55 protein-coding genes (2 of these 55 cut by a window edge) are annotated in these 55886 nt (G+C 57.9%); 31 read left to right on the top strand and 24 right to left on the bottom strand.

The features are described from left to right. The 3 genes in view from nadA to nadC are tightly spaced (at most 6 nt apart) and all read left to right on the top strand, a layout consistent with a single transcriptional unit that may run on beyond the window. Positions 1 to 707, top strand: partial view of a quinolinate synthase NadA gene (gene nadA / locus AC2FH9_RS17375; RefSeq protein WP_496751040.1) — the 3' portion only. It extends 346 nt beyond the left edge of the window; 707 of the gene's 1053 nt are visible here — the last part of the coding sequence; its start codon lies beyond the left edge, outside the window; it ends in the stop codon at positions 705 to 707. Between the two features lie 6 nt (positions 708 to 713). Then, the gene (locus AC2FH9_RS17370) at positions 714 to 2279 is read left to right on the top strand and encodes an L-aspartate oxidase (protein ID WP_496751039.1); all 1566 of its coding nucleotides are present in this window, start codon (positions 714 to 716) and stop codon (positions 2277 to 2279) included. Next, entirely contained in the window at positions 2279 to 3133 is an 855-nt protein-coding gene (gene nadC, locus AC2FH9_RS17365; RefSeq protein WP_496699053.1) for a carboxylating nicotinate-nucleotide diphosphorylase, read from the top strand. The genes AC2FH9_RS17370 and nadC overlap by 1 nt, the downstream gene beginning before the upstream one ends. Before the next feature lie 12 nt (positions 3134 to 3145). Here the strand turns inward: nadC and AC2FH9_RS17360 are convergent, their stop codons facing one another. The 5 genes from AC2FH9_RS17360 to AC2FH9_RS17340 form a co-directional block, all read right to left on the bottom strand. Then, positions 3146 to 4120, bottom strand: coding sequence for a hypothetical protein (locus AC2FH9_RS17360; protein WP_496872364.1), 975 nt, complete (start codon positions 4118 to 4120; stop codon positions 3146 to 3148). Positions 4121 to 4211: 91 nt separating this feature from the next. Next, positions 4212 to 4664, bottom strand: a complete 453-nt coding sequence (locus tag AC2FH9_RS17355) for an SRPBCC family protein (protein WP_142637510.1) — start codon at positions 4662 to 4664, stop codon at positions 4212 to 4214. Positions 4665 to 4808: 144 nt separating this feature from the next. Continuing rightward, complete coding sequence (locus AC2FH9_RS17350; RefSeq protein ID WP_142637508.1) at positions 4809 to 6347, bottom strand: tripartite tricarboxylate transporter permease; 1539 nt, start codon at positions 6345 to 6347, stop codon at positions 4809 to 4811. A gap of 10 nt (positions 6348 to 6357) precedes the next feature. Continuing rightward, entirely contained in the window at positions 6358 to 6789 is a 432-nt protein-coding gene (locus AC2FH9_RS17345) for a tripartite tricarboxylate transporter TctB family protein (RefSeq protein WP_271950677.1), read from the bottom strand. An 86-nt stretch (positions 6790 to 6875) separates the two neighbouring features. Then, positions 6876 to 7844, bottom strand: a complete 969-nt coding sequence (locus AC2FH9_RS17340) for a Bug family tripartite tricarboxylate transporter substrate binding protein (protein ID WP_142637503.1) — start codon at positions 7842 to 7844, stop codon at positions 6876 to 6878. A gap of 147 nt (positions 7845 to 7991) precedes the next feature. Here AC2FH9_RS17340 and AC2FH9_RS17335 point away from each other — a divergent pair, with 147 nt between their 5' ends. The 3 genes from AC2FH9_RS17335 to AC2FH9_RS17325 are packed head-to-tail and all read left to right on the top strand — an operon-like array spanning position 7992 to position 11084. Further along, positions 7992 to 8663 (top strand): response regulator transcription factor, encoded by a 672-nt coding sequence (locus AC2FH9_RS17335; protein WP_496872363.1) that lies wholly within the window; start codon positions 7992 to 7994, stop codon positions 8661 to 8663. Next, on the top strand, positions 8656 to 10053 hold the full coding sequence (locus AC2FH9_RS17330; RefSeq protein ID WP_496872361.1) for a sensor histidine kinase: 1398 nt from the start codon (positions 8656 to 8658) through the stop codon (positions 10051 to 10053). The genes AC2FH9_RS17335 and AC2FH9_RS17330 overlap by 8 nt, the downstream gene beginning before the upstream one ends. Next, positions 10050 to 11084: an ABC transporter substrate-binding protein gene (locus AC2FH9_RS17325; protein WP_496872359.1), complete on the top strand. Its 1035-nt coding sequence runs from the start codon at positions 10050 to 10052 to the stop codon at positions 11082 to 11084. The genes AC2FH9_RS17330 and AC2FH9_RS17325 overlap by 4 nt, the downstream gene beginning before the upstream one ends. On the opposite strand, the gene AC2FH9_RS17320 is transcribed toward AC2FH9_RS17325, so the two are convergent. From AC2FH9_RS17320 to AC2FH9_RS17310, 3 genes are read right to left on the bottom strand one after another with little or no spacing between them, the layout of a single operon-like run. Continuing rightward, positions 11081 to 12577, bottom strand: coding sequence for a heme biosynthesis protein HemY (locus tag AC2FH9_RS17320; protein WP_271950672.1), 1497 nt, complete (start codon positions 12575 to 12577; stop codon positions 11081 to 11083). The genes AC2FH9_RS17325 and AC2FH9_RS17320 overlap by 4 nt on opposite strands. Before the next feature lie 10 nt (positions 12578 to 12587). Then, complete coding sequence (locus tag AC2FH9_RS17315; protein ID WP_496872357.1) at positions 12588 to 13796, bottom strand: COG4223 family protein; 1209 nt, start codon at positions 13794 to 13796, stop codon at positions 12588 to 12590. 54 nt (positions 13797 to 13850) lie between these two features. Beyond that, on the bottom strand, positions 13851 to 14564 hold the full coding sequence (locus tag AC2FH9_RS17310; RefSeq protein WP_496872355.1) for a uroporphyrinogen-III synthase: 714 nt from the start codon (positions 14562 to 14564) through the stop codon (positions 13851 to 13853). A 97-nt stretch (positions 14565 to 14661) separates the two neighbouring features. Between AC2FH9_RS17310 and tsaD the strand changes: the two genes are divergently transcribed. The 4 genes from tsaD to AC2FH9_RS17290 are packed head-to-tail and all read left to right on the top strand — an operon-like array spanning position 14662 to position 17411. Further along, a complete protein-coding gene (gene tsaD, locus AC2FH9_RS17305) occupies positions 14662 to 15759 on the top strand; it encodes a tRNA (adenosine(37)-N6)-threonylcarbamoyltransferase complex transferase subunit TsaD (RefSeq protein ID WP_271950666.1) in 1098 nt (365 codons plus the stop codon). Beyond that, positions 15756 to 16718: an NAD(P)H-dependent glycerol-3-phosphate dehydrogenase gene (locus AC2FH9_RS17300; protein WP_142637486.1), complete on the top strand. Its 963-nt coding sequence runs from the start codon at positions 15756 to 15758 to the stop codon at positions 16716 to 16718. Before tsaD ends, AC2FH9_RS17300 begins: the two co-directional genes overlap by 4 nt. Before the next feature lies 1 nt (position 16719). Further along, positions 16720 to 16989, top strand: coding sequence for a YciI family protein (locus AC2FH9_RS17295; RefSeq protein WP_142637484.1), 270 nt, complete (start codon positions 16720 to 16722; stop codon positions 16987 to 16989). Then, entirely contained in the window at positions 16989 to 17411 is a 423-nt protein-coding gene (locus tag AC2FH9_RS17290; RefSeq protein ID WP_281995804.1) for an EVE domain-containing protein, read from the top strand. The genes AC2FH9_RS17295 and AC2FH9_RS17290 overlap by 1 nt, the downstream gene beginning before the upstream one ends. A gap of 204 nt (positions 17412 to 17615) precedes the next feature. Here the strand turns inward: AC2FH9_RS17290 and AC2FH9_RS17285 are convergent, their stop codons facing one another. The 4 genes from AC2FH9_RS17285 to AC2FH9_RS17270 form a co-directional block, all read right to left on the bottom strand. Further along, on the bottom strand, positions 17616 to 17957 hold the full coding sequence (locus AC2FH9_RS17285; RefSeq protein WP_496703286.1) for a DUF2853 family protein: 342 nt from the start codon (positions 17955 to 17957) through the stop codon (positions 17616 to 17618). 272 nt (positions 17958 to 18229) lie between these two features. Beyond that, positions 18230 to 18979, bottom strand: a complete 750-nt coding sequence (locus AC2FH9_RS17280; protein WP_496702940.1) for an extensin-like domain-containing protein — start codon at positions 18977 to 18979, stop codon at positions 18230 to 18232. Positions 18980 to 18992: 13 nt separating this feature from the next. Then, complete coding sequence (gene ahcY / locus AC2FH9_RS17275; protein ID WP_282022174.1) at positions 18993 to 20381, bottom strand: adenosylhomocysteinase; 1389 nt, start codon at positions 20379 to 20381, stop codon at positions 18993 to 18995. Between the two features lie 101 nt (positions 20382 to 20482). Next, the gene (locus AC2FH9_RS17270; protein ID WP_496872352.1) at positions 20483 to 20800 is read right to left on the bottom strand and encodes a hypothetical protein; all 318 of its coding nucleotides are present in this window, start codon (positions 20798 to 20800) and stop codon (positions 20483 to 20485) included. Between the two features lie 204 nt (positions 20801 to 21004). Here AC2FH9_RS17270 and AC2FH9_RS17265 point away from each other — a divergent pair, with 204 nt between their 5' ends. Beyond that, complete coding sequence (locus AC2FH9_RS17265; protein WP_281995807.1) at positions 21005 to 21604, top strand: HD domain-containing protein; 600 nt, start codon at positions 21005 to 21007, stop codon at positions 21602 to 21604. A gap of 6 nt (positions 21605 to 21610) precedes the next feature. On the opposite strand, the gene AC2FH9_RS17260 is transcribed toward AC2FH9_RS17265, so the two are convergent. From AC2FH9_RS17260 to AC2FH9_RS17250, 3 genes are all read right to left on the bottom strand, one after another. Beyond that, positions 21611 to 22687: a CapA family protein gene (locus AC2FH9_RS17260; RefSeq protein WP_496872351.1), complete on the bottom strand. Its 1077-nt coding sequence runs from the start codon at positions 22685 to 22687 to the stop codon at positions 21611 to 21613. A gap of 357 nt (positions 22688 to 23044) precedes the next feature. Next, a complete protein-coding gene (locus tag AC2FH9_RS17255; RefSeq protein ID WP_142637470.1) occupies positions 23045 to 23599 on the bottom strand; it encodes an ActR/PrrA/RegA family redox response regulator transcription factor in 555 nt (184 codons plus the stop codon). 86 nt (positions 23600 to 23685) lie between these two features. Continuing rightward, positions 23686 to 24306: an SCO family protein gene (locus tag AC2FH9_RS17250; RefSeq protein ID WP_496872349.1), complete on the bottom strand. Its 621-nt coding sequence runs from the start codon at positions 24304 to 24306 to the stop codon at positions 23686 to 23688. 92 nt (positions 24307 to 24398) lie between these two features. Here AC2FH9_RS17250 and regB point away from each other — a divergent pair, with 92 nt between their 5' ends. The 8 genes from regB to trxA all read left to right on the top strand — a co-directional run bounded on the left by regB (position 24399) and on the right by trxA (position 36218). Further along, complete coding sequence (gene regB / locus AC2FH9_RS17245) at positions 24399 to 25793, top strand: sensor histidine kinase RegB (RefSeq protein WP_142637465.1); 1395 nt, start codon at positions 24399 to 24401, stop codon at positions 25791 to 25793. Positions 25794 to 25856: 63 nt separating this feature from the next. After that, a complete protein-coding gene (locus AC2FH9_RS17240; protein ID WP_142637463.1) occupies positions 25857 to 27362 on the top strand; it encodes a PAS-domain containing protein in 1506 nt (501 codons plus the stop codon). Positions 27363 to 27403: 41 nt separating this feature from the next. Then, positions 27404 to 27877, top strand: a complete 474-nt coding sequence (gene tsaE / locus AC2FH9_RS17235; RefSeq protein WP_496713957.1) for a tRNA (adenosine(37)-N6)-threonylcarbamoyltransferase complex ATPase subunit type 1 TsaE — start codon at positions 27404 to 27406, stop codon at positions 27875 to 27877. Next, entirely contained in the window at positions 27874 to 28878 is a 1005-nt protein-coding gene (locus AC2FH9_RS17230) for an aminoglycoside phosphotransferase family protein (protein ID WP_496872348.1), read from the top strand. The genes tsaE and AC2FH9_RS17230 overlap by 4 nt, the downstream gene beginning before the upstream one ends. Beyond that, on the top strand, positions 28875 to 29561 hold the full coding sequence (locus AC2FH9_RS17225) for a nucleotidyltransferase family protein (RefSeq protein ID WP_496698666.1): 687 nt from the start codon (positions 28875 to 28877) through the stop codon (positions 29559 to 29561). The genes AC2FH9_RS17230 and AC2FH9_RS17225 overlap by 4 nt, the downstream gene beginning before the upstream one ends. Next, positions 29554 to 32481 (top strand): double-strand break repair protein AddB, encoded by a 2928-nt coding sequence (addB, locus tag AC2FH9_RS17220; protein WP_496872345.1) that lies wholly within the window; start codon positions 29554 to 29556, stop codon positions 32479 to 32481. The genes AC2FH9_RS17225 and addB overlap by 8 nt, the downstream gene beginning before the upstream one ends. Further along, entirely contained in the window at positions 32478 to 35837 is a 3360-nt protein-coding gene (gene addA, locus AC2FH9_RS17215; protein WP_496872344.1) for a double-strand break repair helicase AddA, read from the top strand. Before addB ends, addA begins: the two co-directional genes overlap by 4 nt. A 60-nt stretch (positions 35838 to 35897) precedes the next feature. Beyond that, positions 35898 to 36218, top strand: coding sequence for a thioredoxin (trxA, locus tag AC2FH9_RS17210; protein ID WP_271950641.1), 321 nt, complete (start codon positions 35898 to 35900; stop codon positions 36216 to 36218). Between the two features lie 166 nt (positions 36219 to 36384). Here the strand turns inward: trxA and AC2FH9_RS17205 are convergent, their stop codons facing one another. Continuing rightward, the gene (locus AC2FH9_RS17205; RefSeq protein WP_142637449.1) at positions 36385 to 36579 is read right to left on the bottom strand and encodes a DUF1127 domain-containing protein; all 195 of its coding nucleotides are present in this window, start codon (positions 36577 to 36579) and stop codon (positions 36385 to 36387) included. 198 nt (positions 36580 to 36777) lie between these two features. On the opposite strand from AC2FH9_RS17205, the gene hslV reads away from it, so the two are divergent. Continuing rightward, positions 36778 to 37335: an ATP-dependent protease subunit HslV gene (hslV, locus tag AC2FH9_RS17200; RefSeq protein ID WP_496698671.1), complete on the top strand. Its 558-nt coding sequence runs from the start codon at positions 36778 to 36780 to the stop codon at positions 37333 to 37335. Between the two features lie 494 nt (positions 37336 to 37829). Here the strand turns inward: hslV and AC2FH9_RS17195 are convergent, their stop codons facing one another. After that, entirely contained in the window at positions 37830 to 39071 is a 1242-nt protein-coding gene (locus AC2FH9_RS17195; RefSeq protein ID WP_496750943.1) for an MFS transporter, read from the bottom strand. Positions 39072 to 39251: 180 nt separating this feature from the next. Between AC2FH9_RS17195 and hslU the strand changes: the two genes are divergently transcribed. From hslU to AC2FH9_RS17180, 3 genes are all read left to right on the top strand, one after another. Continuing rightward, positions 39252 to 40559 carry an ATP-dependent protease ATPase subunit HslU gene (gene hslU / locus AC2FH9_RS17190; protein WP_142637444.1) on the top strand — a complete coding sequence of 436 codons (1308 nt, stop codon included), beginning with the start codon at positions 39252 to 39254 and terminating at the stop codon, positions 40557 to 40559. 97 nt (positions 40560 to 40656) lie between these two features. Further along, positions 40657 to 41751, top strand: coding sequence for an alpha/beta hydrolase (locus AC2FH9_RS17185; protein WP_496872342.1), 1095 nt, complete (start codon positions 40657 to 40659; stop codon positions 41749 to 41751). Next, positions 41751 to 42968 carry an MFS transporter gene (locus tag AC2FH9_RS17180; RefSeq protein ID WP_271950632.1) on the top strand — a complete coding sequence of 406 codons (1218 nt, stop codon included), beginning with the start codon at positions 41751 to 41753 and terminating at the stop codon, positions 42966 to 42968. The genes AC2FH9_RS17185 and AC2FH9_RS17180 overlap by 1 nt, the downstream gene beginning before the upstream one ends. On the opposite strand, the gene AC2FH9_RS17175 is transcribed toward AC2FH9_RS17180, so the two are convergent. Genes AC2FH9_RS17175 through AC2FH9_RS17165 form a run of 3 tightly spaced genes read right to left on the bottom strand, consistent with a single transcriptional unit; the run spans position 42965 to position 45242 of the window. Continuing rightward, the gene (locus tag AC2FH9_RS17175; protein WP_271950630.1) at positions 42965 to 43552 is read right to left on the bottom strand and encodes a Smr/MutS family protein; all 588 of its coding nucleotides are present in this window, start codon (positions 43550 to 43552) and stop codon (positions 42965 to 42967) included. The two genes, AC2FH9_RS17180 and AC2FH9_RS17175, sit on opposite strands and share 4 nt — an antisense overlap. Continuing rightward, positions 43552 to 44586 carry a murein transglycosylase A gene (mltA, locus tag AC2FH9_RS17170; protein ID WP_496694370.1) on the bottom strand — a complete coding sequence of 345 codons (1035 nt, stop codon included), beginning with the start codon at positions 44584 to 44586 and terminating at the stop codon, positions 43552 to 43554. The genes AC2FH9_RS17175 and mltA overlap by 1 nt, the downstream gene beginning before the upstream one ends. Then, positions 44583 to 45242 (bottom strand): Tim44/TimA family putative adaptor protein, encoded by a 660-nt coding sequence (locus AC2FH9_RS17165; protein ID WP_142637434.1) that lies wholly within the window; start codon positions 45240 to 45242, stop codon positions 44583 to 44585. Before AC2FH9_RS17165 ends, mltA begins: the two co-directional genes overlap by 4 nt. Positions 45243 to 45350: 108 nt before the next feature. Between AC2FH9_RS17165 and AC2FH9_RS17160 the strand changes: the two genes are divergently transcribed. Both AC2FH9_RS17160 and secB read left to right on the top strand, forming a co-directional pair. After that, a complete protein-coding gene (locus tag AC2FH9_RS17160; protein ID WP_142637432.1) occupies positions 45351 to 45851 on the top strand; it encodes an FxsA family protein in 501 nt (166 codons plus the stop codon). A 54-nt stretch (positions 45852 to 45905) separates the two neighbouring features. Beyond that, the gene (secB, locus tag AC2FH9_RS17155; RefSeq protein WP_142637430.1) at positions 45906 to 46403 is read left to right on the top strand and encodes a protein-export chaperone SecB; all 498 of its coding nucleotides are present in this window, start codon (positions 45906 to 45908) and stop codon (positions 46401 to 46403) included. A 27-nt stretch (positions 46404 to 46430) separates the two neighbouring features. Here the strand turns inward: secB and dnaQ are convergent, their stop codons facing one another. The 4 genes from dnaQ to AC2FH9_RS17135 are packed head-to-tail and all read right to left on the bottom strand — an operon-like array spanning position 46431 to position 49165. Further along, the gene (gene dnaQ / locus AC2FH9_RS17150) at positions 46431 to 47153 is read right to left on the bottom strand and encodes a DNA polymerase III subunit epsilon (protein WP_496707378.1); all 723 of its coding nucleotides are present in this window, start codon (positions 47151 to 47153) and stop codon (positions 46431 to 46433) included. Next, entirely contained in the window at positions 47146 to 47739 is a 594-nt protein-coding gene (gene coaE, locus AC2FH9_RS17145; protein WP_496703263.1) for a dephospho-CoA kinase, read from the bottom strand. The genes dnaQ and coaE overlap by 8 nt, the downstream gene beginning before the upstream one ends. Beyond that, complete coding sequence (locus tag AC2FH9_RS17140; RefSeq protein WP_496872339.1) at positions 47736 to 48569, bottom strand: shikimate dehydrogenase; 834 nt, start codon at positions 48567 to 48569, stop codon at positions 47736 to 47738. The genes coaE and AC2FH9_RS17140 overlap by 4 nt, the downstream gene beginning before the upstream one ends. Continuing rightward, positions 48566 to 49165: a Maf family protein gene (locus tag AC2FH9_RS17135; RefSeq protein ID WP_496872431.1), complete on the bottom strand. Its 600-nt coding sequence runs from the start codon at positions 49163 to 49165 to the stop codon at positions 48566 to 48568. The genes AC2FH9_RS17140 and AC2FH9_RS17135 overlap by 4 nt, the downstream gene beginning before the upstream one ends. Positions 49166 to 49569: 404 nt before the next feature. On the opposite strand from AC2FH9_RS17135, the gene AC2FH9_RS17130 reads away from it, so the two are divergent. The 6 genes from AC2FH9_RS17130 to AC2FH9_RS17105 all read left to right on the top strand — a co-directional run. Then, the gene (locus tag AC2FH9_RS17130) at positions 49570 to 50019 is read left to right on the top strand and encodes a CopD family protein (RefSeq protein ID WP_142637422.1); all 450 of its coding nucleotides are present in this window, start codon (positions 49570 to 49572) and stop codon (positions 50017 to 50019) included. A 124-nt stretch (positions 50020 to 50143) separates the two neighbouring features. After that, positions 50144 to 51415 carry a transcription termination factor Rho gene (gene rho, locus AC2FH9_RS17125; protein WP_142637421.1) on the top strand — a complete coding sequence of 424 codons (1272 nt, stop codon included), beginning with the start codon at positions 50144 to 50146 and terminating at the stop codon, positions 51413 to 51415. Positions 51416 to 51446: 31 nt separating this feature from the next. Continuing rightward, entirely contained in the window at positions 51447 to 52733 is a 1287-nt protein-coding gene (mnmE, locus tag AC2FH9_RS17120; RefSeq protein WP_496698689.1) for a tRNA uridine-5-carboxymethylaminomethyl(34) synthesis GTPase MnmE, read from the top strand. Positions 52734 to 52745: 12 nt separating this feature from the next. Beyond that, the gene (gene mnmG / locus AC2FH9_RS17115; protein ID WP_496698691.1) at positions 52746 to 54614 is read left to right on the top strand and encodes a tRNA uridine-5-carboxymethylaminomethyl(34) synthesis enzyme MnmG; all 1869 of its coding nucleotides are present in this window, start codon (positions 52746 to 52748) and stop codon (positions 54612 to 54614) included. Further along, positions 54611 to 55225, top strand: a complete 615-nt coding sequence (gene rsmG / locus AC2FH9_RS17110; protein ID WP_496750932.1) for a 16S rRNA (guanine(527)-N(7))-methyltransferase RsmG — start codon at positions 54611 to 54613, stop codon at positions 55223 to 55225. Before mnmG ends, rsmG begins: the two co-directional genes overlap by 4 nt. Continuing rightward, a protein-coding gene (locus AC2FH9_RS17105; protein WP_496872337.1) for a ParA family protein crosses the window boundary here: on the top strand, positions 55218 to 55886 show its 5' portion. The gene runs 135 nt beyond the window's last position; 669 of the gene's 804 nt are visible here — the first part of the coding sequence; it begins with the start codon at positions 55218 to 55220; its stop codon lies beyond the right edge, outside the window. Before rsmG ends, AC2FH9_RS17105 begins: the two co-directional genes overlap by 8 nt.

Raw genomic sequence — 55886 nt, 5'->3', positions numbered from 1 at the left:
TGAGCCCCCAGAAAACCGTGCTGATGCCAGACATGGCCGCGGGTTGTTCGCTGGCCGAAAGCATCACCGCCGAGGGGATTGACGAGATGCGCGCCAAATATCCCGGCGCGCCGGTCGTCTCTTATGTGAACACCACCGCCGAGGTGAAGGCGGCATCCGATATCTGCTGCACATCGTCCAATGCCGTTCAGATCGTCGATGCGATGGAATCCGACACCGTCATCATGACGCCGGACCAGTATCTGGCGCAGAACGTGGCAAATGAAAGCCGCAAGAACATCGTGTACTGGCCGGGCTCGTGCATCGTGCATGAACAATACACCGCGCAAGACCTGCGCGATTTTCGCAAATGGAATCCGGGCACGCGGTTGATAGCCCACCCGGAATGCCCGCCCGAAGTGGTGGCCGAGGCCGATTTCTCTGGCTCGACCAGCGGGATCATTAAGTATGTCAGCACCGAAAAGCCCGAAAAGGCGATGCTGATCACCGAATGCTCGATGGCCTCGAACATCGCCGATGAACTGCCCGAGGTCGACTTTGTCGGCCCCTGCAACATGTGCCCCTACATGAAGAAGATCACGCTGCAAAAAATCCTCTATGTGCTGCACACGATGGAAGGTCAGGTCGAGGTTGAAGCCGAGATCGCGGAAAAAGCGCGCCATTCGGTGCAGGCGATGATCGACCTGTCGCGAAAGCTGGGTCTCTGATCCGAGATGGAAACCCTCACCACCGACCGCGTTATCATCGTGGGCGCCGGGTTGGGCGCGCTGTATGCTGCGCTGAAACTGGTCCCGCATCCGGTGGTGGTGATCTCTCCTGAAGCGTTGGGCAACGGTGCCAGTTCCGCCTGGGCGCAGGGGGGAGTGGCTGCGGCGATGGACGCCCATGACAGCCCGGAAAGCCACGCGGACGACACCGTAAATGCCGGTGCGGGCACCGTTGACCCGCAGGTGGCCGAATTGGTGACGCGTCAGGCGCGCGACTATATTCTGGACCTGACCACGCTGGGCACACCTTTCGACCGGACCGCGGGCGGCGATTACGTGCTGTCGCGCGAGGCCGCGCACAGCTTTGCCCGTGTCGTCCGGGTCAAGGGCGATCAGGCAGGCGCGCAGATCATGGCCGCCCTGATCGAGCAGGTCCGGGAAATACCCTCGATCCAGGTGCTGGAGGGCACCATGGCCCTAGGGCTGGATGTCGAGGATGGGCGTGTTACCGGCGTCAGCATTCAGCGTGCGGATAAGGGCGGGTCAGCCCCAGTGATGCTGCGCGGGGCTGCCGTGTTGCTGGCCGGGGGCGGGTCCGGTGGGCTCTATGCGCTGACCACCAACCCGCCGCGTATCCGTGGGCAGGTCATCGGTATGGCTGCGCGCGCGGGGGCGCTGATTTCGGATGCCGAATTTGTGCAGTTTCACCCCACCGCCATGGATGTCGGCGAAGACCCTGCGCCGCTGGCAACCGAAGCGCTGCGCGGTGAAGGCGCCATTCTGGTCAACCGTCATGGCGCGCGGTTCATGCAGGCCATCCACCCGGATGCCGAGCTTGCCCCGCGCGACGTCGTCGCCCGCGCCATCTATGCTCAGGTTCAGGCGGGCAACCGCCCCATGCTGGACACGCGCGAGGTTCTGGGCGAGGAGATCAAGGCTCAGTTCCCCTCGGTCGCGGAATATTGCGCCCGCAATGGAATCGACCCGGCGCAGGAGCCCATCCCCGTCGCCCCCGCAGCGCATTACCACATGGGTGGCATCGCGACCGACACCAGCGGATGCGCCAGTATCGACGGCTTATGGGTCTGCGGTGAGGCATCCTCGACCGGGTTGCACGGCGCCAACCGTCTGGCCTCGAACGGTCTGCTTGAAGCGCTGGTCTATGCCCGAATCTGCGCGGAAGGCATCGCCGGAACCTTGCCAGCGCCCGGCGCGACGCCGCCGCTGGAAATCAGTTTAGAGGACGGTGGTACCCCATCCGACCCCGCCGCTGTGACAGAGCTGCGCCAGACCATGACCCGTTATGTCGGCGTCATCCGTGATCGCAAGGGCCTGACCAAAGCCCTTGGCATCATCGCGCGGCTCGAGGCGGCTAACAGCGACAACCCGTCCTTCCTGAACATGTGCGCCACTGCCACGTTGATCGCGGCAGGCGCATTGGCGCGCGAAGAAAGCCGTGGCGCGCATGAACGATCCGATTTCCCCGACCCCTCGGCCGGACCCGGCAAACGGTCCGAGATGTATCTTTCCCAAGCGCTCGCCATTCGCGCGCAGGCCTGCAAGGAGCCGTAATGAGTTTCTCCACCGTTCCCGATCTTGTCCTTGAACCGATGATCCGCACTGCGTTGATGGAGGATCTGGGCAGCTATGGTGACGTCACCACCCGCGCGGTGATCCCGGCGGGCACCACCTATGACGCCTGCCTGAACGCGCGCGAGGATGCGGTCGTGTCCGGCATGCAGGTCGCAGCGCTGGCGTTTCGCCTGATCGACCCCTCTTTGGACATCACCACGCATATTGCCGATGGCCAGCCCTGTAAAAAGGGCGATACGCTGATGACCATCAAGGGATCGGCCGCCTCAATCCTGTCGGGCGAACGGGTGGCCCTGAACTTTGCCGGTCGGCTGACCGGAATCGCGACAAAGACCGCAGGCTTCGTGGCAGAGACCAAAGGCACGAAGGCCCGCGTCACCTGCACCCGCAAAACAACCCCCGGCCTGCGTCTGGTTGAAAAACTGGCCGTGCTGCATGGCGGCGGGTTCAACCACCGATACTCTCTGTCAGATGCGATCCTGATCAAGGACAACCACATCGCAGCCGCTGGCGGGGTGCGTCAGGTGCTGGAGGCCACCAAGGCCCATGCCAGCCACATGATGGCCGTCGAGATCGAGGTGGATCGGCTGGACCAACTGGCCCAAGTGCTTGAGGTCGGAGGCGCCTCGGTCGTCCTGTTGGACAATATGGACAATGACATGCTGCGCGAGGCTGTCGCGATGGTGGATGGCAGGCTCAAGACCGAAGCCTCGGGCAATGTGAAGCTGGATCGCATCGCCTCAATCGCGGCGACGGGTGTCGACTATATCTCATCGGGTGCGTTGACCCATTCGGCGCGCACGGTGGATCTGGGGTTGGACTTCCCAGTCTGACACGGCGACAGCTTATTCCTGAGCGCAAAGCTCAAGCAGTTCCTTGTGACGGTCCCGCGCCTGCCCCTGTACACGCTTGACGAAGGGCTGCGGCAGATCCGGGCCGAGGCGCGTTCCGTATTTCTCGCAGGATTTATCACCGATCAGCTCGGCGAACCTGACCCATGTCCGAAAGGCAAAAACATCCCGCAGGCTGAGGATCGGCTTGGAATTGCTTGGTCTTTCCGGGGCAGGCATCGGAATGTCCGTGAAATACGCCTCTTCGATCCCGCTCCAATCGGATGGTGTTTCAAAGTCGTCCCCCGCACCCTCGGAATACTTAAACGCGGGGTATTCCATACTGTATTCAGAACATCCGTGGGATATTTTTGAGTGAACCCCGGTGATCTCAAATTCCGCCTGTGCGGCACGGAAAATCGCAAGACACTCTTTCGCCTCTGCGATCGACTCACAATAGATATACGCCTTATAGGGAAACTTGACCGCTTCGCGCAGCTCGATCATGCTTTTTCTGGCATTGTCCCTGGGCAGCTGCAGGTTGAGCAGCAAGAAATAGACCTGAAACATCCCCTCAAGGTTCTCAGGCAGGATCTGCACCTTGTAGCACTCGTGGCACAGGCCACAAATCACCTTGGTTTCTTCAAAGAAATTCAGGCGTTGGCCGCAATTCCCATGCTCGCCATTGATGGTGATGGTTTGACCCACATAGATCTGGGCGATGGGCACGGCCAACTGGATATTCTGTGTGTCCAGGGCTTTCATCCAACCGGAATAGGCGGCGGTCTGCCGTCCGGTGTCGACCAGGGCTGCCTGCCAGCCCTTTTTCAACCCGCCCGTCACCTCAAGCTGCGCTTTGCTGTAGGCGCCCAGATGCTGTTTCGGCAGGTTGGAATATTCCAGCATCGTCACAAGCTGCCGGATGGCCTGTCGGTCATTGGGCTTGAGTGAAACCCGCTTCTCAAGACGTTCCAGCTGCGCGTAATCCATCACTCTGGCCTCCTGCTTCGGGTTTGGCCCGCCAGTTTTTCTTGTGATTGCGCCGAATGAGATCGCCGTCAACTGAAATGCGCGAAACTGGCTAGCTGCCGGATTGTTCTGAGACGATCTCTCCGAGCCGGGTAAAGAATTTCCCCGACAGTTTCTTGGCAGTCCCGGCAATCAAACGGCTGCCAAGCTGGGCGATCTTGCCGCCGACATCCACCTTAGCAGTATAGGCAAGAACCGTCTCGGACCCGTCTTCGGTCAGGGTCACATCGGCACCGCCCTTGGCAAACCCCGCAGCCCCGCCTTTGCCCTCGCCCTGCAGCGAAAATCCGTCCGGTGCCTTGGATTTATCCAGCGTGACCTGCCCCGCGAACCGCGCTTTCACCGGGCCGATTTTCAGAACCACCTTTGCCTCAAGGTCTTGCGGCGAAGATTGGGTCAGCTCTTCGCAGCCGGGGATACATTCCTGCAGGATATCGGGGTTGTTCAGCGCCTCATACACCACGTCCCGCGGGGCAGCGATGCGGATTTCGTCACTGAGTTCCATTCTGGCATCCTTCGCACAACAGCTTTGTGCCTATCAATAACGCGGTTTTTGCCAAATGTTTCAATTTTTTGTTTCAAATCAGGATACGCGACCCCAAATCTTACCTAATCGGGCGCCACCGGTTTGCGGTGACGCCCAATGCGATCAGTCGCTGATCGCGCCCTCTTCGTCGCGGCGTTGATGCATCTTGGCTTTGACACGCGCGCCTACGATCAGAGGCAGAACAAATCCGATCAGGGCAATGGACCACAAGCCGATGGCCAGCGGGCTGTCAACCAGCGTCCACCAGTTGCCATTGTCGATGGTAACCGCGCGGCGCAAGTTATTCTCCATCGAGTTGCCCAGCAGCGTGCCCAGAATGATCGGCACCAGCGGCACGTCCAGCTTGCGCAGAACCCAGCCCATGACACCGAACCCGATCATCACCAGCAGGTCAAAGCTGGACCCCGAGATGCCGTAAATACCAACAAAGCTGACCATCGCCACGACGGGCATCAGGATACGCGAGGGCACCATCAGGACGCGGGTGAACAGGCCCACCATCGGGATATTCATCGCGAGCAACATAAAGTTGGCAATGAAGAGCGCAGCGATCAGGCCCCAGACCACATCCGGGTTCTGGGTAAACAGCAGCGGTCCGGGCGTGATATTCAGCGCCAGCAGAACCGCCAGCAGCACGGCGGTGGTCCCTGACCCCGGCACGCCCAGCGCCAGCATCGGCACCAAGGCCCCCCCGGCGGCGGCGTTGTTGCCGGCCTCGGGCGCGGCGACGCCGCGCGGATCACCGGTGCCAAATGTGTTGTCCTTGTCGACCAGCCGTTTCTCCATCGAATAGGAAATAAACGAGCCCAAAGACGCCCCGGCCCCTGGCAGAACCCCCGCCAGAAAGCCCAAGAATGAGGTGCGCAGCATGGTCGGCATGCATTGCTTGATCATCGACATCGGCGGGTAAAGCCGCCCGATATTCAACTTGCGCCCAGCGGCATCCGACCCGCCATGACGGTTTTCCAGAAAGATGAACACTTCGGACAGGGCAAACAGGCCGACAATGGCGACAAGGAAATCGAGCCCATCATACAGGTGCACCTCACCAAAGGTGAACCGCGGTACGCCGGTCTGGGTATCGACACCAATGGTCGCCAACCCAAGGCCCAGCGCAGCGGCAAAGGCCGATTTCGCCTGATTGGTCGAGGACACGCCGCCCAGCGTCATGAAGGCCAGCGCGAACAGGGCGAAATACTCAGCCGGTCCAAACAGCAGCGCGATCTTGACCAGCTGCGGCGCCAAAAAGATCAGGCCCCATGTGGCCAGAAACGCACCAATGAATGAGGCGATACCGGACAGCGAGAGCGCCTCGCCCGCAAGGCCTTTTTTGGCCATCGGATGCCCGTCCAAGCAGGTCATCATCGCAGGCTCGTCCCCAGGGATGTTCAGCAAGATCGACGAGATTCTCCCGCCATACATTGCCCCATAATAAACACTGGTCAGCAGGATCAGAGACGGCGTCGCGCCCAGCCCCAGCGTGAACGCAAGAGGAATCAGAATGGCCACGCCGTTCGACGGGCCCAGACCGGGCAACGCGCCCATGATCGTGCCCAGAAAACAACCCAGCAGGGCCAGCAACAAGTTTTGCCATGTTAGCGCGATAGCGAATCCATCGCCAAGGGATGCAAGAGTTTCCATGACGTTCCCCTTAGAAACCCAATGGTCCGCGAGCCAGTGACAGGCCCAGAACCAGATGGAAGATGACGTAGATACCGACAGAAGTACCGATTCCGACCACTACGCTTTCGATCGGACCAGATCCCAGCCGCCAGGCCAGGTAAGCCGCAGCAAAGGCGGTAGAGATTACAAATCCCAGAACCGGCAACAGCTCGGCATAGAACATCATCACGACTACAGCGGCGCCGACTTCGACCAGCCGGCCCAGCGCGGGCCACTCGGGCTCGGCATCCGGGCGCAACGCGATGACCGCGCTGGACAGGCCAAGGATGGCGGCGACAATCAGTGGAAAGGCCTTGGGGCCAACCGCGTCTGACAGAAAGCTCTCTTCAATCGCCAGCGCTGACAGAGCAAAGCCGATGGCAAGAAGAATGCCGAAGACCCCGAATATGCGATCACTCATGGGTATCTCCTATGTAAGGGAAGTATAGGTCTGGTCGGGGTGCCGCGCGCCCGGCGCGACACCCCGCTCTCAGGTGAGTGCTGGTCTTATTTGATGATCCCGATCTCTTTCGAGATGGTCTGGATCTGACCCACGGATTGCGCAACAAAATCCTGGAAAGCTGCGCCTTGCAGGTCCAGCGGGGCCAGACCATTGGCGGCCATGACCTCTTTCCATTCATCCGAGGCGTAAAGATCACCGATCTTACCAACCCAATCGCCATAGGCCTCATCGCTCATTCCGCCAGGGGCGTAGAACCCGCGCCAGTTTGCGCCGATGGCATCAATGCCCTGTTCCTTGGCCGTCGGGAAATCGGCGAATTCGCCGGGAAGACGTTCAGGCGCCAAAACGGCGATGACTTTGATATCGCCCGAGTCGACAAAACCCTTGGCTTCCGAGATGTCACCGGTAAAGGCTTGAACCGAACCGGCCAACAGTTGGGTCACAGCTTCGCCGCCGCCATCAAAGGCGATGTATTTGACCGACCGTACGTCCTCGATGCCATAGGCATTGGCCGCGATCAGAACCTTCAGGTGATCCCAACCGCCTACGGCGGAACCGCCCGCCACGGACACAGACGTCGGATCGGATTTGATCTGATCCAACAGGTCGGGCAGCGTGTTAACCGCGCTATCGGCTGCAACGGCGATCACGCCATAATCCGCACCGATGGCCGCTAGCCAACGCACCTGATCCATGGTGTTGCCTGGATAGGCGCCCTGCGCCAGGCGGGTCGCCGTGGCTGCGCTGGCCGCTACGATCAGCTCATTATCCTCGCCGCGCTTGTTGACGACCTCGGCAAAGGCAACACCGCCACCGCCGCCGGCCAGGTTCACAACCTGCATGGTCTGGTCGATCAGACCCAGATCCTGCAGAGATTTACCGACCTGACGGCAGGTGAAATCCCAACCGCCGCCGGGGTTGGCCGGGGCAATACATTCCTGTGCGCTGGCGCTCACGCCGGACAGGGCAAAAACAGCAGCCGCAATCGCGCCGCTTGTTCCAAACAGTTTCATTCGTGTCTCCTCCTCTGGTCTTTTTGGGCTGCGTCCTGCAACCGAAACCTGTTCCCGCAAGGGTCTGTCCTTGCGGGCTGGTACTGTTTACAGAATAATGCTGTCACGAACCTGTCACAGAAATTCAGGGCAGGGCGCGGGGGGAAAATGCGCGTATTGATGATCGAGGATGCCGTAGATCTGGCCGAAGGCGTAATAGCTCATCTGGCGCGGTCGGGCGTTGTCTGCGATCTAGCGACCACTGTCGAATCCGCACGTGATTTCCGCGCAGTTCAAACCTATGACGCGATGCTTTTGGATATAAACCTGCCTGACGGGTCCGGCCTGAACTTTCTGGGCAAAATCCGAGACAGCGGCGACCGCACCCCAGTGCTAATGCTGACGGCACTGACTTCGGTCGAAGATCGTGTCGCCGCTTTGGACAAAGGTGCCGACGATTATTTGGGCAAGCCTTTTGACCAGCGCGAGCTTGAGGCGCGGTTGCGCGCCCTTGTCCGGCGCGATGCCGATCGCAAAAGCGAACAGATCACGCTGGGTCCGCTGATCTATGCCGCCAAGGATCGCAGCGCCATGCTGAACGATAAACGCCTGAACCTAACCGCGCGCGAGGCGGCGGTCCTGGACGCCCTGATCCGGCACGAAGGTCAGTATCTGTCGAAATCCCGGCTGTATAACTCGCTTTACGGGTTCGAAGACGCCGATGTGGGGGAAAACGCGATCGAGCTGTATATCGCACGGCTCCGCAAAAAATTCACCGGCAGCGCCATCAGCATTACCACCCAGCGTGGGGTGGGGTATCGGATCGGTCTGAATGACTAGGCTGCGCCTGCCCCACAGCCTGACGGCCCGCGTTCTAAGCGCGGTGGTTTTGATCCTGATTCTGGGCGGGTTTCTCGTTGGTCTGTCGATCTGGGCCAATGGTCGCCTTGCTGCGCGGCAGGCCTATGACCGGCTGCTGCTGGGCGCGGCCAGTGACATTGCCGAATCCGTTCGCATTCAAGATGGCCAACCCTTTGTCGACCTTCCAGTCTCGGCCTTTCAACTGTTGGCACAGGCGCCTGATGACCGTATTTTCTATGCGGTTCAGGTACCGGATGGCCCGTTCATAACCGGGCTGGACCGGGACACTGTGATCGAGGTGCCGCCACAGACTGGCACTGCGCCGGTCTATTTCGCCTCTGATCTGAACGGGGAACCCGCCCGTTTCGTCCGCGTTACCCGCCTGTTTGCCGAGCGCGATTTCTCGGGCGAGGTGGAAATTCTGGTCGGCCAAACCCTGCGCGCGCGCCAATCCATGACCGTGGGCCTGATGCGCGATGCCTTGCTGCCCATGGCGGTGGCCGGGATGTTGCTGCTGATCATGTCGTGGTTTGTCACCCGCTCGGCCCTGCGCCCGCTTGAGGCGCTGTCCGATGACCTGACCCGTCGCGATCCTTATGACCTGACACCGATGGCCAGCGACGGGTTGCCACACGAGTTGCAGGTGATGCTAAGCGCGATGAACCGGTTCATGGGGCGGCTGGATCGGCAAGTGGACACGATGCGAAACCTGATTGCCGACACCGCCCATCAACTGCGCACACCCGTGGCCGCAATCCGGGTACAGGCCGAGATTGCGCAGGACGATCCCGACCTTCCAGCCCGCACGCGCGCGCTGGATCGGCTGTTGGGGCGCACCCGGTCACTGGGCACGCTGCTGGATCAGTTGCTGTCGCGCGCCATGGTGATCCACCGTATCGACAGTGCGCCGCGGCTGCCCGTTGACCTACGCGAAGTGGCGCTGGACGTGCTGGAACACAGCGATCATGAATTGATGGCCCCCACCATCGAGGTGCGTCTGGAAATCGGCGATACGCCAGTTCTTGTGAATGGCGATGCCTTTTCGATCGGCGAAGCCGCCAAGAACCTGCTTGGCAACGCTCTGCGTCATGGTCTGCCACCCGTCCGTATTGGCGCCGCGCAAGAGGGCGCGCGCGCTGTTCTGTGGGTGCGCGATCAGGGACCCGGGCCTGCGACCATAATCGCCGATCAGCTGGGGGACCGGTTCAATCGCAGCACCGGTTCGGGCGAGGACAGCACCGGTCTGGGCCTGTCCATCGTGAAATCCACTGCTGAGGCCTTTGACGGCCGAGTCGAGATGGGGCGGGATGAAACCGGGTTTCGCGCTGCGCTGAGTTTCCCGGCCAGAACAGATGAGAGCAGCACATGATCCGAGCCCTAGCCCTTGTAGCGCTGAGTTTGATTCCTTCGCTTTCGCGCGCCCAAGAAGCCATCGCAGAATTCGGCGCAGGTCAGGATCCGATGTTGATCCGGTCAACCACCGACATTGCGATCATCGCCCCCGTGCTCGAACGGTTTACGGCGCTGAACCCCAATCTGCAGGTCACTTATGAACAATGGGGATCAAACGCTCTGTTCCAACACAGCCGCACGGTCTGTAAATCAGGTGAGAATCCTGCAGACATCGTGTTCTCATCCGCGATTCAACAGATGGTCTGGCTGGTGAACTCGGCCTGCGGACACCGGTTTCAATCCGACCTTACCAATGCCCTGCCCGCCGCGCGACGCTGGCGGGATGAGCTGTGGGGGATCACCACCGAACCCGCCGTCATCGTCTATAACAAGACCTTGTTACAGGATCAGAACGTCCCACGCAGCCGGTTCGCCCTGCTGGACATGATGCGGACCCAGCCGGATCTACTGCGTGGGCGCGTGGCAACCTATGACATCGCGGCCTCGGGTCTGGGTTATCTGTTTGCCTATGGAGACAGCCTTGAGGCCACGACTTTCGGCTCTTTGATCGAAGGTTTTGCACGTATCGACGCGGTGGCCACTTGCTGTTCTGCGGAAATCATCCGCGATGTGGCCAATGGGCGCTTTTTGATCGCCTATAACGTGTTGGGGTCTTATGTGGCCAATGCCAAGGCTCCGGGCATTGGGGTGATCCTGCCAGAAGACTATACTCTGGTCCTGTCACGCGCCCTGATGATCCCGCGCCAGGCGCGGAACAAACAAGCCGCCACGGGATTCTTGGATTTTCTCCTGTCGCCACAGGCGCAAACCCTGCTGGCAACTTCGGGTCTCGTCGCCCAGATGGACACAGCCGATACGGGGTTAACGCCCAGCGCCCGAAGGTTCATCGCCCTGTCGCCGGCCCTATTGGTTGCCAGAGATCAGAACCGACGGGCCGAGCTGTTTAAGCTGTGGAACGACGCCTTCGACGTGGAAAGTGCGCGCTAGGTCTTTTCGTCGATGGCCGGTTCGATATCAGGCCGAACCGGTTCGATCTCTGCCTCGATAACCTCAGGCTCATCGGCCTCGTCGACCTCATCCATATCGGTGTCGGCCTTGTCCTCAAGCGCGCCAACGATCAGCGGCAGCATGTGAACACCGGTGGCTGAGGCGATCTCTGGCGTTTGAGGCGTTTGCCAGCTGAGCGTGTCAAAGCTGTGGCAGTTCTGACAGACCGGACCCCATTCCGGCTGAATGTCATGGCAGTTGTCGCAGACCCATTGCGGCCCGCGCGGCGCGTTCAGCGCCTTTGCCAGCCAGCCCTGCACAACCACATCCGAGGCCCCTTCGCCGCGTTCAATCGCTGCCATCAGCGTGTAGGCGCGGGCATCAGCCTGTTTTTCGACCACATCCCCCAGCGCGCGGCGGGCTTCGGGGAAATCTTCGGCGACGATGTTCAACTCGGCCAGAATCAGGCAGGTTTCCGGATTCTGCGCGTGTATGCGGGTCAACGTCGCAAAGCGTTTGATGCGCTCGGCCGGTGATTCATCCGGTGCAATATCGGCAAAAGCATGGGCCAGATCGGGATGTGGCTGTGCCTCCCATGCTTTTTTCAGAATCTTCGTTGCGGCACGCGGCTTGCCTTTTTCGATATAGGCACGGGCAGCCATCGCTGCGGCAGGCACCAAATCAGGGGAAAGGCGGTTGGCCTCGATTGCCTGTTCCTGCTGTTCTACGGTCGAACTTTCGTCCAGAATGCCCTTTGCCTCGGACAAAGCGAGCACCGCATCGCGGCGCTTGAACACATCGCGCGGCAAATGCCCGGATTTCAGCTTGGCGGTCAGCGTTGATCGCGCCCCAGCCCAATCCTGCGACTTGGTCTGCAGGCCCAGCAGGATATCTTGCGTTTCTTGATGGCGTGGCTTGATGGCCAATGCCTTTTCGGCCAGCTTCCGGGCGGTGTCATCATCGCCTTCGGCCAGCTTCTGCTTCATGATACCGCGCACCCCCACAAAACGCGTGGCATTATTCGTCACCAGTTTCTTATAGGTTTCAGATGCCTTTTGGGTATCGCCATTCATCTCGGCGGCCTGGGCCACCAGCAGGTTGGTCAGCTCGGGTTTGTTCAGCAGCTTTTCGGCCTTGGCGGCCTTGTTCATCGCGATCCGCCCCTCACCCGAGGCAAGCGCCATGATCCCATCGGTTAATGCCTGATATCCGCGCTGTTCCCGGCTGCGGTCGAAATAACGCGACAGGGCTGTTTCATCCCCATTGAGGAATTTCAGCGTGGCGATCAGCAGGGTCAGCAGCTTGAAGAACAGCCAGATCGCAATGATCATCACGCCTAGCGCAATGACCGATTGAAGCGGACCAAGCGTGTATTCCGTGCCACCCGCTGTGATCTGCACCCCGCCTTTGGTTTCCATAAGGAACCCGGCGCCAAGAGCCAACAAGCCGACAATCGCAACAAAAACAAGGATCTTAAACAGTGACCACAGCATAGCAGGCCCCTCAGTTCGAGTTCGCGCTTGAGGCAAGCGCATTTGCAGAATCCACAGCAGAAACCCGCGTCTGGGCCGCCTGTTCCCACCCTTCAAATGCAGCTTTGGCTGCATCGGGCAGGGATTTCAGCTCATCCAGGGCAGCAGAGACATCTCCGCCCGACAAAGCGGCTTGAGCCCGCGACAAGACCGCATCGGGGCTGTCACCTTCTTGCGGGGTAACCGAACGTGCACCCGTCTGGCGCTGCAAAAACGCGACAATTCCGGTGCCCTTGTCCGCGTCCCGCGCATCGGCCAGCGCCGTGCGCGCAGCGGGCGCAAAGCTGTCCTGAAGTGCTGCAATCGTCGCGACACCTTCGGTCGCCGGTGCTGCCAGCGCCTCGGGAACGGTTACGCCTGCGGCCTTCAGTTCTGCAATCAGGTCGCCATAAGGTTGACCCGTATTCAACTGTTCATGCACCCGTGACAGAAGGGCTGCATTGGTCGCCGCCAGCGATTTTGCTGCAGCCTCGGCCTCGAGCGTCTGAGCGTCGGACACCATCTTTTCCACCTCGGCCCGTTGCGCGGCCAAAGAGTCCTGGAGTTTTTTCAGCTCGGCCTCGATGGCCGCGCCGGTTTCAGGTGAAGCGCCCTGCGTCAGCGCGCCACTTTCCAACTCGGCCAAACGGCTGGCAAGCGGATCAACCTTGTTGGTCAGATCGGATATTCTGGATTTCACCCCATCCAGATCAGCGGTGATTGGCGCGATTTGGCCGGTCAGCGTGTCAATCTTCTGGGACAGATCCGACCCGTCGGTCAGAGACTTCGACAGTGTTGATATCTGATCGGATTGTGCGGTCAGCTTCGCCTCAAGCGCGGCGATTGCGTCGGACTCACCCGAGGAGAACGCGCCGCTTTGACCCAGAGCGAACCCGGCCGCCGCAGCAATCGCACCGCCAATAAGCGCCGGGATAAAGCCGCCGCGTTTTTCGACCGGCGGTTCTGCGACGGTCTGATCAGGCGACGTAAGAGAGGCTTCGGCTTCGGCTTCGGCTTCGGCTTCGGCTTCGGCTTCGGCTTCGGCTTCGGCTTCGGCTTCGGCTTCGGCTTCGGAAGGCGTTTCGTCTACGGGGTCAGCATCGTCAACAGGTGCCTCATCCGGGGTCTGGACAATGTCCTCGACTGCGTCAGCCTTGGGGTCATCTTCCGGCTTTTGATCGGTTTTCTTCTTACCAGCCACCGCAATGTTCCCCTTTTCGAATCCAAAACAACCTGAACAACTAACCAGACTAAGTTAATCTGTGGCCTCGCCGCCCTCAACCCGCATCGCATGTTTCACAAGCTTTTTAACGGCTTTCCGCATTTTCTTCGGTGTCGGCTCTTTGGCAATCTTCAGGCGGGCATAATCCAAGGAATAAAGGGGTTCAGCCGTGGCCTCGCTGATTGCAGCCAGCCAAAGTGGTGCCGAACCCACCCAGATGTCGGCAAATTGTCGCGCTGTTCTGGGTGAAAATATGGGGGCAATCACCGGTTCATTGCCCTCAGCAACGGCGCCTGCCCGATCTGTGAGCGGTAACAGGTGCTGTTTATAGACAGGCTGTTCACGCACAGCCAGACCGGATTCGGTCAACCGTTCAGCAATGTTACCCCGGCTGTGTTCCCCCCGAAGATGAAGCAGCGGGCTTTGGGGCCGGTGCTTTAGCAGGTTTGCAATCAGCTCTTCGGCGGTAGCACCCACCATCTGGGCATCCCAGCCCGCGCCTTTGGCCGTTCCGGTGGTAACAGGACCGACACAAAAGGCCGGCATCTTTCGAGATACATCTAAAGACGTCGCCGCATTAACGGCGTTGGCCGAAGTAAAGATCAGCCCCTTTGCTTCATCCGCATGCACTTGCACCGCCAAAGGTTTGATTTCCAGAATCGGCGAATGGATAACCTCTACCCGGCTTCTGATGCGGGTTGGCAACTGCGCGACGAACCTTTCAGACGCAGCGCGCGGGCGGGTCATCAACAAATACAACAGTTGGCGCCTTCGGCCTTGGGATTGTTTGCATCCGCGCAGGGTGATACCCCGCTTGGCAACCAAGGTGTAACGGATCAGGCCAATGGTGCAAACACTTACTGTCCTCGGGTTGGAAAGCAGCTGTGATGACACGGCCGCCGCAGTCGTGCGCCAATCCGATGATACAGCCGCCGAGGTGCTGTCCTCGGTTGTCTATGGCCAGACCGAATTGCACAGCGCATTTGGTGGCGTGGTCCCTGAAATTGCCGCCCGCGCGCATGCGGAAAAGCTGGATATCTGTGTGATTCAGGCGTTAGAGGCCGCGGGTCTGGGCCTTGCCGACATGGACGCTATTGCCGTAACCGCCGGTCCCGGCCTGATTGGGGGGGTTATGTCGGGCGTCATGTGCGCCAAAGGGATCAGTGCCGCCACGGGCCTGCCATTGATCGGAGTCAACCATCTGGCCGGTCACGCGCTGACGCCACGCCTGACGGACGGGATCGCGTTTCCCTACCTGATGCTGCTGGTCTCGGGCGGGCACTGCCAATATCTGATTGCCCATGGGCCCGAGCAGTTCACCCGTCTCGGCGGCACCATCGACGATGCCCCGGGAGAGGCCTTTGACAAGACAGCCCGCCTGCTGGGCCTACCGCAACCCGGTGGCCCCTCGGTCGAGGTCGAAGCCCGCACGGGCGATCCCAAGCGGTTCCGGTTTCCGCGGCCACTGCTGGACCGTCCGGGCTGCGATTTGTCCTTTTCCGGGCTCAAGACCGCGCTGATGCGAATGCGCGACCAGATCGTGGCTGAAAAAGGTGGCCTGACGCGACAGGACCGCGCCGATCTTTGCGCCGGGTTCCAACAGGCCATCGTGGACACTTTGGCCGAGAAAACCCGCCGCGCAATCGACCTTTACCTATTGGAAGGCCCTGCGGAGGCGGTTGTGTCTGTTGCGGGCGGCGTTGCGGCAAATACGGCCATTCGTACCGTGTTAGAGTCTATCTGCGTCGAAAAAGGTGCCCGATTTACCGCCCCTCCGTTAGCCCTGTGCACCGACAATGCCGCCATGATCGCCTATGCCGGAATTGAACGTTTCCGCACTGGTGCCCGCGATGATCTGACCCTGACCGCGCGTCCGCGTTGGCCTCTGGATGAAACCAGCCCGGCCATGTTGGGCAGCGGCAAAAAAGGAGCCAAAGCATGAGCGTGTCGGTTCTGGGGTCCGGAGCGTTTGGAACAGCTCTGGCGATTTCGCTGGCCGGGAAAGGCCCCGTCACGCTATGGGCTCGGGATCCGGAACAGGCCCAGATGATGCAGAACCATCGCGTAAACAGCGCGCGCCTGCCGAATGCACCTTTGCCCAAGGCGATTACGGTTACTTCGGACGCTGATCTGGCGGCAGAAAGCGAAATCATCCTCCTGTCCGTGCCGATGCAGAAATTGCGGAGCGCGTTGTGTGCGCATTCCGCTACCCTCAGAGATAAAACGCTGGTCGCCTGCTGCAAAGGGATAGAGCTGACCTCGGGCCTTGGGCCGGTTTCCGTTATCCGTGAAACCGTCCCAGAGGCGCGCGCTGCGCTGTTGACCGGGCCAAGCTTTGCGAACGACATCGCGCGCGGCCTTCCCACCGCATTGACCCTCGCTTGTGCGGATGATGCGATTGGCCGTGACCTGCAGCATGAATTGAGCACCACAAATCTGCGCCTCTATCGCACCGCGGATACTATCGGCGCCGAACTTGGTGGGGCCTTGAAAAACGTCATGGCCATCGGGTGCGGGGCCTGCATTGGCGAAGGCATGGGCGAAAGCGCCCGTGCCGCCCTTATGACGCGGGGCTTTGCCGAGATGCAGCGCTTTGCGCTGATGCGCGGGGCCCGCCCTGAAACATTGATGGGCCTGTCGGGTATGGGTGATCTGGTACTGACCTGCTGTTCCGAACTGTCCCGGAACTATCGATTTGGCCTGTCGCTTGGGCGCCAGGATGCTTTTGACACAAACACAACCGTCGAAGGTGTTGCCACGGCCAAGGCTTTGGCCAAAATTGCCAAGGCCGAAGACCTGGACATGCCCATAAGCACAATCGTTTCAGAAATAAGCACCGGAAAATGCAGCGTTGGTGAAGCCATGCGCTGGCTGCTGAACCGACCCCTGAAGGAGGAATAACATGCTGATCGCCCTTATCGCCAAGGATAAACCCGACGCGCTGCAAACCCGGCTGGATAACCGTTCCGCCCATCTGGCCTATATCGAAGAAACCGGTGTTGTTGCCCAGGCCGGACCCCTTCTGGAAGGCGATGCGATGATCGGATCACTGATCATCCTCGAGGTCGAGGATATGACGGCGGCGCAAAACTGGGCCGACAATGATCCCTATGCCAATGCAGGACTGTTCCAGTCAGTTGATCTGATCGTCTGGAAAAAGGTGGTCGGCTGATGGCGTATTGGCTGTTCAAATCCGAACCCTCGACCTGGAGTTGGGACCAGCAAGTCGCCAAGGGCGCAGAGGGCGAAGAATGGGATGGGGTGCGCAACTATCAGGCACGCAATTTCATGCGGCAGATGGCCGTGGGCGACCGTGGTTTTTTCTATCATTCGCAAAAAGACAAGGCGATTGTCGGCATTGTTGAGGTTTGCGCCGAAGCCCATCCAGACAGCACCACCGAAGATGAGCGTTGGGAATGTGTGGATATCAAAGCCGTGCGCCCGTTCACCATCCCGGTCACGCTGGATCAGATCAAAGTGGATGAACGTCTGGATGAGATGGTTCTGGTCAAGAATTCCCGCCTGTCCGTACAACCGGTCAGCGATGCCGAATGGCAGGTGATCTGCGATCTGGGGCAGACGAAATCGGATTGATTAAAGGGAAGGTCCTGACAGATGCAGAACCTTCCCTACCCCGCGTGCTCCCGACTCACCACACGCGTATAGAATTTCGGTTCTGACCGTCCTGGTCACAAACTGACACTAGCCCATTTGGCCGGTTTGGCACAAACAACAAGTACCTAAAATTGGAAACGCCCGCCACAGATCGGGCGGGCGCTGATTGGTCGAAACCCGGATTTAGCTATAGACCGACTCTTTGCCGAAATGCTTGGTCAGCATATAGTAAACGACAGCACGATACTTGTTGCGCTCGGACATGCCATAGGTTTCCAGCGCCTTGTTGATCGCTTCCATCAACTCGGGGCCGTCGGAAAGGCCCAGTTTCTTGATCAGGAAGTTGTTTTTGACGGTCTCAAGCTCACCTGACTGAGTGGCTGCCACGGTCGACGCGTCGGCGTCATAAATCGCCGGACCACATCCGATTGTGACCTTGGTCAAGAGGTCCATGTCGGGGTCCATCCCGCATTTGTTTTTCAGATCATCTGCGTATTTGGCGATCAGTTCGTCGCGTTTTCCCATGAATATTTCTCCCGTTGAGCAGCTTTGGCTGCGATTTTCAATGCGCCTATGAACAGGTGTCGGAAGGTTAGTCAGTTGTTCTGTTTACACAAAGGGAAAATTTCAGGTCATTCCCCGTAAGCGAAATTATGGCAGCACAGATAGACTCCGCGTACCACAATGCCTGATTCTGGCCTTCTGTTAAGGGTCAGGTGGTTTGGATTCAGGGCGCAGCGGGAAAATGTTGAAACCAGCGCAGCGTGCCGACATGGCACCTACTAACCGACCGGTGGTTATCTGCAATATCCCCAACCCGGTCCCTGAAGATGGAAGTGGTCCGCATGCAGCCGGTTGTAGTTTGGCCCAAGTACCACCCGAAACCATTCGCATGCACCCCGGCCAATCCGGTGTAGAAAATCTGCTTCGGGTCCGGGTGTTGTCCAGTCCGACAGCAGGCTCAGGCTTCGCCCATCTGCCAACTCGACCCCGACAATATCGATGGCATCAGCGGTGGCATGACTGCTCCAACCGCTGTCCTTTCCCTGCGCGGTGCGCATTCGCCGGCAGTTATAGCTGCCCAGGTGGCGCAAGCTGCGCACCCTGCTGCCAAACATCTCGCGCGCGGCGGGTTGGACCACATGGTGTTCCCACATGGCCAATCGCAGAGCCGTGGCACAACGGGTCTCGACGCCATTGACGCTGGCCGTGGTTAAGCCCGAGAGAACCCCGCGCCCGGCTATTCCGCATTTCTCGTCGACAATCAGATCCTCGACCAGGGAAAAGCTTACCCCCGCCCCGGCCAATGCGGCCCTGCACTGCGTTTCATCGGCCAAAGCTCGTCGCATTTGCACAGGTGTGACCGGCGTGACCCGAGCCGTAATGGTCAGATCTCGCAAAGGGTTCCAGTGGTCCGGAACCGGTGATTGCGGGTGGGACAAAAGCCAGTAGCCACCCCCACCCATCAAAACCACCAAGGCGAGTGCTGAGAAAACGAAAGACGCCGCCAGATGCAATATCCGACGGCGTCCAGAAGGTTTGGTCATGCCTGACCCGCAATCAATAGCGGTAATGTTCAGGCTTATAGGGGCCTTCCGGATTCACACCGATATACGATGCCTGTTCGCTGTCCATCTGCGTCAGCTTCACGCCGATACGGTCCAGATGCAGGCGTGCAACCTTCTCGTCCAGATGTTTAGGCAGGATGTAGACCTTGTTTTCGTACTGATCGCCTTTGGTGAACAGCTCAATCTGGGCCAACACCTGATTGGTGAACGAAGCCGACATCACAAAAGACGGATGACCGGTGGCGTTGCCCAGGTTCAGCAGGCGGCCTTCGGACAACAGGATCAGACGATTGCCCGAGGGCATCTCGATCATGTCCACCTGTTCCTTGATGTTGGTCCATTTGTGGTTCTTCAGGCTGGCCACCTGAATTTCGTTGTCAAAGTGACCAATGTTGCCGACGATGGCCATGTCCTTCATCGCGCGCATATGCTCGATACGGATCACGTCCTTGTTGCCGGTCGTGGTGATGAAGATATCCGCGCTGTCAACTTCGTCTTCCAGCAGCGTAACCTCGAACCCGTCCATCGCGGCCTGCAGGGCGCAGATCGGATCAACTTCGGTCACTTTCACACGGGCACCGGCACCGCGCAGCGACGCGGCCGAGCCTTTGCCCACGTCACCATAGCCACAGACCACGGCAACTTTACCAGCCATCATAGTGTCGGTGGCGCGGCGGATACCGTCGACCAGCGATTCCTTACAGCCATATTTGTTGTCGAACTTCGACTTGGTGACACTGTCGTTGACGTTGATCGCTGGGAACGGCAGTTGGCCTTCCCTGACCAGCTGGTACAGACGGTTCACGCCGGTCGTGGTTTCCTCGGACACGCCTTGGATCTGGTCGCGCATTTTGGTGAACCAACCGGGGGACGCGGCCATACGTTTGGCGATCTGCGCCTTGATGGCCTCTTCCTCTTCCGAGCCCGGTACGGGGATAATGTCTTCGCCCGCTTCGGCGCGGGCGCCCAGCAGGATATACAGCGTCGCATCGCCGCCATCGTCCAGGATCATGTTGGGGCCGTCGGTGAACAGGAAGGATTTGTCCAGATAATCCCAATGCTCTTCCAACGTCTGGCCCTTGATGGCGAACACCGGAATTCCGGCTTCGGCAATCGCCGCCGCCGCGTGGTCCTGGGTTGAGAAGATGTTGCACGACGCCCAACGCACATCCGCGCCCAGCGCCACAAGTGTTTCGATCAGAACGGCTGTCTGGATGGTCATGTGCAGCGACCCGACAATACGCGCGCCCTTCAGGGGCTTTGCGTTACCGTATTCCGCGCGCAGGGCCATCAGGCCCGGCATCTCGGTCTCTGCAATATCCAGTTCTTTGCGGCCAAACCCGGCCAGCGAAATGTCTTTGACGATATAGTCCCCGGCCATCAGGTGCTCCATTCCGGTATAGTTCAATCCGGGTTGCCCTAGCATCCCTTTTGGGACGTGGCAACGCAGATGGCCGGAAACGGGGTTTTAAGCCGCCAAAATCAACTTGGTATGCCCTCTACCTTGATTTTGGGGATCGCTTGGAAAAAGTCGGTCCCAACGGCGACAATGCAACTGATGCCGTTCGGACGTGTCACCAAAACGGTATAGCTACCCGTTTCCTCTGAGGTCCAGACCTCCATCACCGATTGCGAGCCACTGGATTTTTGCAATCCGCCAAAGGCCAGTTCCTCGGAATAATTGTCCTGTAGCGTTGAAATCAGTTGATCACGCAACGCACAGCTTTGCTGGGCAAAGGCAGGCGGTGCAGTGGCGGCCATACCAAAGGCCAGAGCAATTCCTAACAAACGCTTGAACATAGCAAGCTCCTTTCGATACGAGTTACGTCCGAGAGGGGCACACCGGGAGGAGCATGCGCCCCCCTCGGTACAAATGTCGGTATCACCGCGTGCTTGTTCAAAGCACGATTGCTCAAGAAAAAGTTGGCAGCTGGTGATCTTGACAGGTACAGCTTACCACAAAAATGCGAATTTAATGTGTCCCACTTCACAAGGCATAGCAGAATGGCAACACAACCCCGCGCATGGCAAAGAATGCTGTCCGGGCGCAGGCTGGACCTGCTGGACCCAACACCGGTGGATATCGAGATTGAGGATATCGCGCATGGGCTGGCCTTTGTGGCCCGCTGGAACGGGCAGACACATGGCGATTTCGCCTATTCGGTGGCCGAGCATTCGCTGTTGGTCGAAGAGCTTTTTGGTCGTATTGCCCCCAAGGCACCGGTCAAATGGCGGCTGGCGGCCCTGTTACACGATGCGCCGGAATACGTGATCGGAGATATGATCTCTCCGGTCAAATCCGCTGTCGGTCCCGACTATGGCGCACTGGATGACCGGCTGGCTGCGGCGATCCACATCCGGTTCGGCCTACCCGCTGCGGTGCCTAAAACAGTAAAACGGCAAATCAAAAAGGCCGACAAGATCAGCGCCTGGATGGAAGCCACCCAGATCGCGGGCTTTTCCGAGACCGAGGCGACAAAATTCTTCGGCCGCCCGGACAGGGTTATTATGGAAGGGCTGCAGATCAAATTGCGGCCACCTGTTGAAGTAAGATGTGCCTATACGCATAGACATTCGGCATTGATGGCCGAGATTGGGCCCTGACCACTATCAGCCTTCTGATCGCGCCACCTTCTGAAAGACGTTACCGTCCATCTCATGGGCATGCCAACGCACTGGCGTCGCCTTCAGATTTGTTATTTCGGCCTTGCCCTCAGTCTTTTGTACTTCAATCTGCATAATCGTACTGCTGGCAATGTCTCTATCGGCGAAACCCCACAGCAGACTTCCCAGGGAATAGGCGATTGGCACCGTCCGATCTCCGGTCTGTGTGCGATACAGCTGAATCGGCTGGGGGACATGGGGGTGGTGGCAGACGATAAGATCAGCTCCGAATTCGGCCAAGTCCTGTGCGGCCTCTTGCTGCGCTCGGCGCGGGAACAGCTCGAACTCATGACCCCAATGAATAATCGCAATAACCAGATCACAGCCAGCCGCTTTTGCGTTCGAAATCTGTGTCTTTAGAAGGGTGGTGTCCGGCGCTTGATGCTTTGAAGTCAGCTTGGCGATATTGATGCTCTGCTTTTGACCTTCAGGAAGCGCGTGGCCGTTGGTACCAAAAGCGCAGGACGCAAATCCGAACTTTACCCCTTTACGTTCGATCGTTTTGACGGCTGTGGCTTCTGTCAAACTCTCATTCACGCCGATTTGCATGATATTTCTGTCACTTAAGACGTTCAGAGTTGTCTCAAGCCCCTCAACACCCATGTCGAGAATATGGTTGTTTGCAAGGTTCAAAACATCAATGAACCTTTCGTTATGGCTGGTCAAAGCATCGAACTGTCCTTCTGACGCACATTCGATCGGCGGGCCAGCGTCCCCGATCACTTCGTCAATCAAAGGCTGTGTCGTTACAGGTGACTCGTAGTTGGCGACCAAAATATCATCCTGAAACAAAAGATCTTCGATCTCAGCATATACTTGATCTTTTGTGACACTGGCCCTGTGGGTTCTTAGAATGTCCCCGGCAAAGCTCAGAGTGACCGAATTTGATGTGTCACTGATGTCAGCGGTTGAAAGTTGTACCGTCGTTTTAGTCATAAAGCCGGACTGATCCAGCTCCGTTTCAGGCTGCTGAATGGGGTTCTTACTTTTATAGACCCAGTACAGGTTGTCCAAAATGTTCATTTCGGAAAGCTCACCCGCAGCGCCTTTTCGTGGCCGCGCCCAAAACCCAAATCTCTCTGCTGCCCAGGTGACAACAGAGACAATGACTTTAAGGGCAGGGTTGGAAATACGGAGGCTTTCGTATGGCGTATTAGGGAGCGGCGACACTTCGATACATCTCAACTATTTGTTCGGAAAATATAAATATTGAACTTAACGACAACAAAAATTGGTTAACAGACACTAAATTAAAGTCTTCAGGGGTTGCGGGCCATCAGCCGCGACAAAGCATATGTTTGATAGCCGCCTGTCGAGACTCAATTCGGTTTTCCGGCTTCATGAGTTCTGGCCTGGTATGCGCAAGCTATACTCACGATCTCATCGCGGGCTGCGCTTCGCCAAGATCCGTTGCAATGTCCGGCGGTGCATGTTCAGGCGTCGCGCGGTTTCACTGACGTTGCGATCACACAGCTCATAGACCCGCTGGATATGCTCCCAGCGCACGCGATCCGCGCTCATTGGGTTTTCCGGCGGCGGGGGCAGTTCGTCGCCCTTGGCCAGCAATGCGTTGGTGATGTCGGTGGCGTCGGCGGGCTTCGACAAATAGTCGGTGGCACCGATCTTGACTGCGGCCACAGCGGTGGCAATCGCGCCGTACCCGGTCAGAACCACAACCCGGCTGTCGGGGCGCTTTTCGCGCAGCACTTCGACCACATCCAGGCCGTTGCCATCCTCCAACCGCAGGTCAACAACCGCATATGCAGGCGGGCGGGCTGTGGAAATGGCGCGGCCAGCGGCGACAGAGCCCGCGGTTTCAACCTCGAACCCGCGTTTTTCCATGGCCTTGGCCAGACGTCTCAGAAACGGTTCGTCATCATCCACCAATAACAGCGATTTATCCGGGCCGATGTCGAGGTCAGAGCTGTCCGCCATATTCTATTCTTTCCGCTAATTCACGCCGTTGGCTTAAACATGAGTAATAGCAGCGCCATTGCAAAGGTCAAACAGACCGTTGCGTTCTAGATCTTGTCCAGAAAGCAGCCCACCTTGTCAGCCATCTGCTCGGCTGTGTCATTGCGATCGAAAAATTCGATAAACCCGTCCTGGGGTGTGACCAGATAAGTAAAGGTCGAGTGATCAACCAGATAGTACTCATCACTTTTGTCATGGGCCTTATAATAGGTCTTATAGGCCTTGCTGGCGGCCTTGACCTGCTCGGGCGTGCCGGTCAGGGCGATGGTCTTACCACCAAGGTTAAAGGCGTAATCGGCCATAACTTCGGGTGTGTCGCGATCCGGATCGATCGAGATAAACAGCGGCGTCACCGATTGCCCGCGTTCGGCCAGAATATCCACCGCTTCGGCATTGCGGGACATGTCAAAGGGGCAAACATCCGGACAGAAGGTATAGCCGAAGTAGACCAGCGTAGGTTCGGTTATCACCTGATTGTCGGTCACAGTCTCGCCCTTGCCGTTGATCAGTTCGAAGGGCCCGCCAATGGTGGCCGTACCCCCTGCGATCTGGCTGGACCGGCACTGCGCGAATTTGTCGTCCGAGCCTGCGCCGCGCGTCAGCAGCCACATGGCCCCCAGACCTACGGCCAAAACAACTGTTGCAAGGATAGCGTATAGACGGACCATGGCATCTTACCTGACGATAGAGGAGTTGTTGATCGTTCCGGCCGGGACACCTATCAAGATGAACAGCCGATGCAACAGGACATAATGGACCAATGGCAGATTCCAACATCACTTTTTGGCCTGGTCAGGAACGCAGCTGGATTCGCCTGCGGACGCTGATCCTGCTGCGCTGGGTGGCCATCTTTGGCCAGATCACCGCAATCACCGTGGCGCAACAGACCTATGATGTGCAGTTGGATGTGACGCTGTGCTATCTGGCCATTGGCATTTCGGTCATGGGCAACTTGACGGCTATTCTTGTCTTTCCACGCAACAAACGCCTGTCCGAGTTCGAAAACTTTCTGATGGTGTTGTTCGATTTGTTGCAGCTGACCATCCTGCTGTACCTTACCGGAGGCCTCAATAATCCGTTCGCCTTGCTGTTGGTGGGTCCTGTGACGATCTCTGCCAATGTCATGAGCACCCGGTCAACGCTGATCATCGGTACGGTGGCCATCATTCTGACCACGCTGCTAGCCGAATTTCACCTTCCCCTGCACACGGATGGCGGTGTGGATCTTGAGATCCCCGATATCCTTCTTTTCGGAAACTGGGCTGCCATCGTTATCGCGATCGTTTTCCTGGGGGCCTATTCCCACCGCGTAAGCTCTGAGGTGCAGTCGATGTCTCAGGCGCTGTCGGCCACGCATATGGCCCTCGCACGTGAACAGAAACTGACCGATCTTGGTGGAGTTGTCGCCGCCGCCGCGCACGAACTTGGAACACCTCTGGCAACAATCAAACTGACCAGTGCCGAACTGATTGAAGAGCTGGACGACCGCCCGGACCTGAAAGAAGACGCCGCCTTGATCCGCGAACAGGCCAATCGTTGCCGCGACATTCTGCGCGACATGGGGCGGGCTGGCAAAGACGACCTCCACCTGAGACAGGCCCCCCTGTCCACTGTCATCCATGAGGCCGCCGAGCCACATATCAACCGCGGCAAGCAGGTTCACTTTGCCGAAGGTCCGGTCGGGGATGGCGATGTTCAACAACCTTCGATCCTGCGTAAACCTGAGATCATCCACGGAATGCGCAACCTCATCCAGAATGCTGTGGATTTCGCGCGCAGCAACGTCTGGGTCGAAGCGGAATGGACAGCCGAAAGGATTACGATCAACATCATGGATGACGGCCGCGGGTATCCTTCGCAAATGATTGGCCGGATCGGGGATCCGTTCATGCGCCGACGGCGGGCAGAATCGGAAAAGCGGGCCCGGCCGGAATATGAAGGTATGGGCCTGGGCCTGTTCATCGCAAAAACCCTGCTGGAACGCAGCGGTGCGCATTTGGACTTCGCCAATGGCTCTGATCCATATCAGACCTTGTCGGACAATCCCGAACGTATAGGGGCCATCGTCCGGGTATCCTGGCCGCGAAAACTTGTGGATGCACAGACCGGCGACACCCCCGTTCCTTCAGGTGTAAATCAGCATATCCAAGTCTGAGTTAAGACCCCGTTAACCATTTCCACCCATAGCTATACCCGTGAATTCACCGCGGGAGAGCACATGGTCGACTGGATCATATTGGCCGTCATCAGTGTGGTGTCTGCCAGTCTGGCAGTTCAATGGCTTTTGCCCCGTCGTCAGCAGACAAGTGACAATTTCGGCCTGTCCGAGCCGGCCTCGTTGTTCAATGTCGTGTTTCTGTTCGACGGTGACCGCCTGATCAGCCACACAGACATCGCTCTGGATGGGTTTGAGGCTGTGCGCGACTGGTCAGATCTGCGTCGGCTGCTGCAGCGGGATTTTCCGGGCTTTCCTGAAACCCCTGAACGCGTCAGGCACGAAGGGAATCTAGTCATCCCCGCCATTGATTGCTCGGTCGAGCGGGACGTTTTGTGCGAATGGATCGACGGGGTCGTGCGCGTACAGCTGCGGGAAAGCTCTGATTACCCCAGAACCGTATTGCGCGAGAATAGCGATCCGATCCGCCTGGCGATGGAACTGGCGCCCTACCCGGTCTGGCATCTGGATTATCAAAACAAGATCCGCTGGTGCAACGCCGCCTATGTCTCGCTTGTCCGCAAAGTGCGCGGTGGCGATACCGACCTGACTGCACCTCTTTTTCCCGGGCCCGAAAATGGCGCGCGTATCAGCGCCAAGACCCGTGTATTCATTTCGTCCGAAGACAGTGCAAACAAGCTTTGGTTTGACCTGACGATGGTGGACCATCCGGAAGGCAGCCTTTGCTACGCTGTGGACATCAACGCCATCGTCGCCGCCGAGACAGCGCAGCGAAAATTCGTACAGACGATGACCAAAACCTTTGCACAGCTGTCCATCGGCTTGGCCATTTTTGACAGAAATCGCCAACTTGCACTGTTCAACCCCGCCTTGATTGACCTGACCACCCTGCCCCCGGATTTCCTGAGCTGCCGCCCCAACCTGTCCAGTTTCTTTGACCGCCTGCGCGATCAGCACATGATGCCGGAACCCAAGAACTATCGCAGCTGGCGCAATCAGATGAACGATCTGCTAGAGGCCGCAGAAGACGGAAATTACCAGGAAACATGGTCGCTGCCATCCGGCTCGGTCTATTCCGTCAGCGGCCGCCCGCACCCGGATGGTGCGGTGGCCTTTCTGTTCGAAGATATCACGGCCGAGATCACGTTGACCCGCCGCTTTCGGGCGGAAATGGATTTGATGCAATCCATCCTGGATAAGCTGGCCGACGCGGTTGCCGTTTTCGGTGATGACGGTACCTTGGCCTTCACCAATTATGCCTATCAGAAATTATGGGGTGAAGCCGATGGTGCCGGATTTGAACCCGACACGGTTCTGGACGTGACCCGCAACTGGCAGAAACATTGCACGGCCACTCCAATTTTGGGTGAAATCCGGGATTTCGTGGAAATGCGGGACAGCCGGGCTGAGTGGTCAGCCAGAATCCAAATGCGTAACGGAACCGATCTGAACTGCACCATCTGCCCATTGCAAAACGGGGCCACCATCATTCGCTTTGCCACGCACAATGCGTTGCCACAGCACGAGATACAGCAAATCAGCGCCTGAACCGGGTTGCAGCCAATCCAGCGTGGGGCCATTGTGGCGCCATGACGTTACCACCCCTCAGGATCACCCTGAATTCGCCCGAAGATACGACCAAATTTGCCAGTCGGCTGGGCGCAATTCTGCATCCGGGCGACATCCTGCTACTGCAGGGTGAGATCGGAACCGGTAAGACCCATTTCGCGCGCAGTCTGATCCAATCGCTGATGACCCGGCCCGAGGATGTGCCCTCGCCCACATTCACGCTGGTTCAGGTCTATGACACCCGTAAAGGTGAGATCTGGCACTGCGATCTATACCGGCTGAGCGCGGTGGAGGAAGTCGAAGAGCTTGGGCTGGCCGAAGCGATGGAACAAGCGATCTGCCTGATTGAGTGGCCCGAGAAACTGGGCCCGCTGACACCCGGTTCTGCCCTGACCATGACATTTGAAACAGACCCGGACATGCTGGATATGCGTCACATCACCCTCACATGGACCGACGAAAAATGGGCTCAAAAACTGGAGGTCAGCGAATGACAAACCGCGCCGTCCTTGCCGAAGCCCTGATTTCACACACGCCGTGGTCCAAGGCCCACCGAGAGCCTTTGGCGGGGGATGCCTCGAACCGCCGGTACGAGCGCCTAACCGACCCGGTCACGGGCAAATCCGCTGTTCTGATGGATTCGCCCCCGGGCCAGGCGGAACCGGTCGAAGCCTTCGTACGGATGGCCCGGCATTTACAATCTATCGGGCTAAGCGCCCCACAGATCTACGCCGAAGACACGCAATATGGGTTTCTTCTTCTGGAAGACCTTGGCGATGACCTGTTCGCGCGGGTTCTGGTCAAACATCCCGATATGGAGCGGGAATTATACGAGGCCGCAACAGATGTCCTGATCACGTTGCACGAGGCCCCGACCCTGTCGCTGCAATCTTACGGCCCGGCACTGATGACCGAACTGGCGGCCTTATCCTTCACCAAATACGCCCAAGGGGTTCTTGGCGATTATGACCAGGATGCGCAGGATCGGTTCGAACACCGATTTGCTGATATCCTGCATCAAGAAACATCCGGCACCAAAGTTGTTGTCCAAAGGGATTACCACGCGGAAAACCTGATCTGGCTGCCTGACCGCCAAGGGGTTGAGCGCGTTGGATTGCTGGATTTTCAGACCGCCATGCTGGGCCATCCTGCCTATGATCTGGTGTCTTTGCTCCAGGATGTGCGCCGCAAAGTGACGCCGGGTACGGAAATGCGGATGGTCAGCCACTATATCTCGGCTACGGGCGTCAACGATCATGATTTCCGCAGTGCCTATGCCGTGCTGGGTGCCCAGCGAAATCTGCGGATTCTTGGTGTGTTTACCCGGCTTGCGACCGAGTATGGCAAACCCCATTATGTCGATTTGATCCCGGCTGCGTGGGGCCATCTGATGCGGGATCTGGATCACCCGGCGCTGGTGAATGTTGCCGACCTGCTGCGCGCGGCTCTGCCCACACCAACACCCGAAAACCTGAACAGGCTCAGACAGAGATGACCCAGCCCCCCAATGCCGTCATGCTGTTCGCAGCCGGGTTCGGCACCCGTATGGGCACCCTGACCCTGAACCGCCCCAAGCCGCTGATCGAGGTAGCCGGGCGCCCGCTGATCGACCACGCGCTTGATTTGGTTGACGCGCTTGGGCCGGTTCGCAAAGTGGCCAACCTGCACTATCTGCCGGATCAGCTTGAGGCGCATTTGGCACCGAAAGGCGTACTTGCTTCACACGAACAGCCCGACATTCTGGATACTGGGGGCGGATTACGGGCAGCTTTGCCCTTATTAGGGTCTGATTCAGTGTTCACGTTGAATTCAGATGCCATATGGTCCGGCCCAAACCCGCTGACAATGCTGCGGGCCGCCTGGAACCCTGATTTGATGGACGCATTGCTAATGTGCATCCCGACCGCGCAGGCGATTGGTCATGCCGGCGCCGGAGACTTTACTGCTGATGAAGCGGGCCGGATTACCCGCGGCCCCGGATTGATCTACGGAGGCGCGCAGATCATGAAGACGGAAGGGCTGGTCAAAATTCCAGACAAGGTGTTTTCGCTGAACCTGCTTTGGGATCGGATGCAAAAGAAAGACCGGCTGTTTGCCCTAACCTATCCCGGCCGCTGGTGCGATGTTGGCCATCCGAAAGGGATCGCCCTTGCTGAAGGTCTGTTGGCGGATGTTTGACCCCTCACCCCTGCCCCGCGTCTTTGCCGTACCTCCGGGTGTGGATTTTCCAAAGACGCTGGTCCGGGGGTTGAGAAATCGCTGTGCCGCTCTTCCGCCCGAGGCTTTGGCCCGAGTGGAGCTGGTTGTTAACACGCGGCGTATGGCTCGCAGGGTGCGTGAGCTATTCGACCAGGGCCCTGCCTGTTTGTTGCCGCGCCTTTCACTGGTGACTGATCTGGGTGAAAGCGTGAATCTGGCGCAGATACCACCCGCAATCCCGCCCCTACGACGGCGGCTGGAATTGACGCAGCTGGTCTCGAAGCTGCTGGATCAACAACCGGATCTGGCGGCGCGCTCGTCTTTGTTTGACCTGTCAGACAGTCTGGCCGCATTGATAGATGAGATGCAGGGCGAAGGCGTTTCACCCGAAGCGATCCGGCGGCTAGATGTCGGCGACATGTCTGGGCATTGGGCCCGCGCGCAGGCGTTTATCGGGATTGCGGATCAGTTCATCGACACAGAAGACGACATCCTGGACACGCAGGCCCGGCAGCGCCGCGTGGTCGAGAACCTAATCGAACATTGGCGAGTGGATCCACCTCAGCACCCGCTCATTCTTGCCGGCTCGACGGGGTCACGGGGAACGACACTGATGCTGATGCAAGCCGTTGCCTGCCTGCCGCAAGGCGCATTGATCCTGCCGGGTTTTGACTTTGACCAGCCCGATAAGGTCTGGGCTCAGCTGGATGCGGCGTTAACCTCTGAGGATCACCCGCAATACCGGTTCCGAAAACTCATGAACCAGCTTGGGCTGAGTCCGGATCAAATCACAGCCTGGACCCAGGACAATCCACCCTCACCCGCCCGTAACAAACTGATATCGCTTGCGTTACGCCCTGCCCCGATCACGGATGCGTGGATGTCCGAAGGCCCGCAACTGACCGATCTGCATGGTGCAACCAAGGACCTGACCCTGGTCGAGGCGCAGTCCCCCCGGGCCGAGGCCCTGGCCATAGCACTCCGCTTGCGAGAGGCGGCTGAAACCGGCCAGACCGCCGCTCTGATCACCCCCGACCGCATGCTGACTCGTCAGGTCAGCGCTGCGCTGGACCGGTGGAACATCCTGCCCGATGACAGTGCTGGCCTGCCGCTGCAGCTGTCCCCGCCCGGACGGTTCCTGCGCCATGTCGCGGCCCTGTTCGCGCGTCGATTGGACGGCGAAGCGCTGTTGACCCTGCTGAAACATCCGCTCTGCCATGACGGGGGCGAGCGTGGCTCTCATCTGTTGCACACCCGCGATCTGGAACTGGACCTGCGCCGCCACGGGCCGCCATTCCCGGATGCCGCCAGCCTGACGGCATTTGCCATCCGCAAAGAGGTGCCCGAAGGCTGGGTCCATTGGTTGGTGCAGCATTTCTGCGACCAGCAAATTGCTGATGAGTTGCCACTGGCGGATTGGGTTGGTCGCCTCTGCGGGTTGGCTCAGGCCATTTCCGCCGGTCACACTGACGATCCCGGCACTTTGTGGGACAAGAACGCCGGTCAAAGGGCCTTGGCGGTTGTGACCGAGCTGCGAAATGAGGCTCAGCATGGCGGCACCATGACCGCCCATGACTTTGCCGATCTGCTGGGTGCTTTGCTGGCCGGAGAAGAGGTCCGCGACCGCGACGCGCCACACCCCCGGATCATGATCTGGGGCACGCTCGAGGCCCGGGTGCAGGGCGCCGATTTGCTAATCCTTGGCGGTTTGAACGAGGGCAGTTGGCCCGAGGCGCCCGCGCCCGATCCCTGGTTGAACAGGCAGATGCGCGATAAGGCCGGGCTGTTGCTGCCAGAGCGGCGCATTGGCCTGTCGGCACATGACTTTCAGCAGGCTATCGGCGCGCCCGAGGTCTGGCTGACCCGGTCGACCCGGTCCGACGATGCCGAAACCGTTCCTTCCCGCTGGTTGAATCGGTTAACCAACCTGTTGAGTGGCCTGGCAGGACAGGGTGGCCAAACCGCCCTTGCAGAAATGCGCGGCCGAGGGCGGCAATATCTGGGGTGGTCCGAACAACTTGAATACGCTCCAGAAATCAAGGCGGCACCGCGCCCATCTCCGCGCCCTCCGGTCGGGTCGCGCCCGCGCCGCCTGAGCGTCACCGAGATCAAGCGCCTGATCCGTGATCCTTATGCGATCTACGCCAAACATGTGCTGCGGTTGAAACCTCTGGACCCTTTGGTTCAGGCCCCGGATGCGCTGCTGCGCGGGATCGTGATCCACGAGATTTTGGAGCAGTTCGTGAAGGACAGCGTGTTGGACACGGCCTTGCTGACACGCGAAAGCTTCCTGAAACGCGCCGAAAGCCTGCTGGTCCAGCATGTCCCATGGCCCACAGCGCGCAAATTATGGCTCGCGCGGCTGGAACGGATTGCGGATGATTTCCTGCGGGCCGAGACCACCAGGCGCAGCGATGGTGGGCCTGTGGCTTTTGAGGCCGCGATGAAACTGGCGCTCAGTCCGCTGGATTTCACCATAGTCGGGCGCGCCGACCGCATTGACCTGAACAGCCGCGGGGCGCTGCGGCTTCTCGATTACAAAACCGGTGCGCCTCCGACCGAAAGTCAGCAGGCCAAGTTTGACAAACAGTTGCTGATCGAAGCCGCAATGGCCGAGCAGGGCGGGATCGAAGGGTTTGACCCGCTGCCTGTGGCCGAAGCAATTTTTATCGGCATGGGCGGCACCTATAAAGAGGTGCCCGCGCCTCTGACCAAAGAGCCGGTCGACAAGGTCCTAGCCGAGCTGAAACAGCTCATTTCCTCTTATTTAGAGCCTGATCAAGGCTTCACCTCGCGCCGCATGCTGCACAAGGATACCGATATCGGGGACTATGATCATCTGGCACGTTTCGGAGAGTGGGACCGAACCAGCAACAGCGCCCCTGAGGACCTGAAATGAGCACCCGCAACGACGCAACCGAACGGCAGGTGCAGGCCGCACGACCCGATACCTCGACCTGGCTGGCGGCAAATGCGGGATCTGGCAAAACGCGGGTTCTGACCGATCGGGTGGCGCGGCTGTTGCTGGACGGGGTGCAGCCGCAACACATCCTCTGCCTGACTTACACCAAGGCTGCAGCCAGCGAGATGCAAAACCGGTTGTTCAAACGCCTCGGTGAGTGGGCCATGCTGGGGGATGCTCCGCTATTGGCGCAGTTGACCGATCTGGGCGTTCAGGGCGCGATTGACCCGGACCGCCTGGCGCAGGCCCGCACATTGTTTGCCCGTGCGATCGAAACGCCCGGCGGGCTGAAAATTCAGACCATCCACTCTTTCTGCGCCTCGCTACTGCGCCGTTTCCCGCTTGAGGCCGGAGTAAGCCCACAATTCACCGAGATGGAGGATCGGGCCGCCGCCTTGCTGCGCGAAGAAATCGTCGAGGATTTTGCCCAAGGGCCGATGGCCAATCTGATCGGCGATGTCGCCCGTTTTGTGACTGACACAGGGTTCGACAAACTGACCGCCGCCATCACGCAAAAGCGCAATCTGTTTGCGCAGACGGCAGATTGGTCACAGATTTTGCAGCAATTCAATCTGCCCGCAGGCTTTGACGAACAGCTCTTGCTGGATCAGGTATTTTTGGGGGGCGAGGTCGACTTTATCCGCAGCGTCCTGCCCGCACTGACCGAAAGCGGCGGGAACAACGCCAAGGCAGCCACCAGGCTTGCGGCCTTCACCCGCGCCGAAATCGGTGCGCTGCGAGTGCTTGAGGATGTGTTTCTGACCGGAAAGGCGGCCAAGGACCCATTTATCGCCAAGATTAACGCTTTCCCGACCAAACCCCTGCGCGAAGGTGTTCTGGCGGGTCAGATGCCACAGCTAGAGGCGTTGATGCTGCGCATCGAAGCCGCGCGTGAACAGCGGCTTGCACTGGTTGCAGCCCGCAAAACGCTGGCACTTCACCGGTTCGCAATGGCCTTTCTGCCGGAATATGAACGGCGCAAGCAACTGCGCGGCTGGCTGGACTTTGACGACCTAATCCTGCGCGCCCGAAACGTACTGAACGACCCGGCGGTAGCGTCTTGGGTATTGTACCGACTGGACGGCGGGATTGACCATATCCTTGTGGATGAGGCCCAGGATACCAGCCCGGACCAATGGGACGTCGTCGAAAAGCTGGCGCAGGAATTCACCAGCGGGGAGGGGGCCCGGTCCGGGATTGAGCGCACTATTTTCGTGGTGGGTGACAAGAAACAATCGATCTATTCCTTCCAGGGGGCCGACCCTCAAGCCTTTGATCGGATGCAGGCCGAATTTGGGCGGAAACTGGAAGAATCAGGCTCTAAACTGTGGGATTCCACGCTGGAATACTCGTTCCGCTCCTCCAGCGCCATTCTGTCGCTGGTCGATATTCTGTTCGAAAACCGTTCCGAGGCCGGGTTTCACAAAGAAAGCCAGCACCGCGCCTTCAAGTCCGATCTGCCTGGACGCGTCGACCTGTGGCCGGTGGTCGAAAAAGTCAAAGACGAGGAAGATACCGAATGGACTGATCCGGTGGACCGCCCTGGTGCGCGCCACCATACCGTTGTTCTGGCCGAGCAGGTTGCACAGTCGATCAGGGATATGATCGAACAGGGGGAAACCATCCCCGAAGATGGCGAGGTACCGGGCAGTTTCGTCCGGCGAAAGGTACAGCCGGGGGATTTTCTGATCCTCGTCCAGCGCCGCTCGGACCTGTTTGCTGAGATCATCCGCGCCTGCAAGGCTGCCGAGCTGCCGATTGCAGGGGCTGACCGGTTGAAGGTCGGAGCCGAGCTTGCGGTCAAGGACCTGGCGGCTCTGCTGAGCTTTTTGGCCACGCCCGAAGACAGCTTGTCGCTGGCCACGGTACTGAAATCGCCTCTATTTGGCTGGTCCGAACAGCGGCTTTTTGATCTGGCACATCGGCGACAAGAGCAATTCCTTTGGGCAGCGCTGCGAAATCGGGCCGAGGAGTTTCCCGAGACGCTGGCCATTCTGAATGACCTACGCAGCCAAATCGACTTTCTGCGCCCCTATGACCTGATCGAGCGGATTCTGACCCGTCATCACGGGAGACGCCTGTTGTTGGGTCGGCTGGGCCCCGAGGCCGAAGACGGCATCAACGCGCTGTTGTCACAGGCGCTGGCCTATGAACGCACCGACATTCCAAGCCTGACAGGTTTTTTAGTCTGGATGCAGACGGACGATCTGGAGATCAAACGGCAGATGAGCGGTGTCGGCAACATGATCCGCGTGATGACCGTGCACGGATCGAAAGGGTTGGAAGCCCCCATCGTGATCCTGCCGGATACCGGCAGACGACAAGCCCCGCGCGATGCCGAGATCATGGTGGCGGATGCTAAGCCACTATGGAAAGTACCGGCAGACGCGTCCGCGGCGCTGATCGCGCAGGCGCGAGCCGAAGCGCGCGAACGGGAAGAGAATGAGCGGTTGCGCCTGTTATACGTGGCGCTGACCCGGGCAGAGAAGTGGCTAATCGTCGGTGCGGCAGGGGATGTCGGCAAGGACGGAACCAGTTGGTATCAACTGGTGCAGGCGGCTATGGCGCGGGCAGGGGCAACAGCTCTGCCCAACAGTGAGATCCTGCGCTTGTCGCACGGAGATTGGCATGGTCCGGAATTTATCGAACACACAGGTGCCGTTCATGCCCACAGCGAATTGCCACCGACCTTCCTGAATTCCGCCCCCGCCATTGATGCGGCGCCGGAAACCCTCAGCCCGTCTGATCTGGGCGGGGCCAAGGCCTTGCCCGGGGACATGGGCCAGGATGAAGAGGCCGCCAAGCTGCGCGGCACCCGCCTGCACCTGCTGCTGGAGCATTTGCCGCGGGTCCTTCCTGAGAACTGGCCGCAGCTTTGCGCACGGGTTCTTCCCGATATGCGTGAGGCCGAGCGGCAAGGATTGCTGGCCGAGGTGCAAAATGTGTTGACGGCGGATCACCTGAAGGCCGTTTTCGCCCCCGATACCTTGGCCGAAGTCCCGGTAACGGCCGATCTGGGCAGTCGGCGTATCCATGGTGTCATTGATCGGCTGATCGTCACTGAAACGGACGTCCAAGTAATTGATTTTAAATCGAATATGACAGTTCCAGACAATGCAGCATCCTGCCCCGAAGGACTGCTGCGGCAGATGGGTGCCTATGCTGATTCATTGTCGCAGATCTATCCGGACCGCGAAGTCAGAACTGCAATTCTGTGGACCCGAACAGCCCAGCTGATGTGGCTGCCACACGATCTGGTGAAAGCTGCGCTAACCCGTGCGCTGACGCCTTGACCTTGGCATACCCGACACCTAGTTTCAGTGACCAAGCATTCCCCATTCAGGAGACAGAATATGTCGACCGTAGCTGTTACCGACGATACTTTTGACGCCGAAGTCAAGAATTCCGACATCCCCGTAGTTGTCGATTTCTGGGCCGAATGGTGTGGCCCCTGTAAACAGATCGGACCCGCTCTGGAAGAGTTGGCGGCTGAATATGGCGACAAGGTCAAGATCGCCAAAGTCGATGTAGACAGCAACCCGAACTCTGCCGCCGCCATGGGCGTACGTGGCATCCCGGCGCTGTTCATCTTCAAGGATGGTCAGGTCGTTTCGAACCGCGCAGGCGCCGCACCGAAAGCCGCGCTGCAAAGCTGGATCGAAGAAGCGCTCTGATCCGGTTCGGGAAACAACGTTTGAAGGCGCCTTATTCGGGGCGCCTTTTTTCGTATCTGGGGCAAAGCGCTTCCGGCTGAATTGTCTGACTGGAAAAAGCTGCGCAGAAAAAGAAAAGGCCGCCCAGACCCGGGCGGCTTATCTTGAATTCACGAATTCTCGTGGATCAGAGGGTGGTGATATCCGCGCGGCACAGGCCGATATCGTCCAGCTGTTCATCACTGAGAGCCGACAGGGCATTGCGGGTTTTGCGGGATTCATTCCAATCGGCGGCTTTTTCAAAAGCGCCAAAAAACGCGTCCACTACATGCAGGATGGTAGCTGCTCCGAGCGGCGCATGGATATTTGCGGTAGTTGCCATTTGCGCATTCCTTATAAACAGAAACAGCCGACCCGTTGTCGGTTGTGAGCCTCATGTAGGATTTTCAGCTGAGTCCCACAATTGCTGGTTTTACAGCCCCGATTTGCGTTTTTTGCATATCTTATAAGCAAGTTGTGAACTGTTGCGCTGCGGATGAGACCGGCCCATATAGAACAGCAGGCGAAAACGGAGGCCCCCATGGCAGACAGCGACTTTCCCGGTTGGCACGGCACAACCATTATTGGCGTCAAAAAAGGCGGGCAGGTGGTCATTGCCGGGGACGGGCAAGTCAGCTTGGGCCAGACCGTGATCAAAGGGACCGCGCGCAAGGTACGCCGCCTGTCACCCGGCGGATTCGAGGTTGTCGCAGGCTTCGCCGGATCAACCGCCGATGCCTTTACCCTGCTGGAACGTCTGGAAACCAAGCTTGAGGCCACGCCCGGCCAACTGGCCCGCGCCTCGGTCGAGCTGGCCAAGGACTGGCGCACCGACAAATACCTGCAAAAGCTTGAGGCGATGCTGATCGTCACTGATGGCAAGGATCTGCTGGTGATCACCGGGGCAGGGGATGTGCTGGAGCCGGAACACAACGTGGCTGCCATCGGATCGGGTGGCAATTTTGCCCTGGCGGCGGCGCGCGCGATGATGGATGGCGACAAACCGGCGGAACAAGTCGCCCGCGAAGCCATGGCCATCGCCGCCGATATCTGCGTCTATACCAATGGCAATCTCACGGTTGAGAAGATCGGCGGCTAATCCGGCTGCTTACCTTTTCGACGGCAGTTTTGGCCCCAGAATCGTTCCCGACCGAGCGCCAATATTCGGACCCGGCAGGTTTATCTGCCGAGAAGACCCTGGCCGACCCATGAATTGCCCAGACCGCGCGCCGAGATTTGGACCAACAGACTCAAGTGGGTAAAAACTGCGACCCATGAATTGCCCAGATCGCGCTCCAAGATTTGGGCCAACAGACTCAAGTGGATCAAACTTGCGCCCCATAAATTGGCCGGATTGGGAACCAGGCGGTTTCCTCGGCCCCAAAACTGTACTCGAACTTTCGTGTGCTGCCCGCTTGTTGACAACGTGACCGCCTAGATCAGAGGAATCTGCCAGAAACGGCGGCGGCGGCGCCACCTGCTGCGCAGGCAATGGGCCCGTGGCCAACAGCCCAATCAATAGTGCCGCGCCCGTAATCCTGAGGGATTGGATTACCTTCATCTTCCCTGCTCTCAATCGTGGACAATATCCGTCTAAGCCAATAGAGCCGAGATTTCCTTGGATTTCCAGCGCCGATGCATGCCGATCAGCCCCAGTATCGCCGCGACGATCACGATGTAATAGGGCAGGCGGATGTCGATACTCATCAACCCGCCGCCGATCAAGGACATGACGCCCCCGGCCAGACAGAAGACAGCCGTGGTCACCCCCATGACCCAGCCTTGATCGGTGTCGCTGACACTGGAGGAAAACAGGCCCAGCAGTGTCGGGTATGAGACGCCAAAGAAGAAATAGAAGAAAAAGACCGGGACATAGCTCAGCACACCGCTGGGGCTGAAGGCGAAACCTAGGCCGCTGATCACCATCACAACCAGTGAGACATAGATGATCTGGTGTTTGCTGAACCGTTCCTGCGCAGGTTTGACCAGGAAGGTGCTGGAAAAGGCCAGCGCAACCCCAATGACGACCATGGCCATGCTGCCGCCGATGACCCCGTATCCAAATGCGCTGGTCAGGAAGTTGTCGACAAACACATAGAAGGTCACATTGGCGATCATGAACAGGCCATAGACCGGCATGATTTTCAGAACCATCGGATGTTCGCGCACCGCTATCAGGCTGTCGGTGATATCGCGGGGGCGAAAGACAAAGGGCTCACGCTCGGTCCGGGTATCCTTGAAATACGCGGCGACAAGGAAAATGGCGATCATCACCAGAACAAAGGCGCCGTAGAATGGCGTTTTCAGCGTCGCCGCGCTGCCCAGCAGGGCCGAGTCCGACAGGACCGCGCCAATAATGGGACCGCCAACCAGGCCAAAGCTGACACCTGTCACGATATAGCCCATGTTGCGGTCGCGGTCAGTGACATCGGTGCTGCCGTCAATCATTGCCGCCTGCGCGATCGGCTGGTTGCCAGCCGTAAACCCCGTGATCGACCGGCCGACAATCAACAGCAACAGGCTGTTGAGATACAGCGCAGCGATGGTCAGCGCATAACCTATCAATGCCCCTCCCAGACACACTAGCAGCGCGTTCTTGCGACCAATGGAATCTGAAACCTTAGAGACATAGACCACGCCCAGAAACCAGGACAGAAAGAAACAGCCAATCACCAAGCCGTAGTAGAAATGCCGGGTGCCCATGGCCGTGTTTTCAGGCAGGAACCCCGATTTCGTCTCCATGATCAATGAGTTGATGATCGGAAAGACCAACCCTTGCCCGATCAGGTCGACAAACACGACAAACAGCAGGGTGATCTTGGCAATCTTGGTCATTTCCGCGCTCCAGGCCCTCAACGCTTTGAAATCACTGTACCAGAAGCCGGGCGCTTTACCTATGGAAAGCATTTGCAAACCGGGTGGGGCGTTGCTAACCAACGCTGCCGCTGTTGTTTTCGCCGTTGCGGTGATTACCTAGACCGCAGCCAACTTATGCCGACCGAAAGGACTGCCCCCGTGACCGACCTGACCCCGCGCGAGATTGTCTCGGAACTGGATCGCTTTATCATCGGGCAGAAGGATGCCAAGCGCGCGGTCGCCGTGGCGCTGCGTAATCGCTGGCGGCGCAAGCAACTGGCTGATGACATCCGGGATGAGGTTTATCCCAAGAATATCCTGATGATCGGCCCCACCGGCGTTGGCAAGACTGAGATCAGCCGGCGTCTGGCCAAGTTGGCCCGCGCACCTTTCATCAAGGTCGAGGCCACCAAATTCACCGAGGTTGGATATGTTGGCCGCGATGTGGAACAGATCGTGCGTGATCTGGCCGATGCCGCGATCCTGCAGACCCGTGAATTCATGCGTGAGGACGTCAAAGCCAAGGCCCATCAGGCCGCCGAAGACCGGGTGATTACTGCCATTGCCGGGGAAGACGCACGTGAGGGCACCCGCGAGATGTTCCGCAAAAAGCTCAAATCCGGAGAACTGGACGACACAGTGATCGAGCTGGAACTGACGGATACCTCAAGCCAGATGCCGATGTTCGATATCCCTGGCCAACCCGGCAGTCAGATGGGGATGATGAATCTGGGCGATATTTTCGGCAAGGCCTTTGGCGGGCGCACCGTCAAGAAACGCCTGACCGTCGCCGAAAGCTATGACATGCTGATCGGGGAAGAGGCCGACAAACTGTTGGATGACGAAACCGTAAACCGCGCGGCGCTGGAATCGGTTGAACAGAACGGCATCGTGTTTCTGGACGAGATCGACAAGGTTTGCGCCCGTTCGGACGCACGCGGCGGTGATGTCAGCCGAGAGGGGGTGCAGCGTGACCTGTTGCCTCTGATCGAAGGCACAACCGTCTCCACCAAGCATGGGCCGGTCAAAACCGACCACATCCTGTTCATTGCCTCGGGCGCGTTTCATATTGCCAAACCGTCCGACCTGTTGCCGGAACTGCAGGGTCGCCTGCCGATCCGTGTCGAGCTGCGCGCACTGACCGAAGAGGATTTCGTCCGCATCCTGACCGAGACAGACAACGCGCTGACCCGCCAGTACACTGCCTTGATGGGCACCGAGGATGTCACGGTCAGCTTTACTGAGGACGGCATCGCAGCCCTGGCGAAAATCGCAGCGGATGTGAACCAAAGCGTCGAGAATATCGGCGCACGTCGGCTTTACACCGTGATGGAGCGCGTATTCGAGGAATTGTCTTTCACAGCCCCCGATCAGGCCGGTTTGGAAATCACCGTGAATGCACAGTTCGTTGACGACAATCTGGGTGAGCTGACAAAGTCTACGGACCTCAGCCGTTACGTTCTGTAATATCTCCAGCCGGTTTTTGCCGGTCCGTGTCATTGACCCCGCTGGACCTGGGATCAGAATAGAGTAGCGTGTGCGCAAATTCCTTAGGGGGCGACAGGTGCTGCGCTATATTATTTTTGTCCTGACTGCGGCAACGCTAGCCGCATGTGTCGACCGGACCGTATCTCAAACCGTGCCCTCGGCACTGGACATTGGCACTCCCAAAACCATTTACGCAGCAACCACCCGCGCGCGCGAAGCGGACGGATCCTATGGGTACCGCCGCAGCGATCAGCTGCAGTTTCTCGAGATGACGGTCTCGATTCCACCCAATCACACACCCGGGACATTGGATTTTTCCTATGCCGACCCGGACCCGGAAAATCAGTTCGTGATGGCTGATGAAGACGAGCTTGCTGGACCCCAGGGTCTTGCCTCGCGACTAAGAGGTGTGGACGAGGTTTCGATCTTTATCCACGGCTATAACACGACCCAGTCGGAAACAGTGTTCCGCGCCGCGCAGTTGGAACATGATCTGGAAATACCGGGTGAAACCATGGTCTATTCCTGGCCAAGCCAGGCAACGGGTTATGGCTATGCCTATGACATCGACAGCATGCTGTTCGCCCGTGATGGTCTGGAACAAACTGTTCACCAGCTGAAATCAATGGGGGTCGATCGGGTTATCCTTGTGGCGCATTCCATGGGCACCGCCCTGACGATGGAGATGATGCGGCAGGCCGAGCTGCGCGAACCGGGCTGGTCGCATCGGAATATCGAAGGGGTTGTTCTGATCGCACCGGATCTGGATGTCGATCTGTTCCGGTCGCAGATGGACAGCATCAAAACGCTGCCTGACCCGTTCATTGTGATGATCTCACGCAAAGACAGGCTGCTGAGTATATCCGCACGCCTGCGCGGTACCGCCAAAAGCGAACGTCTGGGAAATATCAGCTCGGCCGATGCGCTGTCCGAATATAAGATCAGTATTCTGGATACGACCGCCTTCAACAGCGATGCCGGGTCGTCTCATTTCGTGGCTGCAACCTCTCCGGCGCTTTTGGCGATTATCAATTCCGCCCGCCGGGTCAGCAGTACCTTTGGCAGGCAACGCGGGATTGACGTGATCGCCCCCGCCGAGGTCCGCAACCCGACCGGGGCGACCGAGATTGAGCTGACCGAGACCGGGCAGGCCAAGGTCAGCTCTCCGTAATGTCCTTTCACCTGGGGCATTATCTGAAAGCAAATGCCTCATGGCTTGGCGCCGGAGTTCTGCTGACCTTTCTGTCCTGTTTTGGGCAAACGTTCTTCATCTCGATCTTTTCCGGCGAAATTCGTGCGACGTTCGGGTTGAGCCATGGGGCTTGGGGTGGGATCTATTCGCTGGGTACGACCGCATCCGCCATCATCATGATCTGGGCGGGCGGGCTTACGGATATCTTCCGGGTGCGTGTGCTCGGCCCCGCTGTCCTGGCTGGGCTAGCCGTGGCGGCGCTAGCGATGGCGTTGAACCGCTGGCTGATCCTGCTACCGCTGGTGATCTTCCTGTTGCGTCTGTTCGGGCAGGGGATGAGCACCCATCTTGCCTTGGTCGCGATGGCGCGTTGGTTTACCACAACGCGCGGCAAGGCCTTGTCGATCGCCTCGGTCGGATTTGCGGTTGGCGAAGCGCTTTTGCCGGTAATCTTTGTCGCTGCGATGGTGTTTTTGGATTGGCGCCTGCTCTGGATCATCTCGGCAGGTATTTGTGTGGCCGGCATTCCGATTCTGCTGCGCTTGCTTCGGCAAGAGCGCACACCGCAAAGTCTGGCCAGCGAGTACTCAGCAGCAGGTATGCAGGGGCGGCACTGGACACGCACCGACGCTTTGCTGAACCCGTTGTTCTGGTTCATGGCCCCCGCCTTGCTGGGTCCTTCTGCCTTTATCACCGCCTTCTTCTTTCATCAGGTCCATCTGGCCGAGGTCAAAGGCTGGCAACATATCGAATTGGTGGCGCTGTTTCCCGTCTACACAGGTGTTTCCCTGATCTCGATGTTTGTCGCGGGATGGGCACTGGATAAATGGGGAACCGCCCGAATGATGCCCTTTTATCAGGTGCCAATAGCTATCGGCTTCATGTTGGCGGCTGCAAGCACCTCGATTGGGGGTGCGGTTGCTGCATTGGTCTTTCTGGGGCTTACCGTCGGCGCAAACAGCACCTTGCCCAGTGCGTTCTGGGCGGAATTCTATGGAACCCGTCATATTGGCGCGATCAAGGCCATGGCCACTGCGGTCATGGTCCTTGGGTCGGCGATTGGCCCCGGACTGACCGGCGTGTTGATTGATCAGGGGGTTCCGCTGGACACGCAGTTCCTGTGGATCGGAGTATTCTTCCTGCTGGTTTGTCTGCTGACCTGGATTGGCATCAGCCGCGCCGCACGCACGCTTTAGCGACTGCGACGCAGATAGACGTAATAGGCCCCGTCGCCACCATGGCTGATATGCGCGGGCGTCACCTGCATCACAGCCTGTGCCAAGGGCGGCAGTGACAGCCATTGCGGTACCTGATTACGCAAGACGCCGCGCGGAGTGGGGATGGGGCCGGGCTCATCCCGGTCCTTGCCTTTGCCGGTCACTACCAGAACCAGACGCTTGCCCGAAGCCTGCGCGGTTAGCACAAAGCGCACCAGCGCCGGATAGGCCGTGTCCATCCGCAAGCCATGCAAGTCCAACTTGCCCTCGGGTCGGAGCTTGCCACGTTTCATCCGGGCAAAAGCCTTGCTGTCCATTTGCACCGGGTTGGCGCGTAACCCTTCGGTAACGGATGGTTTCAACACATGCCGCACACCCCTGCCAGCCGCGTTCTGCCCGACTTCAAACGCCTCGATCCGGGGCTTAAAGGTCTTTGTCGGTTTCGGCTTGGGCAATGAGGTGGGGTGCACCGACTGCGGCAGTTCGGGATGCAGGCGATCTGCCTGTTTGGTCACCTTGCGCCACAGATCCATTTCGTCAGGGGTCAATTTGCGGCGCGACATCAGAACTCGTCCGGCAAAAGAGCATATGCGCGCTGAATCGGCAGCAGTACCACCATGCGACCCGGATCTTTCAGGCGCCCCGCTGCAGCCCCTGCGGCATCGCCGGTTCCAAAGAAAATATCAGCCCGTTGCGCGCCCTTGATGGCCGACCCGGTATCCTGAGCGATCATCAGCCTGCGCAAAGGATCCTTGCCGTCCTTTTCGACCCAGACTGGAGCACCCAGCGGTGTGTATGCCGGATCGGCGGCAATGCTGCGCATGGTAGTGACCGAACGGTTCATCGCACCCAGAGGGCCAAATTCCGGTGCAACACGATTCACCTCGCGGAAGAACACATAAGACGGGTTATGAAACAGCAATTCGGTACCCGCCTCGGGATTCTTGCGGACCCAGGATTTGATCATCTGCGCACTGACCTGATGCGCACCCAGGGCACCGCGCCGGATCAGTTCGGACCCGATCGAACGATAAGGATGCCCATTGGCGCCCCCATAACCGACCCGCAGCGCCCTCCCATCGGGCAACCGGATACGGCCTGAGCCCTGAATCTGCAGAAAGAACAGCTCGACTGGGTCGTCCACCCAGGCGATTTCAAGACCGCGGCCCTGCATGACATCACCGGTCAGCAGATCGCGACGGGATAACCATTTTTCGGCTCCGCGCGCCTCAGGAGGCATTTTATAGATCGGGTATTTATACCGCTCCGATCTGGTTTTGGACCCGTCCAGTTCGGGTTCAAAATAGCCTGTGAACAGGCCATCCTTCCCGTCTTCGACCAGAACGGGACGGAAGAACAGCTCAAAAAATGACCGGGCCGCATCGGGCTTATAGGTGCGCGCCACGCCGCACAATGCCTGCCAGTCCGGATCATCCAGATCACCGCACGTGTTCAGAAAAACCGAAAGGGCCGCCCCGTGATCATCGGCGGCCCAGCCATTCAGGTCATCGTAGGACAGTATGGATCGTGTCACCTCGGCGCTGGCAGAGGTGGTCATGACAGCCACCAGGAAAAGCGACCGAAACGCTGCAATCATGCGTCCGTGGCAACAAGCAGCCAGTTCGGATCGTCCGAGCCCATAACGCGGGCAAAGGTCCAGCTGTCCTTTTGACGTTTAACCGTGTTTGGGTTGCCCTCGATGATATCGCCACCACGATCCCGCACGGCCGAAGTCAGCTCACCAACAAATTTCATGGTGATTTCGGCCTGGTTGGTATCCTTGTCAAAGCTCACATCTGCCAGTGTGGTTTCGCGCACACCGATAAATTCGGCCTCGATGGTCAGCCCCTGATCCTCGCGCGCGGCAACGACCGAAACAAAGGTTTCAAATACCTCTTCCGACAGGAAGGGCTGGATTTCATCCAGATTGCCCTTTTCGAACCCCATGACGATCATCTCATAAGCGCCGCGAGAGCCCTGAACAAATTCACCCACCGAAAAGCCCGGCTCGATCCGTTTCATAGCGGATAGGGTCTGCGCCTGTTCGCTGTCCTCGGGCACGTGATCGGTAATGTCGTGATCTGGCCCACCCTCAATCACCTCAAAATCACGGCGCGACTTATTGGCTTCGGACTGTTGTTGAAGCGGGGGTTTCTCAAAACCCTCACGTGTACCCAGTACGCTTTTCAGGCGCAGGATCAGGAAAACGGCAATTCCGGCCAGGACCAGCAACTGGATCATTGGTTCGTTCATTTCATCCTCTTGGTCAGACCGCGACTTTGTATACACGGCCTCTTGCCACTATGTAGGTGACAGTTCGGGACAAGTCTACCGCCCGACCTGCAGTAAAGGATAATGCAAATGTACCTGTTCCTGGCTTTTTTACTTGTTCCGATCATCGAAATCGGCCTGTTCATTCAGGTTGGTGGGCTAATCGGACTGTGGCCAACCCTTGCGATCGTGGTTCTAACGGCCGTTCTGGGTACCGCTTTGGTGCGGACACAAGGTCGCATGGCGTTGGAAAACCTGCAACGATCCTTTGCAGAGCTTGACGACCCGACCGAACCTTTGGCCCATGGCGCGATGATCTTGCTGTCTGGTGTCTTGCTGCTGACACCGGGGTTTTTCACCGATGCCGTTGGATTTGCGCTGTTAATCCCTGGCGTCCGGGTCTCTGTATTCCGCTATCTCCGCTCGAAGGTCACAATCACGCAGTTTCAGATGGGCGGCGGGACGCAGTTCAGGACCGGGCCCCAAGCATCCACCCAGGGCGATGTGGTCGACGGTGAATACACCGAGGTTCGCCCCCGTCAGAACCCGTCAAAGCCATCGAAATGGGTCGAAGGGCCGCACCAGCATTGAGGTGCCTCGCCCAACTTGCTAAGCAGTGGCGAAATTCAGTTTCGGAGTAGACCCATGGCCGAAGACGGCGCCCAAGAAAACACCGCGGCCCAGACCGCACCCCAGATCCAGATGCGCGTTCTGGGACAATTCATTCGCGATATGTCCTTTGAAAACGTGATGGCGCAAAAAGGCGTGTCTGGCGATGTCCAGCCCGAGATCGCGGTTCAGGTCAATCTGGACGCCAAAAAGCGCCCGGCTGAGCATCAATACGAGGTGTCGATCAAGCTGAACCTCAAATCCAAAGCCAAGGGCATGGAAGACATCCTGTTCCTGTGCGAGCTGGATTATTGCGGCCTGTTCCATGTGGAAGGTGTCGCCGAAGACCAGCTGCATCCGTTCCTGATGATCGAATGCCCGCGGATGCTGTTCCCGTTCCTGCGACGCATCGTCAGCGACATCACGCGCGACGGTGGGTATCCGCCGGTGAACCTGGACAACATCGATTTTGTCAGCCTGTACCGGAATGAATTGATGCGCCGCCAGGCCGAGACGCAAAAAACACAGGCCTGATCAGCCTTACCCGCGCCGGGGCTGACCTCAGGCGCGGGACCACAAGGCGTTTTCGCCCAGTTTTTCCACAAATTCCTCATGTGCCGCGCGTTCGTCCTGGGTGATCCGGGGCGGCAGGGCGTCTTTGCGCGGCGATGGCCGCCACTCTTCTGCTCCGCCAGCGGAAGACGACGCAGAGGTCGAAAGCCCGAAATCAGGCTGACGGCCCCCGATCAGCTCAAGATAGACCTCAGCCAGAATTTCCGAGTCGAGCAAGGCCCCGTGCAAGACCCTGTTTGAGTTGTCTATGTTGAACCGCCGGCACAATGCATCCAGCGAGGCGGGCGAGCCCGGAAACCGTTTGCGCGCAATCGCCAGCGTGTCCAGTGCCTGATCCATCGGGATCGGCGGCAGTCCCATCCAGCCCAGCTCGGCATTCAGGAATTTCATGTCGAATGACGCATTGTGGATCACCAGTTTCGAGTCAGCGACAAAATCCCGAAATCCCTGACCAACCTTGGCAAAAACCGGCTTGTCCTTCAGCGTGACCTGACCTTTTTCCACCGGGCGGGGCGGTTCCAGCAAGTCCGGGCCAATGCCATGCACGCCAAACGCCTCTTCGGGCATGAACCGTTGAGGGTTGATATAGACGTGATAGGTTTCGCCCGTGGCGACGTGATTCCAAAGCTCAACCGCACCGATTTCCACAATCCGGTCGCCGCTCTCAGGATCAAAGCCCGTGGTTTCGGTATCGAGTACAATCTCACGCATCTGCCAGCCCTGCCCGTATCTGCCTGACCACATCCTGCACCTGTGTGCGGGCGTGGTCCAGACTGTCCGTGACGATCACAAAATCAGACCGCGCGCATTTTTCGTCATTCGGCATCTGCTTGGCTTTGATCTGCTCGAATTGCGCCTCGGTCATGGTACCGCGCGCCATCACGCGGCGTTTCTGCTCGTCAGCTGGGACCGAGACACAGGCGACCGCATCCATCGCCGCATCTCCATCGGTTTCAAATAGCAAGGGAATATCGAAAACCAGAATATCTGCGGTGGCTTGTTCCCGGAACGCCGCTCGATCCGCCGCCACCAGCGGGTGAACAATGGCCTCAATCGCTTTCAGCGCCGCTGGGTTTGCCGAAATGAACCGTTTCAATACTTCCCGGCTAACCGCGCCGTCGATAATGGCCTCAGGAAACGCCCTACGCATCGGCTTGATCGCTGTCCCGCCACGCGCGTACAGCCGATGCACGGCGGCATCTGCGTCCCACAACGCACAGCCTTCGTCGACGAACATGCTGGCAGTTGTGCTTTTTCCCATGCCGATAGAACCGGTCAGGCCAAGTGCAAAGCTCATCCCAGTACCGCAGCACGCAAATCAGAAGTGACTTCAGGGCGCACCCCAAACCAGCTTTCAAACCCAGGTACGGCCTGATGCAACAACATGCCAAGGCCATCTACGGGTGTGCATCCCGCCTGTTCTGCTGTTTCCAGCAAGCGTGTCTTAAGTGGCGCATAGACCAGATCGGTGACTATGGCACCGGGCTGTAACCCGTCCAGAGGCACCCGCAGCTCGGGCTGGCCGTGCATCCCAAGCGAACTTGTGTTGACCACAAGTTCCGCATCTTCAACCACGTTGCCCGCTTTCAACCAATCCACCACCGTTATGGTCGTACCAAACTCTGCCTTCAGGCGATCTGCACGTGTGCGCGTCCGATTGGTCAAGAAAATCTCGGGCACACCTGCATCGACCAATGCTTGAAGAACAGCACGCGCGGCGCCTCCGGCACCAAAGACAACCGCGGGGCCATCCGCTGGAATCCAATCTGGGGCGCCGCTGCGCAGGTTCTGCATGAACCCGTACCCATCGGTGTTATCCGCATGGATCGAACCGTCGGGCTGAAACACAAGCGTATTAGCGGCCCCGATCTGCCTGGCCCGGTCCGAAGCCGTATCCGCCAGATCCAAGGCCACCTCTTTATGGGGCACTGTGATGTTGGCCCCGACAAATCCGGCTTTGGGCAAGGTTCGTAGAACAGCCTCAAGATCATCCGGTGCGACATCCAAGGGGATATAGTGACCGGCCAGGCCATAAGTTTTCAGCCAATGGCCATGCAGTATTGGGGATTTCGAATGGGAAATCGGATGCCCGATCACACCCGCCAGCGGGATCTGCTTGCCACTCATTGATCAATCACCCCTTTGACCGCCAGAAAATTCAACAGCTCCAATAGGGGCATACCCAAAACGTTAAAATAGTCACCGTCAATGGTTGCGAACAGCCGCACGCCTTCTTCCTCAAGCTTATAGGCCCCGACAGCGTGGCGGATGCTGTCCCAGTTCCGCGCAACATAATCGCGCAGATAGGCGTCCGAACTCATCCTCATCCGCAAGCGCACCTGACCTACATGTCGCCAGATCGGCTCTCCATTCTGATAGACGACGGCTGCGGATAACAGCATATGCCGCTTGCCCCGCATCGCTTTGAGCTGCGCCAGCGCATCCTCGGGCGATTGCGGTTTGGACAAAAGCTGACCTTCGAAATCCAGCACCTGATCACATCCCAGAACCATCGGCCCCGGCACCTTGTCGCTGACCTTGCGGGCTTTCATCTCTGCCAGAGTATCGGCAATATCACGTGGAGATGCCTCTTCGGCCAGCAAAGCCCGTTTGGCGGTCTCTTCGTCCACGCGTGCAGTTTGAACGGTAAACCGCACGCCCGCATTCTCTAGCAACTGCGCGCGAATGGATGACCCCGAGGCCAATATGATGGGGACAGAAATGTGGAAAACCCCCTGAGCAAATGGTTCATCGTTCAAGGATGGTTTGTATGGTTTTCCTGTTGACACGCAAGCCCGGTGTTTTCGCGAAAAACTTCTATGAGTCGCCCGAACCCTGTCCAGTCTGGACAAGGATAACTTTGAACATCGGGACAAGCGGGATATCCCAGCTTATTCATCAAGTTATCCCCTGAATTCTACGTCCTATATAATCATAACATATTGTTTTATTGTAGTTTTTTATGAAATCAACAGAAACACCCAGTTCTCGGGTGAAACTATCCACCTGGGGAAAACAGATGGGTAAATAAGTAATCCACGGAATTTGATCTCCCTACAAAACCATCATCCTTTCTCTTTTCCTATTTTTTTTATAGGGAGAGATCCAAACCACGCCCGGAGCTGGAATGACTGATCTTCTTTTCACCATCTATCCTTGGGTGAAGTCCCTGCACATCATGGCCGTGATCTCTTGGATGGCCGGTTTGTTCTATCTGCCTAGATTGTACGTCTATCACGTAGAAAAAGCCCAAGGCGTTGACGGGGCGCAGGAGATCTTCTTTGAAATGGAAGAAAAGCTGCTGCGGGTGATCATGCGCCCGGCGATGTACGTGGCCTGGGCCTGCGGCCTGATCATGGTATTCACACCAGGCATAGTCGGCTGGGATTTTGCCTGGCCCTGGGTCAAAGGCGCAGCAGTGATTGCGATGACTTGGTTCCACTACTGGCTGATGGTACGTCGAAAGGACTTCTTAGAGGGCCGAAATACGCTCACTGGGCGGCAGTATCGCATGATGAACGAGGTGCCCACTATTTTGATGGTTATCATCGTTCTGGCGGTCGTTCTGAAGTTCTGAGCAGCTATTTGACTCTTTGTAGGTAAGTGCTTATTTATCGCGTAACACGCCCGTCCGGGCGGCGTATCTTCCGTATTGAAATTCCAGTCCGAGCCGCATCCATGCGGCCAAGGTTCTTATCATCATGTCTAATGAATCCCTCAATCTGGCCGATCTGAAAGCCAAAAGCCCCAAAGACCTTCTGGCGATGGCCGAAGAGCTTGAGATCGAAAACGCCTCGACCATGCGAAAAGGCGAGATGATGTTCCAGATTCTGCGCGAACGCGCAGATGAAGGCTGGACCGTGGGCGGCGATGGCGTACTTGAGGTTCTGCAAGATGGGTTCGGGTTCCTGCGTTCGCCCGAGGCGAACTATTTGCCCGGTCCTGATGATATCTATGTCTCGCCAGAAATGATCCGCCAGCATTCGTTGCGCACCGGTGATACGGTCGAAGGTGATATCAAGGCGCCGGACGAGAACGAACGGTATTTCGCACTGATCAAGGTCACCAAGATCAATTTCGAAGATCCCGAGAAAGCCAGGCATAAAGTTGCTTTCGACAACCTGACACCGCTTTATCCGGATGAGCGCCTGAAGATGGAAGTCGAAGATCCAACCATCAAGGACAAGTCCGCCCGTGTCATCGATCTGGTTTCGCCGATCGGTAAAGGTCAGCGGTCGTTGATTGTGGCACCGCCACGGACCGGTAAGACGGTGATCCTGCAGAATATTGCGAACTCGATCGAAAAGAACCACCCTGAGTGCTATCTGATCGTCCTACTGATCGACGAGCGGCCGGAAGAAGTGACCGACATGCAGCGTTCGGTGAAGGGCGAGGTCGTGTCGTCGACCTTTGATGAACCCGCCACCCGCCACGTTGCCGTATCTGAGATGGTTATCGAAAAAGCCAAGCGTTTGGTCGAACATAAACGAGATGTTGTTATTCTTCTCGACTCGATCACAAGACTTGGTAGGGCATTTAATACCGTGGTTCCATCCTCGGGTAAGGTTCTGACCGGTGGTGTCGATGCAAACGCCTTGCAAAGGCCCAAGCGCTTCTTCGGTGCGGCACGGAATATCGAAGAGGGCGGCTCGCTGACCATCATCGCCACCGCGCTGATCGATACCGGAAGCCGGATGGACGAAGTCATCTTCGAAGAATTCAAAGGCACCGGTAACTCGGAAATTGTTTTGGATCGTAAGATCGCAGATAAGCGCGTGTTCCCGGCTATCGACATCCTCAAATCCGGTACGCGGAAAGAGGATTTGCTGGTCGATAAGGGTGATCTGGCCAAAACCTTTGTTCTGCGCCGTATCCTGAACCCGATGGGCACTACCGATGCGATCGAGTTCCTGTTGTCCAAGTTGAAACAGACCAAGACAAATGGCGAGTTCTTCGATTCGATGAACACCTGACACAGGTCCTGGACGCAAGCGAGGCGGTCGAATGGATACGATATTCGCCTTGGCCAGCGCGCAAGGCAAGGCAGGGGTGGCTGTCATCCGTCTCTCGGGCCCCTTGGCGCATCCTGCCGCGGCTGCTCTTTCCGGTGCTGCTTTGCCCTCCCGCGGGATGCGGGTGCGCAGCCTGTATGGCAAAGACGGATCGCGCCTGGATGATGGGGTAGTTCTGACCTTCCAGGCCCCGGCCAGCTTTACTGGCGAAGACGTGGCAGAGCTACAGATTCACGGCAGTACAGCGGCGGTCAACGCCGTCATGCGCTGCCTTGCGGACATGGACGGTTTGCGCCTGGCCGATCCCGGGGAATTCACCCGCCGTGCCTTGGAAAACGGCAAAATGGATTTGACACAGGTCGAGGGCCTTGCCGATCTGATCGACGCTGAGACAGAAGCTCAACGCAAGCAAGCACAGATCATTCTGGCCGGAGAGCTTGGGAATTTGGCTGAACGCTGGCGGCGCGATTTGATTCGCGCCGCATCGCTGCTTGAGGCAGTGATTGATTTTGCCGATGAAGAGGTGCCAACCGATGTTACCCCTGAAGTGCGCCAGTTGATCACAGATGTCATTGCAGATCTACAACGTGAAGCTGAAGGGGTTCGTATTGCAGAACGCATTCGAACCGGGTTCGAGGTTGCGATCGTTGGCTTGCCAAATGCTGGAAAGTCGACATTGCTGAATGCTCTGGCTGGTCGCGATGCAGCGATCACGTCGGAATATGCCGGCACTACGCGCGATGTGATTGAAGTTCGAATGGACCTTGAGGGACTTCCCGTGACTTTGTTGGATACAGCGGGCTTGCGGGAAACCGACGATCACGTCGAAAGCCTGGGAATTGAGCGGGCCAAAAAGCGCGCCGAGGCCGCCGATCTGCGCGTATTTCTGACTGATGATCCAAAAGAGCTGGGCGTTCAGATGTTGGAAGGAGATATTCAGGTTCTTCCGAAATCCGATCTGAGAAACAGTTCTGATGAAGGAATCTCAGGGAAAACCGGGCAGGGTGTGGATCGGTTGATTTCCAACATATCGCGAGTTTTGGGTGATCGTACTACTACCCATGGTATCGCCACGCGTGAAAGGCATCGTATAGCGCTGATCACAGCGCGCGACGCACTTAGTGCTGCAATCGCTGTTCTGGAATCAGGTCCCGACCTGTATGATATTGCAGCCGAGGAACTGAGGACCGCGATCCGCGCTTTGGAAGCTCTGGTTGGCAGAATTGGTGTAGAAGACTTGTTGGATGAAATATTCTCAAGCTTCTGCCTGGGAAAGTAAGGAGTGTTTCACGTGAAACATTCGGATTTTGACGTCGTCGTTATCGGAGCGGGCCACGCCGGAACAGAGGCGGCCCATGCGGCCGCCCGTATGGGTGCGACTACCGCCCTTGTGACTCTGTCGGCCACTGATATCGGCGTAATGTCCTGTAACCCCGCTATCGGGGGCCTCGGCAAAGGGCATCTTGTTCGCGAAATTGACGCGTTGGACGGGGTGATGGGGCGCGTCGCAGACCAGGCGGGAATTCAGTTTCGTTTGCTGAATCGCCGTAAAGGCCCCGCTGTGCAGGGGCCCAGAACGCAGGCAGACCGGGCTTTGTACCGAGCTGCGATGCAGCGAGAAACCACGGCACAGCCGAACCTCAGCGTCGTAGTCGGCGAGGTGACAGATTTCCTGGTGAATGGACCTGCTGTTACCGGAATTCGATTGGCGGATGAGTCTGAAATACGGGCCGGCGCTGTGATCCTGACGTCTGGGACATTTTTGCGAGGGGTTATTCACATTGGTGACGTATCGCGCCCTGGCGGCCGTATGGGGGACCGTCCCTCTGTAAAGCTGGCCGAGCGTTTGGATAGCCTTAACCTGCCGCTAGGACGCTTGAAAACGGGGACACCGCCCCGGCTGGATGGTCGGACGATTGATTGGTCAGGTCTCGAACGTCAGGACGGCGATGATGAACCTACGCTGTTCTCATTCCTTTCGATGGGGGTGGTGGCGCCGCAGATTTCTTGCGGGATTACGCATACCAATGCCAGAACACATGAGATCATTGAAAAGAACCTTTCCAGATCGGCGATGTATGGGGGGCATATTGACGGTATAGGCCCCAGATATTGCCCTTCGATCGAAGATAAGATTGTGCGGTTTGCGGATAAGGAATCTCATCAGATTTTCCTCGAGCCAGAAGGTGTGAATGATCACACAATCTATCCGAATGGAATTTCTACCTCACTGCCACAGGATGTTCAGGTCGATTATGTCAGGTCCATTAAGGGGCTGGAAAAGGCAGAGATCCTCCAACCTGGCTACGCCATCGAATATGACTACGTAGATCCTCGCGTTCTGACATCATCACTGTCGTTGCCTGAGGCGCCAGGACTATATCTTGCGGGTCAGATTAACGGTACCACAGGATATGAGGAAGCTGCAGCTCAGGGAATGGTGGCTGGCCTCAATGCTGCCCTTCAGGTCTTGGGTCGGGATCCAATCCATTTCACGCGTTCCGACAGTTATATTGGCGTCATGGTCGATGACCTGACCACTCGCGGAGTGGCAGAACCATATCGGATGTTTACCTCACGGGCAGAGTTTAGATTGTCTCTGCGCGCCGATAATGCCGACCAACGACTGACACCTATTGGCCTACGCCTAGGTTGCGTAAGCGAGACACGCAGCACGCACTTCTCTGAAAAGATGGAGAAGTTGGGGGCTGCGAAAAAGAAGCTCACAGATCATACCTATACTCCGAAAGAAGTGCGAGAAGCTGGTATCGAGGTCAATCAGGATGGCAATCGCCGCGATGGTATGGCGATTTTGGCCTTTCCTGATGTGAGCTTTGAAGACCTTGTTCCCTTGATTCCTGAGTTGCAGGACGTTGATTCAGGCATTCGGCAGCAAGTGGAACGCGATGCGCTGTATGCGAATTATATCGAGCGGCAAAGACGTGATGTCGAAGCGATGAAACGCGATGAAGCCTATGAGATTCCGCGTGATTTTGACTTCTTCGCATTGGATGGGCTGTCGTCAGAGATGAAGCAGAAGTTGTCCAACGCCCGTCCTGAGAATGTAGCGCAGGCAAGCCGGATAGAGGGTGTGACGCCGGCAGCGCTGACTCTGGTGTTGGCCAAGCTTCGCCGAGATCAGAGGGTGCGCAAAGCATGAAGGAAGAGCTGTTTGACGGTCTGAATGTTTCACGTGAAACATTTGATCGACTGGCAACATATGTTGCCCTTGTCGAGCGCTGGAACCCGAAAATCAACCTTGTATCGCGCAAAAGCTTGTCCGAAATCTGGACACGGCACATTTTGGATTCCGTTCAGGTTTTTCGATGTGCCGAGAACTTTTCGCATTGGGTTGATATTGGAAGTGGTGGTGGGTTTCCCGGTATGGTCTGTGCAATTATGGCGATCGAAGAAGCGCCAGACGCAAAATTCACCTTTGTTGAAAGCGATCAGCGAAAATCTGCGTTTTTACGCAATGTATCCCGGGAATGTGGTGCAAACTGTAAAGTGGTGGCGAAACGCATTGAAGCGGTGGACCCCCTGAATGCAGATGTTTTGTCTGCCCGCGCCTTGGCAGATCTTGGGGTATTATTATCTTTTTGTGGCAGACATTTAGGCGATTCTGGCGTCGCTTTGTTGCCGAAAGGTGTAAGCTGGAAAAAAGAGGTGCAGGATGCGCAGGAAGAATGGAATTTCACCTGTGATCCGATTACAAGTTTAACAGAGCCCCAAGCCGTCATCCTCAAGGTCAAAGGAGTATCACGTGGTTGATCTATCTCGTCCCTCAGGCCCCCGGATCATAGCGGTAGCCAACCAGAAGGGCGGGGTTGGGAAGACGACAACAGCCATAAACTTGGCAGCAGGCCTGGCCGAGGCCGGATGCAGGGTTTTAGTGGTTGATCTGGATCCACAGGGGAATGCTTCAACCGGTTTAGGTGTCGAGGATCGAGATTGGACAACTTATGACCTGATTCTGGATGATGCGCCTTTGGATGCGGTCGTTCAGGACTCGGAGATTGAAGGCATTCTCGTAGTCCCCGCTACGGTAGACCTCAGCTCCGCCGATATCGAATTGATTTCGAACGAAAAACGCAGCTATTTACTGCATGACGCGTTACGCCAGACTGCTATTGATAAGTACGATCTGGATTTCGTCCTGATTGACTGTCCGCCATCGCTGAATCTTCTGACGGTAAACGCGATGGTCGCAGCGCATTCCGTACTGGTGCCATTGCAAAGCGAGTTCTTCGCATTAGAGGGTTTGTCCCAGCTCATGCTGACCATTCGCGAGGTGCGACAGACTGCGAATCCAGACCTCAGAATCGAAGGTGTTGTGCTGACTATGTATGACAACCGCAACAACTTGTCCCGTCAGGTCGAAAAAGACGCACGTGACAATCTGGGTGAGATGGTATTTAAAACCAAAATACCC

The organism is Ruegeria sp. CDSC081 (assembly GCF_059610485.1).
Note: the sequence above shows the minus strand (reverse complement) of the source record. Positions and strands in the feature narration are given on the sequence as shown.

What these genes read in the sequence shown, in the direction of transcription:
- AC2FH9_RS17340 (WP_142637503.1), bottom strand. Translation starts at nt 7,844, where the DNA reads ATGAAACTGTTTGGAACAAGCGGCGCGATTGCGGCTGCTGTTTTTGCC.
- AC2FH9_RS17180 (WP_271950632.1), top strand. Translation starts at nt 41,751, where the DNA reads ATGTCCTTTCACCTGGGGCATTATCTGAAAGCAAATGCCTCATGGCTT.
- rho (WP_142637421.1), top strand. Translation starts at nt 50,144, where the DNA reads ATGTCTAATGAATCCCTCAATCTGGCCGATCTGAAAGCCAAAAGCCCC.
- AC2FH9_RS17280 (WP_496702940.1), bottom strand. Translation starts at nt 18,979, where the DNA reads ATGACCAAACCTTCTGGACGCCGTCGGATATTGCATCTGGCGGCGTCT.
- AC2FH9_RS17370 (WP_496751039.1), top strand. Translation starts at nt 714, where the DNA reads ATGGAAACCCTCACCACCGACCGCGTTATCATCGTGGGCGCCGGGTTG.
- mnmE (WP_496698689.1), top strand. Translation starts at nt 51,447, where the DNA reads ATGGATACGATATTCGCCTTGGCCAGCGCGCAAGGCAAGGCAGGGGTG.
- addA (WP_496872344.1), top strand. Translation starts at nt 32,478, where the DNA reads ATGAGCACCCGCAACGACGCAACCGAACGGCAGGTGCAGGCCGCACGA.
- AC2FH9_RS17360 (WP_496872364.1), bottom strand. Translation starts at nt 4,120, where the DNA reads ATGGATTACGCGCAGCTGGAACGTCTTGAGAAGCGGGTTTCACTCAAG.
- AC2FH9_RS17230 (WP_496872348.1), top strand. Translation starts at nt 27,874, where the DNA reads ATGACAAACCGCGCCGTCCTTGCCGAAGCCCTGATTTCACACACGCCG.
- coaE (WP_496703263.1), bottom strand. Translation starts at nt 47,739, where the DNA reads ATGAGCTTTGCACTTGGCCTGACCGGTTCTATCGGCATGGGAAAAAGC.
- rsmG (WP_496750932.1), top strand. Translation starts at nt 54,611, where the DNA reads ATGAAGGAAGAGCTGTTTGACGGTCTGAATGTTTCACGTGAAACATTT.
- dnaQ (WP_496707378.1), bottom strand. Translation starts at nt 47,153, where the DNA reads ATGCGTGAGATTGTACTCGATACCGAAACCACGGGCTTTGATCCTGAG.
- ahcY (WP_282022174.1), bottom strand. Translation starts at nt 20,381, where the DNA reads ATGGCCGGGGACTATATCGTCAAAGACATTTCGCTGGCCGGGTTTGGC.
- AC2FH9_RS17160 (WP_142637432.1), top strand. Translation starts at nt 45,351, where the DNA reads ATGTACCTGTTCCTGGCTTTTTTACTTGTTCCGATCATCGAAATCGGC.
- AC2FH9_RS17165 (WP_142637434.1), bottom strand. Translation starts at nt 45,242, where the DNA reads ATGAACGAACCAATGATCCAGTTGCTGGTCCTGGCCGGAATTGCCGTT.
- AC2FH9_RS17175 (WP_271950630.1), bottom strand. Translation starts at nt 43,552, where the DNA reads ATGTCGCGCCGCAAATTGACCCCTGACGAAATGGATCTGTGGCGCAAG.
- AC2FH9_RS17290 (WP_281995804.1), top strand. Translation starts at nt 16,989, where the DNA reads ATGGCGTATTGGCTGTTCAAATCCGAACCCTCGACCTGGAGTTGGGAC.
- tsaD (WP_271950666.1), top strand. Translation starts at nt 14,662, where the DNA reads ATGGTGCAAACACTTACTGTCCTCGGGTTGGAAAGCAGCTGTGATGAC.
- AC2FH9_RS17300 (WP_142637486.1), top strand. Translation starts at nt 15,756, where the DNA reads ATGAGCGTGTCGGTTCTGGGGTCCGGAGCGTTTGGAACAGCTCTGGCG.
- trxA (WP_271950641.1), top strand. Translation starts at nt 35,898, where the DNA reads ATGTCGACCGTAGCTGTTACCGACGATACTTTTGACGCCGAAGTCAAG.
- AC2FH9_RS17350 (WP_142637508.1), bottom strand. Translation starts at nt 6,347, where the DNA reads ATGGAAACTCTTGCATCCCTTGGCGATGGATTCGCTATCGCGCTAACA.
- hslV (WP_496698671.1), top strand. Translation starts at nt 36,778, where the DNA reads ATGGCAGACAGCGACTTTCCCGGTTGGCACGGCACAACCATTATTGGC.
- AC2FH9_RS17225 (WP_496698666.1), top strand. Translation starts at nt 28,875, where the DNA reads ATGACCCAGCCCCCCAATGCCGTCATGCTGTTCGCAGCCGGGTTCGGC.
- AC2FH9_RS17240 (WP_142637463.1), top strand. Translation starts at nt 25,857, where the DNA reads ATGGTCGACTGGATCATATTGGCCGTCATCAGTGTGGTGTCTGCCAGT.
- AC2FH9_RS17265 (WP_281995807.1), top strand. Translation starts at nt 21,005, where the DNA reads ATGGCAACACAACCCCGCGCATGGCAAAGAATGCTGTCCGGGCGCAGG.
- AC2FH9_RS17205 (WP_142637449.1), bottom strand. Translation starts at nt 36,579, where the DNA reads ATGGCAACTACCGCAAATATCCATGCGCCGCTCGGAGCAGCTACCATC.
- regB (WP_142637465.1), top strand. Translation starts at nt 24,399, where the DNA reads ATGGCAGATTCCAACATCACTTTTTGGCCTGGTCAGGAACGCAGCTGG.
- tsaE (WP_496713957.1), top strand. Translation starts at nt 27,404, where the DNA reads ATGACGTTACCACCCCTCAGGATCACCCTGAATTCGCCCGAAGATACG.
- addB (WP_496872345.1), top strand. Translation starts at nt 29,554, where the DNA reads ATGTTTGACCCCTCACCCCTGCCCCGCGTCTTTGCCGTACCTCCGGGT.
- AC2FH9_RS17260 (WP_496872351.1), bottom strand. Translation starts at nt 22,687, where the DNA reads ATGAACATTTTGGACAACCTGTACTGGGTCTATAAAAGTAAGAACCCC.
- AC2FH9_RS17310 (WP_496872355.1), bottom strand. Translation starts at nt 14,564, where the DNA reads ATGACCCGCCCGCGCGCTGCGTCTGAAAGGTTCGTCGCGCAGTTGCCA.
- mltA (WP_496694370.1), bottom strand. Translation starts at nt 44,586, where the DNA reads ATGATTGCAGCGTTTCGGTCGCTTTTCCTGGTGGCTGTCATGACCACC.
- AC2FH9_RS17320 (WP_271950672.1), bottom strand. Translation starts at nt 12,577, where the DNA reads ATGCTGTGGTCACTGTTTAAGATCCTTGTTTTTGTTGCGATTGTCGGC.
- AC2FH9_RS17195 (WP_496750943.1), bottom strand. Translation starts at nt 39,071, where the DNA reads ATGACCAAGATTGCCAAGATCACCCTGCTGTTTGTCGTGTTTGTCGAC.
- AC2FH9_RS17345 (WP_271950677.1), bottom strand. Translation starts at nt 6,789, where the DNA reads ATGAGTGATCGCATATTCGGGGTCTTCGGCATTCTTCTTGCCATCGGC.
- secB (WP_142637430.1), top strand. Translation starts at nt 45,906, where the DNA reads ATGGCCGAAGACGGCGCCCAAGAAAACACCGCGGCCCAGACCGCACCC.
- AC2FH9_RS17355 (WP_142637510.1), bottom strand. Translation starts at nt 4,664, where the DNA reads ATGGAACTCAGTGACGAAATCCGCATCGCTGCCCCGCGGGACGTGGTG.
- AC2FH9_RS17250 (WP_496872349.1), bottom strand. Translation starts at nt 24,306, where the DNA reads ATGGTCCGTCTATACGCTATCCTTGCAACAGTTGTTTTGGCCGTAGGT.
- AC2FH9_RS17330 (WP_496872361.1), top strand. Translation starts at nt 8,656, where the DNA reads ATGACTAGGCTGCGCCTGCCCCACAGCCTGACGGCCCGCGTTCTAAGC.
- AC2FH9_RS17335 (WP_496872363.1), top strand. Translation starts at nt 7,992, where the DNA reads ATGCGCGTATTGATGATCGAGGATGCCGTAGATCTGGCCGAAGGCGTA.
- AC2FH9_RS17140 (WP_496872339.1), bottom strand. Translation starts at nt 48,569, where the DNA reads ATGAGTGGCAAGCAGATCCCGCTGGCGGGTGTGATCGGGCATCCGATT.
- AC2FH9_RS17295 (WP_142637484.1), top strand. Translation starts at nt 16,720, where the DNA reads ATGCTGATCGCCCTTATCGCCAAGGATAAACCCGACGCGCTGCAAACC.
- AC2FH9_RS17270 (WP_496872352.1), bottom strand. Translation starts at nt 20,800, where the DNA reads ATGTTCAAGCGTTTGTTAGGAATTGCTCTGGCCTTTGGTATGGCCGCC.
- AC2FH9_RS17325 (WP_496872359.1), top strand. Translation starts at nt 10,050, where the DNA reads ATGATCCGAGCCCTAGCCCTTGTAGCGCTGAGTTTGATTCCTTCGCTT.
- AC2FH9_RS17285 (WP_496703286.1), bottom strand. Translation starts at nt 17,957, where the DNA reads ATGGGAAAACGCGACGAACTGATCGCCAAATACGCAGATGATCTGAAA.
- AC2FH9_RS17255 (WP_142637470.1), bottom strand. Translation starts at nt 23,599, where the DNA reads ATGGCGGACAGCTCTGACCTCGACATCGGCCCGGATAAATCGCTGTTA.
- AC2FH9_RS17130 (WP_142637422.1), top strand. Translation starts at nt 49,570, where the DNA reads ATGACTGATCTTCTTTTCACCATCTATCCTTGGGTGAAGTCCCTGCAC.
- nadC (WP_496699053.1), top strand. Translation starts at nt 2,279, where the DNA reads ATGAGTTTCTCCACCGTTCCCGATCTTGTCCTTGAACCGATGATCCGC.